54 protein-coding genes (2 of these 54 only partly in view) are annotated in these 57132 nt (G+C 71.4%); 24 read left to right on the top strand and 30 right to left on the bottom strand.

Annotated elements, in window-relative coordinates:
* The 3 genes from BMW78_RS13000 to BMW78_RS20850 form a co-directional block, all read right to left on the bottom strand.
* A protein-coding gene (locus tag BMW78_RS13000) for a helix-turn-helix transcriptional regulator (RefSeq protein WP_177180381.1) crosses the window boundary here: on the bottom strand, positions 1 to 2728 show its 5' portion. It extends 209 nt beyond the left edge of the window; 2728 of the gene's 2937 nt are visible here — the first part of the coding sequence; it begins with the start codon at positions 2726 to 2728; its stop codon lies beyond the left edge, outside the window.
* A gap of 90 nt (positions 2729 to 2818) precedes the next feature.
* Positions 2819 to 2983, bottom strand: coding sequence for a hypothetical protein (locus BMW78_RS20845; protein ID WP_177180382.1), 165 nt, complete (start codon positions 2981 to 2983; stop codon positions 2819 to 2821).
* Positions 2984 to 3177: 194 nt separating this feature from the next.
* Entirely contained in the window at positions 3178 to 3345 is a 168-nt protein-coding gene (locus tag BMW78_RS20850) for a hypothetical protein (RefSeq protein ID WP_177180383.1), read from the bottom strand.
* 177 nt (positions 3346 to 3522) lie between these two features.
* Here BMW78_RS20850 and BMW78_RS13010 point away from each other — a divergent pair, with 177 nt between their 5' ends.
* Together BMW78_RS13010 and BMW78_RS13015 are read left to right on the top strand one after the other, a co-directional pair.
* Positions 3523 to 4233 carry an ABC transporter ATP-binding protein gene (locus BMW78_RS13010; RefSeq protein WP_091760429.1) on the top strand — a complete coding sequence of 237 codons (711 nt, stop codon included), beginning with the start codon at positions 3523 to 3525 and terminating at the stop codon, positions 4231 to 4233.
* On the top strand, positions 4230 to 5009 hold the full coding sequence (locus BMW78_RS13015; RefSeq protein WP_281247086.1) for an ABC transporter permease: 780 nt from the start codon (positions 4230 to 4232) through the stop codon (positions 5007 to 5009). Before BMW78_RS13010 ends, BMW78_RS13015 begins: the two co-directional genes overlap by 4 nt.
* Here the strand turns inward: BMW78_RS13015 and BMW78_RS13020 are convergent.
* Positions 4919 to 5446, bottom strand: coding sequence for a DUF3995 domain-containing protein (locus BMW78_RS13020; RefSeq protein WP_177180384.1), 528 nt, complete (start codon positions 5444 to 5446; stop codon positions 4919 to 4921). The genes BMW78_RS13015 and BMW78_RS13020 overlap by 91 nt on opposite strands.
* Positions 5447 to 5579: 133 nt before the next feature.
* Between BMW78_RS13020 and BMW78_RS13025 the strand changes: the two genes are divergently transcribed.
* The 3 genes from BMW78_RS13025 (at position 5580) to BMW78_RS13035 (ending at position 8633) form a co-directional block, all read left to right on the top strand.
* Positions 5580 to 6506: a COX15/CtaA family protein gene (locus tag BMW78_RS13025; RefSeq protein ID WP_245735839.1), complete on the top strand. Its 927-nt coding sequence runs from the start codon at positions 5580 to 5582 to the stop codon at positions 6504 to 6506.
* A 235-nt stretch (positions 6507 to 6741) separates the two neighbouring features.
* A complete protein-coding gene (locus BMW78_RS13030) occupies positions 6742 to 7341 on the top strand; it encodes an ArsR/SmtB family transcription factor (RefSeq protein ID WP_091760433.1) in 600 nt (199 codons plus the stop codon).
* Complete coding sequence (locus BMW78_RS13035) at positions 7338 to 8633, top strand: MFS transporter (RefSeq protein ID WP_091760435.1); 1296 nt, start codon at positions 7338 to 7340, stop codon at positions 8631 to 8633. The genes BMW78_RS13030 and BMW78_RS13035 overlap by 4 nt, the downstream gene beginning before the upstream one ends.
* On the opposite strand, the gene BMW78_RS13040 is transcribed toward BMW78_RS13035, so the two are convergent.
* Positions 8626 to 9582 (bottom strand): heme o synthase, encoded by a 957-nt coding sequence (locus BMW78_RS13040; RefSeq protein ID WP_091760438.1) that lies wholly within the window; start codon positions 9580 to 9582, stop codon positions 8626 to 8628. The genes BMW78_RS13035 and BMW78_RS13040 overlap by 8 nt on opposite strands.
* A gap of 237 nt (positions 9583 to 9819) precedes the next feature.
* Here BMW78_RS13040 and tkt point away from each other — a divergent pair, with 237 nt between their 5' ends.
* From tkt to pgl, 6 genes are read left to right on the top strand one after another with little or no spacing between them, the layout of a single operon-like run.
* On the top strand, positions 9820 to 11982 hold the full coding sequence (gene tkt / locus BMW78_RS13045; protein WP_091760441.1) for a transketolase: 2163 nt from the start codon (positions 9820 to 9822) through the stop codon (positions 11980 to 11982).
* A gap of 4 nt (positions 11983 to 11986) precedes the next feature.
* On the top strand, positions 11987 to 13159 hold the full coding sequence (gene tal, locus BMW78_RS13050; RefSeq protein WP_091760445.1) for a transaldolase: 1173 nt from the start codon (positions 11987 to 11989) through the stop codon (positions 13157 to 13159).
* Positions 13156 to 14793 carry a glucose-6-phosphate isomerase gene (locus tag BMW78_RS13055; protein ID WP_091760447.1) on the top strand — a complete coding sequence of 546 codons (1638 nt, stop codon included), beginning with the start codon at positions 13156 to 13158 and terminating at the stop codon, positions 14791 to 14793. Before tal ends, BMW78_RS13055 begins: the two co-directional genes overlap by 4 nt.
* A gap of 32 nt (positions 14794 to 14825) precedes the next feature.
* On the top strand, positions 14826 to 16367 hold the full coding sequence (gene zwf / locus BMW78_RS13060) for a glucose-6-phosphate dehydrogenase (protein ID WP_091760450.1): 1542 nt from the start codon (positions 14826 to 14828) through the stop codon (positions 16365 to 16367).
* 55 nt (positions 16368 to 16422) lie between these two features.
* On the top strand, positions 16423 to 17619 hold the full coding sequence (gene opcA, locus BMW78_RS13065; protein ID WP_091760453.1) for a glucose-6-phosphate dehydrogenase assembly protein OpcA: 1197 nt from the start codon (positions 16423 to 16425) through the stop codon (positions 17617 to 17619).
* Entirely contained in the window at positions 17616 to 18365 is a 750-nt protein-coding gene (gene pgl / locus BMW78_RS13070) for a 6-phosphogluconolactonase (protein WP_091760456.1), read from the top strand. Before opcA ends, pgl begins: the two co-directional genes overlap by 4 nt.
* Positions 18366 to 18484: 119 nt before the next feature.
* Here the strand turns inward: pgl and BMW78_RS13075 are convergent, their stop codons facing one another.
* The 10 genes from BMW78_RS13075 to BMW78_RS13120 all read right to left on the bottom strand — a co-directional run bounded on the left by BMW78_RS13075 (position 18485) and on the right by BMW78_RS13120 (position 28040).
* A complete protein-coding gene (locus tag BMW78_RS13075) occupies positions 18485 to 18835 on the bottom strand; it encodes an RNA polymerase-binding protein RbpA (protein WP_091760459.1) in 351 nt (116 codons plus the stop codon).
* 40 nt (positions 18836 to 18875) lie between these two features.
* On the bottom strand, positions 18876 to 19121 hold the full coding sequence (gene secG, locus BMW78_RS13080; RefSeq protein WP_091760463.1) for a preprotein translocase subunit SecG: 246 nt from the start codon (positions 19119 to 19121) through the stop codon (positions 18876 to 18878).
* Between the two features lie 112 nt (positions 19122 to 19233).
* Positions 19234 to 20043, bottom strand: a complete 810-nt coding sequence (gene tpiA / locus BMW78_RS13085; RefSeq protein WP_091760466.1) for a triose-phosphate isomerase — start codon at positions 20041 to 20043, stop codon at positions 19234 to 19236.
* A 116-nt stretch (positions 20044 to 20159) separates the two neighbouring features.
* Positions 20160 to 21362 carry a phosphoglycerate kinase gene (locus tag BMW78_RS13090; protein ID WP_091760469.1) on the bottom strand — a complete coding sequence of 401 codons (1203 nt, stop codon included), beginning with the start codon at positions 21360 to 21362 and terminating at the stop codon, positions 20160 to 20162.
* Positions 21363 to 21385: 23 nt separating this feature from the next.
* Positions 21386 to 22390, bottom strand: a complete 1005-nt coding sequence (gene gap / locus BMW78_RS13095; protein ID WP_091760472.1) for a type I glyceraldehyde-3-phosphate dehydrogenase — start codon at positions 22388 to 22390, stop codon at positions 21386 to 21388.
* Positions 22391 to 22563: 173 nt separating this feature from the next.
* Positions 22564 to 23544, bottom strand: a complete 981-nt coding sequence (gene whiA / locus BMW78_RS13100; protein ID WP_091760475.1) for a DNA-binding protein WhiA — start codon at positions 23542 to 23544, stop codon at positions 22564 to 22566.
* A gap of 54 nt (positions 23545 to 23598) precedes the next feature.
* Entirely contained in the window at positions 23599 to 24537 is a 939-nt protein-coding gene (locus BMW78_RS13105) for a gluconeogenesis factor YvcK family protein (protein WP_091760478.1), read from the bottom strand.
* Positions 24534 to 25436 (bottom strand): RNase adapter RapZ, encoded by a 903-nt coding sequence (gene rapZ / locus BMW78_RS13110; protein WP_091760481.1) that lies wholly within the window; start codon positions 25434 to 25436, stop codon positions 24534 to 24536. Before rapZ ends, BMW78_RS13105 begins: the two co-directional genes overlap by 4 nt.
* On the bottom strand, positions 25429 to 27507 hold the full coding sequence (gene uvrC / locus BMW78_RS13115) for an excinuclease ABC subunit UvrC (RefSeq protein WP_091760484.1): 2079 nt from the start codon (positions 27505 to 27507) through the stop codon (positions 25429 to 25431). The genes rapZ and uvrC overlap by 8 nt, the downstream gene beginning before the upstream one ends.
* A 104-nt stretch (positions 27508 to 27611) precedes the next feature.
* The gene (locus tag BMW78_RS13120) at positions 27612 to 28040 is read right to left on the bottom strand and encodes a Rieske (2Fe-2S) protein (RefSeq protein ID WP_091760487.1); all 429 of its coding nucleotides are present in this window, start codon (positions 28038 to 28040) and stop codon (positions 27612 to 27614) included.
* Between the two features lie 301 nt (positions 28041 to 28341).
* On the opposite strand from BMW78_RS13120, the gene BMW78_RS13125 reads away from it, so the two are divergent.
* The 5 genes from BMW78_RS13125 (at position 28342) to BMW78_RS13145 (ending at position 33337) form a co-directional block, all read left to right on the top strand.
* Positions 28342 to 29478, top strand: coding sequence for a branched-chain amino acid ABC transporter substrate-binding protein (locus tag BMW78_RS13125; RefSeq protein WP_091760489.1), 1137 nt, complete (start codon positions 28342 to 28344; stop codon positions 29476 to 29478).
* 123 nt (positions 29479 to 29601) lie between these two features.
* Positions 29602 to 30585, top strand: a complete 984-nt coding sequence (locus tag BMW78_RS13130) for a branched-chain amino acid ABC transporter permease (protein ID WP_091760492.1) — start codon at positions 29602 to 29604, stop codon at positions 30583 to 30585.
* Positions 30582 to 31712: a branched-chain amino acid ABC transporter permease gene (locus BMW78_RS13135; RefSeq protein ID WP_091760495.1), complete on the top strand. Its 1131-nt coding sequence runs from the start codon at positions 30582 to 30584 to the stop codon at positions 31710 to 31712. The genes BMW78_RS13130 and BMW78_RS13135 overlap by 4 nt, the downstream gene beginning before the upstream one ends.
* On the top strand, positions 31705 to 32628 hold the full coding sequence (locus BMW78_RS13140; RefSeq protein WP_091760498.1) for an ABC transporter ATP-binding protein: 924 nt from the start codon (positions 31705 to 31707) through the stop codon (positions 32626 to 32628). The genes BMW78_RS13135 and BMW78_RS13140 overlap by 8 nt, the downstream gene beginning before the upstream one ends.
* The gene (locus BMW78_RS13145; protein ID WP_091760501.1) at positions 32612 to 33337 is read left to right on the top strand and encodes an ABC transporter ATP-binding protein; all 726 of its coding nucleotides are present in this window, start codon (positions 32612 to 32614) and stop codon (positions 33335 to 33337) included. The genes BMW78_RS13140 and BMW78_RS13145 overlap by 17 nt, the downstream gene beginning before the upstream one ends.
* 99 nt (positions 33338 to 33436) lie before the next feature.
* Here BMW78_RS13145 and uvrA read toward each other — a convergent pair whose 3' ends face one another.
* Positions 33437 to 36574: an excinuclease ABC subunit UvrA gene (uvrA, locus tag BMW78_RS13150; RefSeq protein WP_091760504.1), complete on the bottom strand. Its 3138-nt coding sequence runs from the start codon at positions 36572 to 36574 to the stop codon at positions 33437 to 33439.
* Between uvrA and BMW78_RS13155 the strand changes: the two genes are divergently transcribed.
* The gene (locus BMW78_RS13155) at positions 36573 to 38483 is read left to right on the top strand and encodes a glycoside hydrolase family 15 protein (protein ID WP_281247087.1); all 1911 of its coding nucleotides are present in this window, start codon (positions 36573 to 36575) and stop codon (positions 38481 to 38483) included. The two genes, uvrA and BMW78_RS13155, sit on opposite strands and share 2 nt — an antisense overlap.
* Positions 38480 to 39205: a maleylpyruvate isomerase family mycothiol-dependent enzyme gene (locus BMW78_RS13160; protein ID WP_091760509.1), complete on the top strand. Its 726-nt coding sequence runs from the start codon at positions 38480 to 38482 to the stop codon at positions 39203 to 39205. Before BMW78_RS13155 ends, BMW78_RS13160 begins: the two co-directional genes overlap by 4 nt.
* 57 nt (positions 39206 to 39262) lie before the next feature.
* Here the strand turns inward: BMW78_RS13160 and BMW78_RS13165 are convergent, their stop codons facing one another.
* The 3 genes from BMW78_RS13165 to BMW78_RS13175 form a co-directional block, all read right to left on the bottom strand.
* Positions 39263 to 39952 carry a response regulator gene (locus BMW78_RS13165; protein ID WP_177180386.1) on the bottom strand — a complete coding sequence of 230 codons (690 nt, stop codon included), beginning with the start codon at positions 39950 to 39952 and terminating at the stop codon, positions 39263 to 39265.
* A 139-nt stretch (positions 39953 to 40091) separates the two neighbouring features.
* A complete protein-coding gene (locus tag BMW78_RS13170; RefSeq protein ID WP_091760514.1) occupies positions 40092 to 40742 on the bottom strand; it encodes a response regulator in 651 nt (216 codons plus the stop codon).
* Entirely contained in the window at positions 40739 to 41395 is a 657-nt protein-coding gene (locus BMW78_RS13175) for a sensor histidine kinase (protein ID WP_143056251.1), read from the bottom strand. Before BMW78_RS13175 ends, BMW78_RS13170 begins: the two co-directional genes overlap by 4 nt.
* Before the next feature lie 173 nt (positions 41396 to 41568).
* Between BMW78_RS13175 and BMW78_RS13180 the strand changes: the two genes are divergently transcribed.
* Both BMW78_RS13180 and BMW78_RS13185 read left to right on the top strand, forming a co-directional pair.
* Entirely contained in the window at positions 41569 to 42231 is a 663-nt protein-coding gene (locus tag BMW78_RS13180; protein WP_091760520.1) for an MBL fold metallo-hydrolase, read from the top strand.
* A 21-nt stretch (positions 42232 to 42252) separates the two neighbouring features.
* Complete coding sequence (locus BMW78_RS13185) at positions 42253 to 43161, top strand: EamA family transporter (RefSeq protein ID WP_245735840.1); 909 nt, start codon at positions 42253 to 42255, stop codon at positions 43159 to 43161.
* 29 nt (positions 43162 to 43190) lie between these two features.
* Here BMW78_RS13185 and BMW78_RS13190 read toward each other — a convergent pair whose 3' ends face one another.
* The 10 genes from BMW78_RS13190 to rpsA all read right to left on the bottom strand — a co-directional run bounded on the left by BMW78_RS13190 (position 43191) and on the right by rpsA (position 52319).
* A complete protein-coding gene (locus BMW78_RS13190; protein WP_091760523.1) occupies positions 43191 to 44174 on the bottom strand; it encodes a TerC family protein in 984 nt (327 codons plus the stop codon).
* Between the two features lie 214 nt (positions 44175 to 44388).
* Positions 44389 to 44733: an MmcQ/YjbR family DNA-binding protein gene (locus BMW78_RS13195; protein WP_091760526.1), complete on the bottom strand. Its 345-nt coding sequence runs from the start codon at positions 44731 to 44733 to the stop codon at positions 44389 to 44391.
* A 6-nt stretch (positions 44734 to 44739) separates the two neighbouring features.
* Positions 44740 to 46848: an excinuclease ABC subunit UvrB gene (gene uvrB, locus BMW78_RS13200; RefSeq protein WP_091760529.1), complete on the bottom strand. Its 2109-nt coding sequence runs from the start codon at positions 46846 to 46848 to the stop codon at positions 44740 to 44742.
* 56 nt (positions 46849 to 46904) lie between these two features.
* Positions 46905 to 47234 (bottom strand): DUF202 domain-containing protein, encoded by a 330-nt coding sequence (locus tag BMW78_RS13205; RefSeq protein ID WP_143056252.1) that lies wholly within the window; start codon positions 47232 to 47234, stop codon positions 46905 to 46907.
* On the bottom strand, positions 47231 to 47653 hold the full coding sequence (locus tag BMW78_RS13210; RefSeq protein ID WP_245735841.1) for a YidH family protein: 423 nt from the start codon (positions 47651 to 47653) through the stop codon (positions 47231 to 47233). Before BMW78_RS13210 ends, BMW78_RS13205 begins: the two co-directional genes overlap by 4 nt.
* Positions 47628 to 48839 (bottom strand): dephospho-CoA kinase, encoded by a 1212-nt coding sequence (coaE, locus tag BMW78_RS13215; protein WP_091760535.1) that lies wholly within the window; start codon positions 48837 to 48839, stop codon positions 47628 to 47630. The genes BMW78_RS13210 and coaE overlap by 26 nt, the downstream gene beginning before the upstream one ends.
* Positions 48840 to 48889: 50 nt before the next feature.
* A complete protein-coding gene (locus BMW78_RS13220) occupies positions 48890 to 49933 on the bottom strand; it encodes a LacI family DNA-binding transcriptional regulator (RefSeq protein ID WP_245735842.1) in 1044 nt (347 codons plus the stop codon).
* 79 nt (positions 49934 to 50012) lie between these two features.
* Positions 50013 to 50219, bottom strand: a complete 207-nt coding sequence (locus BMW78_RS13225; RefSeq protein WP_091760540.1) for a hypothetical protein — start codon at positions 50217 to 50219, stop codon at positions 50013 to 50015.
* Between the two features lie 81 nt (positions 50220 to 50300).
* Positions 50301 to 50765, bottom strand: coding sequence for a PPOX class F420-dependent oxidoreductase (locus tag BMW78_RS13230; protein WP_091760543.1), 465 nt, complete (start codon positions 50763 to 50765; stop codon positions 50301 to 50303).
* A 72-nt stretch (positions 50766 to 50837) separates the two neighbouring features.
* Positions 50838 to 52319: a 30S ribosomal protein S1 gene (rpsA, locus tag BMW78_RS13235; protein WP_091760546.1), complete on the bottom strand. Its 1482-nt coding sequence runs from the start codon at positions 52317 to 52319 to the stop codon at positions 50838 to 50840.
* A 174-nt stretch (positions 52320 to 52493) separates the two neighbouring features.
* Between rpsA and BMW78_RS13240 the strand changes: the two genes are divergently transcribed.
* The 3 genes from BMW78_RS13240 to BMW78_RS13250 all read left to right on the top strand — a co-directional run bounded on the left by BMW78_RS13240 (position 52494) and on the right by BMW78_RS13250 (position 55218).
* Positions 52494 to 53309 (top strand): class I SAM-dependent methyltransferase, encoded by an 816-nt coding sequence (locus tag BMW78_RS13240; protein WP_091760549.1) that lies wholly within the window; start codon positions 52494 to 52496, stop codon positions 53307 to 53309.
* Positions 53310 to 53462: 153 nt separating this feature from the next.
* Positions 53463 to 54968 carry an MFS transporter gene (locus BMW78_RS13245; RefSeq protein ID WP_091760552.1) on the top strand — a complete coding sequence of 502 codons (1506 nt, stop codon included), beginning with the start codon at positions 53463 to 53465 and terminating at the stop codon, positions 54966 to 54968.
* Between the two features lie 13 nt (positions 54969 to 54981).
* Positions 54982 to 55218 carry a hypothetical protein gene (locus BMW78_RS13250; protein WP_091760555.1) on the top strand — a complete coding sequence of 79 codons (237 nt, stop codon included), beginning with the start codon at positions 54982 to 54984 and terminating at the stop codon, positions 55216 to 55218.
* A 15-nt stretch (positions 55219 to 55233) separates the two neighbouring features.
* Here BMW78_RS13250 and BMW78_RS13255 read toward each other — a convergent pair whose 3' ends face one another.
* Positions 55234 to 56025, bottom strand: coding sequence for an alpha/beta fold hydrolase (locus BMW78_RS13255; protein ID WP_143056253.1), 792 nt, complete (start codon positions 56023 to 56025; stop codon positions 55234 to 55236).
* A gap of 275 nt (positions 56026 to 56300) precedes the next feature.
* Between BMW78_RS13255 and BMW78_RS13260 the strand changes: the two genes are divergently transcribed.
* Positions 56301 to 57132, top strand: partial view of a hypothetical protein gene (locus BMW78_RS13260; RefSeq protein WP_091760562.1) — the beginning only. It continues 1148 nt past the right edge of the window; 832 of the gene's 1980 nt are visible here — the first part of the coding sequence; its start codon is at positions 56301 to 56303; its stop codon lies off the right edge, out of view.

Below are 57132 nucleotides of genomic sequence, written 5' to 3' on the forward strand. Positions count from 1 at the left end.
CAGCCTCACGGGCCCCCACCCGGCCGGCTCCGTGCCGCAGGAGCGGTCGCAGCTCGTCCAGCAGAGGCCGGGCGCCGAGCCGCGCAGCGACGTCGTGCGCCGCGGCAGCCTCATCGTCGGCGCGGCCGTCTCCGCCGGCGGACAGGACCGCGGCGAGGCGGGCCCGTGAGCGGGCCGTCTCGTAGGCGTGGCCGTAGGTCTCGAAGCGCGCCACGGCCTCGGTCCACGCCGTCACCAGCGCGTCCTGGCCCGGGTCGTCGCCGGTGAGCCAGCGCAGCCGCAGCAGCTCAGCCTCGACGCGCGCCGCCCAGGCTCGGGCCTCGGGGCCGTCGTTGCCGGACGCCGCCGACTCCTCCCACACCAGCCGGGCGACCTCGGCGAGCTGCCCACCGCGGACGAGCAGCTCCTGCCGCTCGGTGCCGGCGGCCGTGGCCGCGTGGCAGCCCAGCTGGCCGAGCAGGAGCGCGCTGAGGCGCAGCTGCGCCTGGAAGCGGGGGCGCCACACCCGGCTCAGCAGGGCCACGACCTCGTCGTGCACGGCCACGGCCGCGGGCAGGTCGCCGGCGCTGCCGTGCAGGTCGATGGCCGCGCTGGCGCTCAGCAGGCCGACCATGCTCTCGGTCTCCCACCAGCGGCGCACCTTGGCGACGACGTCGAGCGAGGTCGTGTCCCCACGACCGGCTGCGACGTACAGGAGCGCGGAGTCGAGCAGGGCCCGGGCCATCATCGGCGCCTCACCACCATCGGGGGCCAGGATCTCCCCGGCCAGCACCCAGTCACCGATCTCGTAGGCGACGATGCCGCCCAGCATGCGGCACTCCAGGGCGTAGGGCGCCCACTCACGGCCGGTGGCGCGCGCCTGGGCGGCACCCTGCTGGTAGACCTCGAGCGCCTGGGCGAGCCGCCCGGCTCGGTGGTGCAGTGACCCCAGGTGGTGCAGCGCCCGGGTCGCCGCGGGGGTCCCGCGCAGGGCCGGGTCGGCGAGGATGCGCTCCAGCGCCTGCTGCGACTCCTGCGGGTTGCCGGTGCGCTCGCGCACCTTGGCCAGCACCACCCGCACCTCGTCGGCGACGTCGCGCAGGTCGGCCTGCTCCGCCAGGGCGATCGCCTCGTCGCCCGCACGCTGGGCCTCGACGTCACGGCCACGGTCGGCCAGCACCTGCGTGTGCGCGGCCAACAGGGTGGCCCGCAGCGCCGTCGGGTCGTCCGGACGCAGGAGTCCCAGCGCCTCCTTGGTGACGGCCAGGGTGTCGAGGGGGCTGTCGGTGAGCCGCGCGGTGGTGGCCACCACGCCGAGCAGCTCCGCACGGGCGGTGTCGCCCATCCCCTCCGGACGGCGAGCCACCCGGTCCTGCAGCAGCTCGAGCGCCTTGTAGGCCCGCCCGGTGCTGGTGGCGGCACCGGCGGCCCGGATGGTCACGGCGTCGGCGGAGGGGTGGTCGTCCGGCAGCAGGGCCAGGGCCTGCTTGAAGTGGCGCCACGCCTCCTCCGGGCCGCCGACCGACATCGCCGCGTCTCCGGCCCGGACGCTCGCGTCGAGGGCCCGCTCGCGGTCGCCGGCGGCGAGGGCGTGCCGCGCCAGGTCCGCCCAGGTGCCCAGCGACGGGTCGTCGGCCAGCGCCGCGGCATACCGCTCGTGGGCGCGCACGCGCTCGCCCGGCAGCAGGTCGTCGTAGACGGTCTCGGCGAGCAGGGCGTGCCGGAAGGCGTAGCCGCCGGTGTCGGTCGGGACGAGGACGTGGTGCTCGACCGCGTCGCGGACCGCGAGGTCGAGCTCGGTGTCGGGGAGCCCGACGACGCAGGCGAGCATGCGGTGGGAGACCTGCCTCCCGGCGGCCGCCGCCATCCGCACCACCTGCTGGCCGGTCGGCCCGAGCTGTTCGAAGCGCACCAGCAGCAGGCGGGAGAGGTCCTCGGTGGAGCCCGGGTGCCCGAGCGCGCTGGCGGCGGCGAGCTCCTCGGCGAAGAAGGCGTTGCCCTCGGCGCGGTCGACGACCGCCTGGACCTCCGACTCCCCCAGCGCAGTGCCGCCCAGCCCGCGGACGAGCTCGCGGACGTGCCGGTCGGCCAGCGGCGCCAGGTCGACGCGCTGCACCGAGGCGAGCCGCGCCCAGTGCGCCAGCGTGGCGCGCAGCGGGTGGCGCCGGTGCAGGTCGTCGCTGCGGTAGGAGGCGACGAGGGAGACCGGGCCGTCGAAGCCGCGCGTGAAGATGAGGCTCAGCAGGTCGCGCGAGCTCTGGTCGGCCCAGTGCACGTCCTCGACCACCACGAGCACCGGTCCGTGCTGGGCGAGGTCCTCCAGCGCCGCGTGGACGGCCTCGACGAGGTCGGCCCGGTCGAGGGTGCCCGCGTCGTCGAGCCCGCCGCCGCGGCGCCGGCTCGGGAAGAGGCGTGCCAGGTGGGGGTGGGCCGCAACGACGGCATCGACCTGCTCGGGGGCCGTCGCCTCGAGCCGGCCGAGCATCTCGGTGAAGGGGAGGTAGGGAAGGGAGCTGCCGGCCTCGCCGAGGCAGTGGCCGACGAGCACGCGCCAGCCCTGGGCGGTGGCTCGGGCCGCGACCTCGCTGAGCAGGCGGGTCTTGCCGATGCCCGCGTCGCCGGAGAGGACGACCATGCCGGCGTGGGCCGGCGAGCCGTCGGGCACGTCGAGCCCGAGCAGGCGCGCGAGCCGCTCGCAGTCGTCGTCGCGACCCACGAAGAGGCCGCCAGCAGGGGCATCCAGTGGCACACCGCAGATTATGTCGGAGTGCTCTGACAGGAGTCCCTGCTGACGGCCGGGGGCGGGGAGTGTCGCGGTCATCGGACAGGCGCGGTGCCGTCAGGCGGGTCGCACCTGCGTGGAGTGGCGGTGCGGCAGCCTGACGTGCAGGCGCTCGGCCAACCGGTGGCCGTGGCGCCGACCGGCGGCGCGGCCGGTGCTGGTGGTGAACAGCTCGCGGCGGTAGGCGAGCTCGGCGTTGATGAACAGCGGGTCTCCGTACATGGAGTGCTCCTTGGCAGTGGTGGTGGTTGTGGTGGTGGTTGTGGTGGTGGTGCTGACCGGGGTGGTGACCGGTGGGCTCGTGGTCGAGCCTGCTCGCCTGAGGTGGCCGGCCACATGGGGCAGGTGCCTTATCTCCGGCTCCTGCGGTGCCTTATCTCCGGTCACTGCGATCTCCGGTCCCTGCGATGCCTTGGTCAGGCGGGGCGCAGCGTGCCGCTGGTGCGGCGCGGGCGGCTCGGCCGCCAGGTCGGCCACTGCAGGCGGCGGTGCCGCCGGTGCGGGCGGAGCGATGAGCCGGAGAGGCTCTCGCGCTTCCAGCTGAGCTCCGCGGCGACGGTCAGGGGGTGGGCGGTGAGGTTCATCGGGTGCTCCTTCGGTGATGCCTCAACACTGCGCGCCTGAGGTGGGGCGCCACATGGGGCAACTGCCCACACCTGGAACGCCGCAGGCACCTCAGGCGTGAGCCGGTTCGGGCAGGCACCAACGCCCCACCTCAGGCCGGCACCCGCCGCCTGAGGCGGCAGACCTAGACTCTCGGCGTGCCCGCAGCCGTCGTCGTGACCGACCTCCGCAAGCAGTTCGGGTCCGTCGTCGCCCTCGACGGGGTCACCTGGCAGGCCGAGCCGGGCCGGGTCACCGCCGTGCTCGGGCCCAACGGGGCCGGAAAGACCACGATGGTCGAGTGCTGTGAGGGCCTGCGCCGGCCCGACTCCGGCACCGTGCGCGTCCTCGGCACCGACCCGTGGCACGCGGGCGCCGACCACCGGGCCCGCGTCGGCGTGATGCTCCAGGACGGCGGGCTGCCCAACTCCGCACGCCCGCTCGCCCTGCTACACCACCTGGCCCAGATGTATGCCGCGCCCCGCGACGTCGACGGCCTCGCCTCCCAGCTCGGCATCGACCGCTTCGCCGGCACCGCGGTGCGCCGCCTCTCCGGCGGCCAGCGCCAGCGGGTCGCCCTCGCCGCGGCGCTGGTCGGGTCACCCGACGTCGTGTTCCTCGACGAGCCCAGCGCGGGCCTCGACCCGCACGCCCGCCTCGACGTCTGGGACCTCGTGCGCTCGGTCGCCGACGGCGGTGCCGCCGTGGTCCTGACGACGCACTCCTTCGAGGAGGCCGAGCGCATCGCCGACGAGATCGTCATCGTCGCCGACGGTCGCGTGGTGGCCCACGGGAGCCGCGAGGAGATCACGGCGGGCCGGTCCCTGGAGAACGTCTACTTCGAGCTCACCCGCAGGAGCCCACGGTGAACCAGGAGCCCTCGACCAACGCAGCGACGCCCGACCGCGCCGCCCCGCCGGCCCGGCGGGTGGTCGCCCAGGCCCGGTTCGAGGCGCTCACGATGCTGCGCAACGGCGAGCAGCTGCTGGTGGCCCTGGTGCTGCCCGCGATGGTGCTCGTCGGCCTCGTCACCACCTCGTTCGTCCCGCTGGGCGCGGGACGCCGGGTCGACGTCGTCGTGCCCGGCGTCCTGGCGCTGTGCGTCATCTCCTCCGGCTTCACCGGCGTGGCCATCGCCACCGGCTTCGACCGGCGCTACGGCGTCCTGCGCCTGCTCGGCACCAGTCCGCTCGGCCGGCTCGGCCTGCTCGCCGGCAAGGCGGCCGCGGTGCTCTCCGTGGTGGTCCTGCAGTACGTCGTGATCGGCGCGCTGGGGCTGGCCCTGGGCTGGGAGCCGCGCCTGGGCGGCATACCGGCGATGGTCGTCTCCACGCTGCTCGGCACGTGGGCCTTCGTGGCCCTCGCCCTGCTGCTGGGCGGCACCGTCCGCGCCGAGGGCGTGCTGGCGCTGGCCAACCTGCTCTGGGTGCTCCTGCTCGCCCTCGGCGGCGTCGTGGTGCCCACAGACCGCCTCCCCGACAGCCTCGAGCCACTGGTGGCCCTGCTGCCGTCCGCCGCCCTCGGCGACAGCCTGCGCGCGGCCCTCCTGCACGGTCAGGTGCTGCTCGGCGAGTGGCTCGTGATGGCGGCCTGGGGCATCGTCGCCACCGTGCTCGCCTCGCGGCTGTTCCGCTGGAGCGACTGAGCCCGGCGCACCGCACCGCGGAACCAGGTCACGGTGACCGCCAGGAGCAGCCCGCCCAGCAGCCAGTAGGGCTCGTAGAGCAGGCTCCAGCGCTCCTCCCCCACGACCTCACCGGAGACCAGCCACGGCACGGCCACGACGGCGAGGCCGGTGACGCCGTGGGCCAGCATCACCGCTGCGCCCACGGTGCCGGGCCAGAGCAGCCACCGGCGTCCGAGCAGCCGGCGCGGGTGCTGGTCCGGGCGCAGGAGCCAGGACAGGGCCGCACCGGCCAGGCACAGCGGGATCGCGACCAGGTCGACCACGAACATCGCCGGGCTGTCGAGCACCGAGACGCCGTCGGGCAGCAACGCCGTGCCACCGAAGCCCCAGTAGACGTGCACGGCCGCGAAGGCCGTCATCCACGTCGCCGTCATCCACCACGCGCGTCTCCCCATGAGCCCATTGAGCCGGTCGCGGATGCCCCGGCACATCGGGGACGTCCCCCATCCCACCCCGAGCCGCGCGATCCCCCGCCGGCCGGGTCGGGTCGGCGGCGGCGGCTCCGTGGTCGCTGCGTACCCTCGTGTCGTGACCGCAGCACCCCCCGCCACCGCGCCGTCGACGCGCGCCACCAGCACCCACCCCTGGCTCCCGCGCATCCTGCTCGCCAACCTCGTGCTCGAGGTGCTCATCGTGGTCACCGGCGGGCTGGTGCGCCTGACCGGCAGCGGCCTGGGCTGCCCGACGTGGCCCGAGTGCGTGCCCGGCAGCTACGTGCCGGTGCCCGAGCAGGCGCAGGGCATCCACAAGTACATCGAGTTCGGCAACCGCACCCTCACCGGCGCCGTCGGCTTCGCCGCCATCCTCGTCGTGTATGCCGTGTGGCGCTGGGCCGGGCGCCGCCGCGACCTCATGGTGCCCGCCTGGGTCGTCCTCGGCGGCGTCGTCACGCAGGCGGTGCTGGGCGGCATCACGGTCCGCACCGGCCTCAACCCGGCCACCGTGTCGGCACACTTCCTGGTGTCCATGGTGCTCGTGGCCGCCTCGGCCTTCATCGTCTTCCGTGCCCAGGAGCCGCCCGGCCCACGGCCACTGTCGGTGCACCCCCTGGTGGAGCGGCTCGCTGGCGTGGCCTGTGCGGTCGCCGCCGTCGTCCTGCTCCTCGGCACCGTGGTGACCGGCTCGGGTCCGCACTCCGGTGACGCCGACGAGCCGGCCCGGTTCGGGTTCGACCCGCGCACCATCTCGTGGCTGCACGCCGACGCGGTGATGCTCTTCATCGGCTTGGTCGTCGCCGTCTGGGTCGCGGCCCGGCTGTCGACCCGCTCACGCCGGGCGTCCGACGCCTGGCGGACGGTGCTCCTGGTGACCCTGGCGCAGGGCGTCGTCGGCTACGTGCAGTACCTGACCGGCCTGCCCGAGGTGCTGGTCCTCGTGCACATGCTGCTCGCCTCGCTGCTCGTCGTCGCCCTCACCGCTGGTGTGGTGCGCCTGCGGACCACCCTGCCGGGCTGAGCCGTGCCGAAGGACTGGTCGTTCCGGACGCGGCTGAAGGTTGCCGCGGTGGTCGCCCTGCTGGGCCTGCTCGTGTGGGCCGACGCCCGGTGGGCCGGCCCGGCCGAGTGCACCTCGACGGGGCCCAGCGCAGCGTCCTCGCCCTGCCCCACAGGACCGCCCTCCTCCACGCGGTAGCCGGGATATTGCACAAGACCTCTTGTGCAATGGTTCTTGTGCGGTCTATCGTCGCCGCATGCCCACGAGCCCTCGACCAGCACCCCGCCGACCTGACGGCGTCCGCACGCTCACCGAGGCCAGGGCCCTCTCGGCGCTGGCCAACCCGTTCCGCGCCCGGATGGTCGATGCGCTCAAGGTCGACGGACCCTCCACCGCCTCCGGCCTGGCCGCCCGCACCGGCCAGGCCGTCGGCAGCGCGAGCCACCACCTCAAGGTGCTCGCCGACGCCGGGCTGGTCGTCGAGGTGCCCGAGCTGGCCAGGGACCGCCGCGAGCGGTGGTGGCGCCTGGCCGACCGCGGCACGCGGTGGTCACGCGCCGAGTTCGCCGACGACGAGGCCGCGGTGACGGCCGCACACGCCGCTGAGGCCCTCGCCTTCCAGCGGCAGGTGGCCCGCACGCAGGAGTGGCTGGCCAACGCCGAGTCGGACCCCGACTGGGACGACGCCGCCTTCGCCACCCAACAGTGGCTGCGGCTGACCCCGGCGGAGCTGAGCGAGGTCGCCGAGGAGGTCGTCGCCGTGCTGATGCGGTGGTCGGACCGGCCGGTGCCGGACGACGGCCAGGAGCGCGAGCCGGTGGTCGTCTTCGCGCGAGGGTTCCCGGCCCAGCCATGACCCGGGCACCCGCACCGGTTGCCGCAGACCTTCCACTGCACTGCAACCGGGACTTCAGCCTGCTCTGGCTCGGCGAAGGCGTCAGCGTCCTGGGCAACGCGACCACCTCCGTGCTGCTGCCCCTGCTCGCCGTCGTGGGCTTCGACGCCGGACCCGAGTGGATGGGCCTCATCACGGCGGCCGCGTGGGCACCCTGGCTGCTCATCGGCCTCCCGGCGGGCGCGTGGGTCGACCGGCTGCCGGCGCGGCGCGTCATGGTGGCCAGCGACCTCCTCGCGGCGGCGAGCCTGGCAAGCGTGCCGGTGGCGTGGGCCCTCGACGTGCTCACCCTCCCCCACCTCGTCGCAGCCGCGTTCGCGAACGGCGTCTGCACCGTCTTCTTCCGGGCGGCATACCCCTTGCTCGTGAGGCAGGTGGCCCCACGCCACCAGCAGGAGACGGCCTTCGCCAGACTCTTCGGCACCGAGTCGGCGATGCAGGTGGCCGGTCCCGGCGCCGGGGGCGTGCTGGCCCAGGCCCTCTCGGCGGCGTGGGGGCTGGCCGCCGACGCGCTCAGCTTCCTCGTCTCCGCGACCTGCCTGCTGCTGCTGCGCCTCGACGGCCCCGGCCGCGAGGTGCGCTCGCAGACAGGTGAGGACCCCGTCCTGCTGCGCATCCGGATCCGCGAGGGTATCGACTACCTCCGGCAGGACCGGCTGCTCCGCTTCTTCACCATCGTGGGTGGCGTCAGCAACTTCGGGCTCACCGGCTACGGCGCGCTCCTGGTCCTCTTCCTCGTCCGCGACGTGCGCCTCGACGAGGCCCGGGTCGGCATCGTGATGGCGGTGGGTGCCGCCGGTGGCGTGGTCGGCGCGTCCCTCGCCACCCGACTGTCCCAGCGGCTGGGGTCGGCCCGGGCCCTGCTGTCGCTGCAGCTGCTCGCCGGGCCACCGGCGCTGCTCGTGCCACTCGGCGGGCCAGGGGCCGGGCTCGTCGCGATGGTCGCCGGCATGGTGCTGGTCGGCATCGGCGTCGTCGCCGGCAACGTCGTGCGTGGCGCCTGGCGCAACCGCTACGTGCCGGTCGAGATGGTCGCCCGCCAGGTCACCACCGCGCAGGTCGTCAACCTGGGAACCATGCCGGTGGCAGCGCTCGCCGCCGGCTGGCTGGGGTCGGCCATCGGCCTCCGCCAGACCATCGCCCTCATGGCCGCGGTGCACACCGCCGCGTGCCTGTCGATGTGGCGGAGCCCGCTGCGCGGCCTGCGCGACATGCCCGAGCGGGCTGAGGACCTGGCGCGGGCGACTACGTGAGCGGCAGGTGCAGCAGCGGGTCGACCGCGACACCGAGGAAGAGGATCGCGACGTAGCTGATCGAGAAGTGGAACAGGCGCATCGGGCGCAGCACCTTCGGCCCCTCCCCCGCCTTCGCGGCGCGCTGCAGGCGGTGGGCCTCGGCGATGAACAGAGCGCCGGTCACGACTGCGGTGACGAGGTAGAGCCAGCCCATCGAGGCCACCGGCACCAGGGCGAGAGAGGTCAGCACCATCGCCCACGAGTAGACGACGATCTGCTTGGCCACCACGGTGAAGCGCTCCACCACCGGCAGCATGGGCACGTGGGCCGCGGCGTAGTCGTCCTTGAACCGCATGGACAGGGGCCAGTAGTGCGGCGGCGTCCAGAAGAAGATGACGAGGAACAGGATGACCGCAGGCCAGCCGACCGTGCCGGTGACGGCGGACCAGCCGATGAGCACCGGCATGCAGCCCGCAGCCCCGCCCCAGACGATGTTCTGCGCGGTGCGGCGCTTGAGGATCATCGTGTAGCCCACGGCATACATGACGATCGCGCCGAGCGAGAGCGCGGCCGAGATCAGGTTGACCTGCCAGACGAACCACAGCGTCGACACGGCGGTCAGCACGGCACCGAAAATGAGCCCGTTGCGCGGCGTGACCTCACCGGTGACCATCGGGCGGTTGCTGGTGCGGTGCATCTCCGCGTCGATGTCACGGTCGTAGACGCAGTTGAAGGTGTTCGCCGCGCCGGCGCTGAGGGAGCCGCCGACCAGGGTGGCCACGATGAGCCAGAGCGACGGTATGCCGCGCTGGGCCAGGAACATGACCGGCACCGTGGTGACGAGCAGGAGCTCGATGATCCGCGGCTTGGTCAGTGCGACGTACGCGCCGACGGTGCGCTTCCAGCCCCGCCCGGCACCAGTGGCCGGGGACGCGGAGATCCGGGCAGACGGATCGAGAGCGGTCACAGCGTCCTTTGCGGGTGGTGCGGGGTCCGGGGAACCGGGCCAGTCTAGCCCGCGCCCACCCGGGCCAAGGGACACCCGTCCCCCGGCCGGGCCCTTGTCCGCGCCCTCGGGCCGCGCCCCGCGCGAGCCGGGGCACGGACTAGTCCGGTCGGTGGTCCCTCCGTGCGACGCAGGTCACGCCCGGGACTAGGCTCAGGGGCTGTTGCCAGAGCCCCTTCTAGAAGGAGACCTGTACCCGTGTCCACCACACGCACCGCCAAGAGCGCGGCTGTCCGGGGGCGTGACGCCTCCCTCCCCAAGCCCGTCGCACGGAAGGCTGGATGGTCGGACGTCGACATCCGCGCCGTCGACACGGTGCGGGTCCTCGCCGCCGACGCGGTGCAGAAGGTCGGGAACGGCCACCCCGGCACCGCCATGAGCCTTGCCCCGGCTGCCTACCTGCTCTACCAGCAGGTGATGCGCCACGACCCGGCCGACCCGCACTGGCTCGGTCGCGACCGCTTCGTGCTCTCCTGCGGCCACTCCAGCCTCACGCAGTACATCCAGCTCTTCCTGGCCGGCTACGGCGTCGAGCTCGACGACCTCAAGGCCCTGCGCACCTGGGGCTCCATCACCCCGGGCCACCCCGAGGTCAACCACACCCCCGGTGTCGAGATCACCACCGGACCGCTCGGCTCCGGCCTCGCCTCGGCCGTCGGCATGGCGTTCGCCCAGCGCCGCCAGCGGGGCCTGCTCGACCCGGACGCCAAGCCCGGTGAGAGCCCGTTCGACCACCACATCTGGGTGATCGCCTCCGACGGTGACATGGAGGAGGGCGTCAGCCACGAGGCCTGCTCGCTCGCCGGCCACCAGGAGCTCGCCAACCTCACCGTCATCTACGACGCCAACCAGATCTCCATCGAGGACGACACCGACATCGCGTTCTCCGAGAACGTCGGCCAGCGCTTCGAGGCCTACGGCTGGGACGTCGTCGATGTCGACTGGCGCCAGGACGGCAACGGCGCGACCTACGTCGAGAACGTCGACGCCCTCTGGACCGCTCTCGAGCAGTCCAAGCGCTCCAAGCGCCCGACGCTCGTCGTGCTGCACACCATCATCGCGTGGCCGGCACCGACCAAGCAGGACACCGGGAAGTCGCACGGCTCCGCGTTGGGCGACGAGGAGGTCGCCGCCACCAAGGAGCTGCTCGGCTTCAACCCGAAGAAGACCTTCGAGGTCGACCGGGCCGTGCTGGCGCACACCCGCAAGGCCAAGGCGCGCGGCAAGGCCGAGCACAAGGCGTGGGACAAGACGTATGCCGCGTGGCGCCGGGGCAACCCCGAGCGCGCCGAGCTGCTCGACCGCCTTGTGGCCGGCGAGCTGCCGGCCGGCCTCGACAAGGCGCTGCCGGTCTTCCCCGCCGACTCCGAGAAGGGCCTGGCGACCCGCGCGGCGTCCGGCAAGGTGCTCGGCGCGATCGCCGGTGTCATGCCCGAGCTGTGGGGCGGCTCCGCCGACCTCGCCGAGTCGAACAACACCACGATGGAGGGCGAGGAGTCCTTCATCCCGACCGGCAAGCAGACCCGGGAGTGGAAGGGCGGCCCCTACGGCCGCACCCTGCACTTCGGGGTGCGCGAGCACGGCATGGGCATGATCCTCAACGGCATCGCGCTCGAAGGCCTGACCCGTCCCTACGGCGGCACCTTCCTCGTGTTCTCCGACTACATGCGTCCCGCGGTGCGCCTCGCGGCCATCCAGAAGCTGCCGGTCACCTACGTCTGGACGCACGACTCGATCGGCCTCGGCGAGGACGGCCCGACCCACCAGCCCATCGAGCAGCTCGCGGCACTGCGGGCCATCCCCGGCCTCGACGTCATCCGTCCCGCCGACGCGAACGAGACGGCTGCCGCCTGGGGCGCGGTGCTGCGGCACCGCGACCGGCCGGCCGCCCTGGCCCTGACCCGTCAGGCGGTGCCGGTCTACGACCGCAAGGAGTACGCCAAGGCGACCAACGTCACCAAGGGCGGCTACATCATGGCCGAGGCGTCGACCGGGACCCCCGACGTCATCCTCATCGCCACGGGCTCCGAGGTGCAGCTCGCGGTGGAGGCGCGGAAGACCTTGGAGAAGCAGGGTGTTGGAACCCGTGTGGTGTCCATGCCGTGCCGTGAGTGGTTCGACGAGCAGAGCGCGGCATACCGGGAGAAGGTCCTGCCCCGTGCCGTCCGTGCCCGCGTGAGCGTGGAGGCCGGCGTGCCGCAGGGCTGGCGCGAGGTGGTCGGAGACGCCGGTGAGGTCATCGGCATCGACCACTACGGCGCCTCCGCGGACTTCACCACGCTGTTCAAGGAGTTCGGCTTCACCACCCAGGCGGTGGTCGCGGCCGCCAAGAGGTCCATCAAGACCGCGAAGGGAAACTGACCGCATGACTGACAAGCTCGACCACCCGACCCCCGAGGCGGGCACCAGCCCGGCCCTCGAGGCGACCGACAACCCCGCGCTCGAGGCCCTCGCCCACAACGGCGTCTCCGTATGGCTCGACGACCTGTCGCGCCAGCGGATCCAGAGCGGCAACCTCGTTGAGCTCGTCGAGAAGAAGGGCGTCGTCGGCGTGACGACCAACCCCTCGATCTTCCAGCTCGCCCTTGCCGAGGGCGACGCCTACGACGAGCAGGTCGCCAAGCTCGCGGCCGAGGGCAAGGACGTCGACGACACCGTCTTCGTCCTCACCACCGAGGACGTCCGCAACGCGTGCGACATCATGCGCCCGGTCTACGACGCCACCGATGGTGTCGACGGCCGCGTCTCCATCGAGGTCGACCCGCGCCTGGCCCACGACACCGCGGCCACCGTCGAGGCGGCTCGCTCGCTGTGGACCACCGTCGACCGCCCGAACGTGTTCATCAAGATCCCCGCAACCGTGGAGGGCCTCCCGGCCATCTCGCAGGTGCTGTCCGAGGGGATCAGCGTCAACGTGACCCTGATCTTCTCCCTCGACCGCTACCGGGGCGTCATGAACGCCTTCCTCACCGGCCTCGAGCAGGCTCGCGAGGCCGGGCGCGAGCTGGGGGCCATCGACTCCGTCGCCTCGTTCTTCGTCTCCCGGGTCGACACCGAGGTCGACAAGCGCCTCGAGGCCATCGGCACCGAGGAGGCGCTGTCGCTCCGCGGTCGCGCCGCGATCGCCAACGCGCAGCTGGCCTACCAGGCGTTCGAGGAGGTCTTCTCCACCCCGCGCTGGCAGAACCTCGCCGACGACGGCGCGCACGTGCAGCGTCCGCTGTGGGCCTCCACCGGGGTGAAGAACCACGACTACCCCGACACGATGTACGTCACCGAGCTGGTGGCTCCCAACACCGTGAACACCATGCCGGAGAAGACGCTCGACGCGGTCATCGACCACGGCGAGATCCGCGGCGACACGGTGACCGGGTCCTACGCGCAGGCCGCCGAGATCCTCGACGCGCTGGAGCGGCTCGGCATCTCGTACACCGAGGTCACCGCCCAGCTCGAGAAGGAGGGCGTGGACAAGTTCGAGGCGTCGTGGGAGGAGCTGCTCAAGGGCGTCCGGTCCGAGCTCGACAGGCTCAGCGCGTGAGCGCTCTGGGCGTGGTCGCGTCCGGCCCGGCGGCCGACGCGATCGCCCTCCGGGTGCCCGAGCTCGTCGGTGAGCGCTTCGCGAGCCGGCTGTTCGAGCAGGACGCCTCCCTGTGGGGCCCCGACGCCGAGTCCGAGGCGTCGATCCGGCTGTCCTGGGTGGGGCTCCCCCGCAGCTCCCGGCCGCTCGTCGGCGAGGTGGCGGCGCTCCGCGAGCACCTCCGGGGCGAGGGCGTCGACCGTGTCGTCCTCTGTGGCATGGGCGGTTCGTCGCTCGCGCCCGAGGTCATCTGCGCGACGGCCGGTGTGCCGCTCGTGGTGCTCGACTCCTCGCAGCCCGACATGGTGCGCTCGGCGATGGTCGACCTCGACCGCACGGTGGTCGTGGTCTCCAGCAAGTCCGGCTCCACCGTGGAGACCGACTCGCAGCGCCGGGCGTTCGAGGCCGCCTTCACCGAGGCCGGCATCGACCCCACCACACGCATCGTCATCGTGACCGACCCCGGCAGCCCGCTCGACCAGGAGTCGCGGCAGGCCGGCTACCGCGTCGTCAACGCCGACCCCCACGTGGGTGGTCGCTACTCCGCGCTCACCGCGTTCGGCCTGGTGCCCTCGGGCCTCGCCGGAGCCGACGTCGAGGCGCTGCTCGACGACGCGGAGGCGGTCTCGGACGTGCTGGCCGCCGACGACGAGGCCAACCCCGCCCTGCGCCTCGGCGCCGCCATGGCCGGCACCAGCCCGCTGCGCGACAAGCTCGTGCTCGTCGACGACGGCTCCGGCATCGCCGGCCTGCCCGACTGGACCGAGCAGCTCATCGCCGAGAGCACCGGCAAGAACGGCACCGGCATCCTGCCGGTCGTGGTGCAGGAGGAAGAGGAGTGGGAGGTCGAGTGGCCTCCGCGCGACGTCACCGTCCTGCGCCTCAAGGGCGACGCCGAGGACCCCGACAGCCCGGACGAGCTCGTGCAGCCGGACCGCTCTGACATCGAGGTCACCGGCTCCCTCGGCGCCCAGCTGCTCCTGTGGGAGGTCGCCACGGCGGTGGCCGGGCGGCTGCTGGGCATCAACCCGTTCGACCAGCCCGACGTCGAGAGCGCCAAGAAGGCCGCCCGCGGCCTGCTCGAGCAGAAGGGCGGCGCGGCCCAGGCCCCGGCGTTCACCGACGGCGCCGTGGAGGTGCGCGCCCTGGGGAACGGCTGGCTCGGGGACGCCTCGACCCTCGTCGAGGCCGTCGACGCGCTGCTGGACCAGCTCGGGCCCACCGGATACGTCGCCGTCATGGCCTACCTGGACCGCCTGGCCGACGCGCCGCTCGCCGACACCCGACCCAAGCTCGCAGCACTGGTCGAGCGTCCGGTGACGTTCGGGTGGGGACCGCGGTTCCTGCACTCGACCGGACAGTTCCACAAGGGAGGACCGGACATCGGCGTCTACCTCCAGATCACGGCGGAGCCGCACCAGGACCTCGAGGTCCCCGGGCGCGACTTCACCTTCGGCGAGTTCATCGCGGCGCAGGCTGCCGGTGACGCGCAGGTGCTGGCCGAGATCGGCCGCCCGGTTCTCCGCCTGCACCTGACGGACCACGACGCCGGCCTCCAGCAGGTCGTCGCCGTGCTGAGCCGCCACGCTCGCTGACCCCCTCACACACGCCGACGTAAGGGCACTGCATGACTCCAGCCCGGGTGGCCCAGGGCCACAACCCGCTCCGCGACCCCCGCGACAAGCGGCTCCCCCGCATCGCCGGCCCCTGCGGCATGGTGCTGTTCGGGGTGACCGGCGACCTCGCACGCAAGAAGCTGATGCCGGCGATCTACGACCTCGCCAACCGCGGCCTGCTGCCACCGGGCTTCTCGCTCGTCGGCTTCGCCCGGCGGGACTGGGCCGACCAGGACTTCGGCAAGGTCGTCTACGACGCGGTCAAGCAGTACGCACGGACACCGTTCCGTGAGGACGTCTGGCGCAACCTCTCCGAGGGTTTCCGTTTCGTGCCAGGCGTGTTCGACGACCCCGCTGCGTTCGACCTGCTGGCCGAGACGGTGCACGCGCTCGAGACCGAGCGCGGCACCGGGGGCAACCAGGCGTTCTACCTCTCGATCCCGCCGGCGTTCTTCTCCACGGTCTGCGAGCAGCTCGAGCGCTGCGGGCTGACCAAGGCGGGCGACGGCAGCTGGCGCCGCGTCGTCATCGAGAAGCCGTTCGGCCACGACCTGAAGAGCGCGCGCGAGCTGAACGCGATCGTCGAAGGCGTCTTCCCGCCCGACTCGGTGTTCCGCATCGACCACTACCTGGGCAAGGAGACGGTGCAGAACCTGCTGGCGCTGCGCTTCGCCAACCAGATGTTCGAGCCGGTCTGGAACGCCAACTACGTCGACCACGTGCAGATCACGATGGCCGAGGACATCGGCATCGCCGGTCGCGCCGGCTACTACGACGGCATCGGCGCCGCCCGTGACGTGATCCAGAACCACCTGCTGCAGCTGCTCGCGCTGACCGCCATGGAGGAGCCCGTCTCCTTCGACGCCGAGCACCTGCGTGCCGAGAAGGAGAAGGTGCTCTCGGCGGTCCGCCACCCCCATGACCTCTCGAAGGCCACCGCGCGCGGGCAGTACGCCGCGGGCTGGCAGGGCGGCGACCAGGTCATCGGCTACCTCGAGGAGGAGGGCATCAAGCCCGACTCCACCACCGAGACGTATGCCGCGCTGAAGCTCGAGATCGACAGCCGCCGGTGGGCGGGCGTCCCGTTCTACCTGCGCACCGGCAAGCGCCTCGGCAAGCGGGTCACCGAGATCGCGGTGGTCTTCAAGCGTGCGCCGCACCTGCCGTTCAGCCACACCGCGACCGAGGAGCTCGGCCAGAACGCCATCGTCATCCGCGTGCAGCCCGACGAGGGCATCACCATGCGGTTCGGTGCCAAGGTTCCCGGCGCGCAGATGGAGGTGCGCGACGTGACGATGGACTTCGGCTACGGTCGCGCCTTCACGGAGTCCAGCCCCGAGGCCTACGAGCGGCTCATCCTCGACGTGCTGCTCGGCGACCCGCCGCTGTTCCCCCGGCACGAGGAGGTCGAGCTGTCCTGGAAGATCCTCGACCCGGTCGAGGAGTACTGGGCCAAGCAGGGCCGCCCCGATCCCTACCCCTCCGGCGGGTGGGGCCCGGAGTGCGCCGACGAGATGATGCGCCGTGACGGCCGTGTCTGGAGGATGCCTTGACCACCCCATTCAGTTCTCCGCTCGTTCCTCACTCCGATACTGAACGGGGACCCCGGTGATCGTCGACCTGCCCAGCACCTCGACCAAGGAGATCAGCAAGCGCCTGGTGCGGCTGCGCCAGGACGTCGGCGCGATGGCCCTGAGCCGGGTGCTCACCCTCGTGCTGGTCGTCGACGAGCAGAAGGCCGAGGAGGCCATCCAGGTCGCCAACGACGCCAGCCACCAGCACCCCTGCCGCATCATCGCCGTCGTCATCGGCAACAAGCGTGGGGTGTCCCGCCTCGACGCCCAGATCCGGGTCGGTGGGGACGCCGGCGCCAGCGAGGTCGTCGTGCTGCGGCTCTACGGCCCGCTGACCCGCCACGCGAGCAGCGTGGTCACCCCACTGCTGCTGCCGGACTCCCCCGTGGTGACCTGGTGGCCGACAACGGCACCCAAGCGCATCTCGGAGGACTCCATCGGCGCGATGGCCCAGCGCCGCATCACCGACGCGGCCCAGGCCAAGAACCCGCGCGCCGACATGAAGCACCGCGCGGAGACCTACGCGCCCGGCGACACCGACCTGGCGTGGACGCGGATCACCCTGTGGCGCGGCCTGCTGGCGGCGGCGCTCGACCAGCCGCCCTACGAGCCGGTGCTCTCCGCCACCGTCACCGGCGGCACCGACTCCCCGTCGGCGGACCTGCTCGCCGCCTGGCTCGCGCAGTTCCTCAAGTGCCCGGTCGAGCGGGCCCGGTCGCGTGCGGGCACGGGCATCGTCAGCGTCCGCCTCGAGCGGCGGGCGGGCAACATCGACCTGGTCCGTCCCGAGGGCGACACCGCGACCCTCGTGCAGCCCGGCCAGCCCGACCGCACCATCTCCCTGCCGCACCGCAGCGACGCCGAGTGCCTCGCCGACGAGCTGCGCCGTCTGGACCCCGACGAGGTCTACGAGGAGGTCATGACCGAGGGAATGCCGCGCCTGGGCGCCCCCGGCAAGGGCAGGACCGCCAGCGAGGCCATGGCGGAGGGTGAGGCACCGTCCGTGCCCGAGTCCGAGCGCATCCTCAAGCGGCTGCGGCGCGAGGCCCGGGTCGATGGCCGGAGCCTGATGGTGGAGGAGGCGGCGGAGCCGGAGGGCAGCTCCGACACCGAGACGGTCAAGAAGGCCGCGGCCCGCAAGCTCGCCAGCGCGAAGGAGGCCCGCCAGGGCGCCGAAGCCGCAGCCGAGGGCGCCGACGCCAAGGCTGGCAGCGGAGCAGGAGCCTCGTGACCACCGAGTCCCAGGTCGTCGTCCACCGCGACAAGCAGCACCTCGCCGATGCCTCCGCCACCCGGCTCGTCGCCACGTTGGCCGAGGCGCAGACGCGCGGCCGTGAACCGCACGTGTCGCTCACCGGTGGGTCGATGGGCTCGGCGATCGTCGCCTCGCTGCAGACCGCCCGGGGTCGCGACACGGTGGACTGGTCGCGCGTCTCCATCTGGTGGGGCGACGAGCGCTACCTGCCGGCCGGCGACCCCGATCGCAACGACACCCAGAACGACCACGCCGGTCTGCTCGACCTCGGGCTCGATCCCGAACGGGTGCACCGCGTGCCGGGTCCCGACGCCAGCAGCTCGGCCGAGGAGAGCGCCGAGCTCTACGCGGCCGCGCTGCGTGCCAGTGGTGGCGGGGAGTTCGACGTGATGGTGCTCGGGGTCGGACCCGACGGCCACGTCGCCTCGCTGTTCCCGGGCCACCCGGCCCAGTTGGCGAAGGACGCCATCGCCGTCGCCGTGCACGACTCGCCCAAGCCGCCGCCCGACCGGGTCTCGCTCACCCTGGAGTGCCTGAACCGCTCCGAGCGCGTCTGGTTCCTCGTGGCCGGCGACGACAAGGCCGGTGCGGTGCGCGACGGGGTCGAGGGGGCGGCGCCGGAGCGGTCCACCGCGGCCCAGGTGCGCGGCCTGCGCGAGACGCTGTGGCTGGTCGACGGCGCCGCAGCAGCCGGGCTGCCCCGGGACCGCCTCGAGCACTGAGGACGCCTCGACCACTGAGATCAGCGGGCCGAAACGCCCCACCCATTGCGAAACCCACCGTGACGACTGCTGTTCGCGCAGTCGGCGGTGGGTTTCGCGCAGGGAGTGGGGGGCGGCTGTTACTGGATGAGCTTGCGCTCCCGCAGCGTCGCCAGCGCCTCGTCGAGGATCGCCTTGCCGTCGGCGTCGGAGCGGCGCTCCTTCACGTAGGCCAGGTGGGTCTTGTAGGGCTCGACGCGCGGCGGAGCCGGCGGGTTCGCCTCGTCCTGCCCGGCGGGGAAGCCGCAGCGCGGGCAGTCCCAGGTCTCGGGGATCGCCAGGCCGGGCTCCTCAGCGAAGCTGGGCCGCGTCTGGTGCCCGTTGGCGCACCAGTAGGAGACGTACACCCGAGGGGCGGCGTCGCCGCGCTCGGCCTCTCCCATCGGGCCGGCGCCGACTCGGCTGCCGCGGATTGCGTTGCCACCTGCCATGGTCAGTTGTGCCTTTCAGGTCAGGTTCGAAGAGGTCGGGTCAGGCCGAGAAGCGCTCGAGGAGGCCGAGCCCCACGATGCAGGCGAACCAGATGATCGCCACGGCGACGGTGAAGCGGTCGAGGTTGCGCTCGGCCACCGAGGAGGAGCCCAGTGACGTCGACATGCCGCCGCCGAACATGTCGGACAGTCCGCCGCCCTTGCCCTTGTGGAGCAGGATCAGGAGGGTCAGGAACAGTCCACCCAGGACCAGCAGCACCTGCAGGCCAATTCGTACGGCTTCCACGCTCTACCTATTTTCGTCGGGGTCTGGTCGAGGTCTGGTGAAGTGCACGTCGTGCACGCCCGTCAGGATACCTGCTCGACGCCGACGGCCGAAGCACGGCTGATCCGCCGTGTCAGGCGGTCGTCTTCATGTGGTCGCGGAAGCGGCAGATCGACGCGAACTCCTCCGGCACGATCGAGGCGCCTCCCACGAGGGCGCCGTCGACATCCTCCTCCGCCATGATGGCCGCGACGTTGTTGGCCTTCACCGAGCCGCCGTAGAGGACCCGGACGCCGTCCGCGAGGTCGCCGGAGTAGAGCTCGGCGAGCTTGGTGCGGATGGCCGCGCAGACCTCCTGCGCGTCCTGCGGGGTGGCGACCTCGCCGGTGCCGATGGCCCAGACCGGCTCGTAGGCGATGACGATGGTCCTGACCTGCTCGGCCGTGAGGTCCTTCAGTCCGGCTTCGACCTGCGCGAGGACGTGGGCGACGTGCTCGCCCGCCTGGCGGACCTCGAGCCCCTCGCCGACGCAGAAGATCGGGGTCAGCCCGTGCTTGTAGGCCGCCTTCAGCTTGGCGTTCACGACCTCGTCGGTCTCCTGGTGGTACTCGCGTCGCTCGCTGTGGCCGACGACGACGTAGGTGCAGCCGAGCTTGGCGAGGAAGGCCCCGGAGACCTCACCGGTGTAGGCGCCGCTGTCGTGCGCGCTCAGGTCCTGGGCGCCGTGCTCGAGCTTGAGGCGGTCACCGTCGATGAGGGTCTGCACGCTGCGCAGGTCGGTGAACGGCGGCAGCACGGCCACCTCGACGGCCCCGAAGTCGTGCTTGCCGTCCCGCAGGGTCCAGTCGAGCTTCTGCACCAGGTGGGTGGCCTGCAGGTGGTCGAGGTTCATCTTCCAGTTGCCCGCCATGAGCGGCGTTCGTCCGGACGGGGTGGCAGCCATGGGACTCCTTGTTCAGGTCGTGCGGGGTTGTTGCGGGGTGGTTGCGGTCCTGTGTCGGTATGCCGGTGGGCCGGGCCACGTGCGCGGCCCGGCCCACCGAGTGGTCCAGCGTGGGGTCAGGCCTCGTCGAGCACCGTCAGGCCGGGCAGCTCCTTGCCCTCGAGGTACTCGAGGCTGGCGCCGCCACCGGTGCTGATGTGGCCGAACTGGTCGTCGGAGAAGCCGAGCTGGCGCACGGCCGCGGCGGAGTCACCGCCGCCCACCACGGTGAGCGCACCCTTCTCGGTGAGCTCGACGAGGGCCTCGGCGACGGCCTGGGTGCCCGCGGCATACGGCTCCATCTCGAACGCGCCCATCGGGCCGTTCCAGAACACCGTCTTGCAGTGCTTGAGCTTCTGCGCGAACAGGAAGCCCGACTCCGGCCCGATGTCGAGGCCCATGCGGTCGGCGGGGATGAGCCCGGCCGGCACGACCTGCGGGTCGGAGTCGACCGAGAACTCGGTGCCGACGACGATGTCGACGGGCAGGACGATCTCGACGCCGCGCTCGTGCGCCTGCTCGAGGTAGCCCTTCACGGTCTCGACCTGGTCGGCCTCGAGCAGGCTCGTGCCGACCTCGTAGCCCTGCGCCTTGAGGAAGGTGAAGACCATGCCGCCACCGATGAGGAGCCGGTCGGCGGTCCTGAGCAGGTTGTCGATGACCCCGAGCTTGTCGGAGACCTTCGCGCCGCCCAGCACCACGGCATACGGGCGCTCCGGGTCCTCGGTGAGGCGCCGCAGCACGCCCACCTCGTTCTCCACGAGCCCGCCCACGGCGTGCGGGAGCCGCTTCGCGACGTCGTAGACCGACGCCTGCTTGCGGTGGACGACACCGAAGCCGTCGGAGACGAAGACGTCGGCGAGCGAGGCGAGCTGGTCGGCGAAGGTGCCGCGCTCGGTCTCGTCCTTCGACGTCTCCCCCGCGTTGAACCGCAGGTTCTCCAGGAGCACGACGTCACCGTCGCCGGCGGCCTCGACGGCCGCCTTGGCGGACTCACCGACGGTGTCCTCCGCGAAGCGGACCTCCCGGCCCAGCAGCTCGCCGAGCCGCCGGGCGACCGGCGCCAGCGAGTACTTCGCCTCCGGGGTGCCCTTCGGCCGGCCGAGGTGGGCGCACACGATGACGCGTGCACCCGCCTCGGAGAGGGCCTCGATGGTGGGGACCGAAGCGCGGATGCGACCGTCGTCGGAGATGGTGTCCCCGTCGAGCGGGACGTTGAGGTCGGAGCGGACGAGCACGCGCTTGCCGCGCAGGTCGCCCAGCTCGGCGATCGTCTTCACTGCTCGCTCCCCCTTGACGGTGCTCAGAGGGACTGGCCGACGAGCAGCGTCAGGTCGGCGAGCCGGTTGGAGTAGCCCCACTCGTTGTCGTACCAGCCGACCACCTTGACCTGGTTGCCGATGACCTTGGTCAGGCCCGCGTCGAAGATGCAGGACGCCGGGTCGGTCTCGATGTCCTTGGAGACGATCGGGTCCTCGGTGTAGACGAGGATGCCCTTGAGCGGGCCCTCGGCCGCGGCCTTGACCGCGGCGTTGACCTCCTCGACGGTGGTCTCGCGGCCGGCCTCGAAGGTGAGGTCGGTGGCCGAGCCGGTCGGCACCGGGACGCGCAGCGCGTAGCCGTCGAGCTTGCCCTTGAGCTCGGGAAGCACCAGGGAGACGGCCTTGGCGGCACCGGTCGTGGTGGGCACGATGTTCAGGGCCGCGGCGCGGGCGCGGCGCAGGTCCTTGTGCGGGCCGTCGTGCAGGTTCTGGTCGCCGGTGTAGGCGTGGATGGTCGTCATCAGGCCCTTGACGATGCCGAACTCGTCGTTGAGAACCTTGGCCATCGGGGCCAGGCAGTTCGTGGTGCACGACGCGTTGGAGATGATGGTGTGCTTGTCCGCGTCGTAGTCGGAGTCGTTGACGCCCATGACGACGGTGACGTCCTCGTTCTTCGCCGGGGCGGAGATGATGACCTTCTTGGCGCCGTTGTCGATGTGCACCTTGGCCTTGGTGGCGTCGGTGAAGAAGCCGGTCGACTCGATGACGACGTCGGCGCCCAGCTCGCCCCACTTGAGGTTGTTGGGGTCACGCTCGGCGAAGGCCTTGAACGCCTTGCCGTTGACCGCGATCTCGTCCTCGGTGGAGGTCACGTCGCCGTCGAGGCGGCCGAGGATGGAGTCGTACTTCAGCAGGTGCGCGAGCGTCGCGTTGTCGGTGAGGTCGTTCACCGCCACGATCTCGATGTCCGCACCCGACGCCTGCACGGCGCGGAAGAAGTTGCGGCCGATGCGGCCGAAGCCATTGATCCCTACGCGAACAGTCACTGTTGTTCAGCCTTCCCAGTGGACGGGGCGCCGCGTCTGCGCGGCAGTGGGTCGTCTCCGACCCTATTGGATGCCCCACCCCCGGGGACACCGGGTCCCGCCGTACGAGCGGGTAGTCAGGACCTTCGGCACGACAGGTCGGGACGACCGTCCCGGACCGGCTCGGACCTGCGTCAGGCGTCGAGCATGTCGGGCGTGAGGTTGGCGTCCGTGCCCGGGATGCCGAGGTCGGACGCGCGCTTGTCGGCCATGGCCAGCAGCCGGCGGATCCGGCCGGCGACGGCGTCCTTGGTCATCGGCGGCTGCGCCAGCTGGCCGAGCTCCTCGAGGCTGGCCTGCTTGTGCTCCAGCCGCAGCGCACCGGCCTCGCGCAGGTGGTCGGGCACCTCCTCGCCGAGGATCTCCAGGGCGCGCTGCACCCGGGCGCCCGCGGCGACGGCGGCCCGGGCCGACCGGCGCAGGTTGGCGTCGTCGAAGTTCGCCAGCCGGTTGGCCGTGGCCCGGACCTCGCGCCGCATCCGGCGCTCCTCCCAGGCGAGCACGGCGTCGTGGGCACCGAGCCGGGTGAGCATCGCGCCGATGGCGTCGCCGTCACGGATCACCACGCGGTCGACGCCGCGCACCTCGCGCGCCTTGGCCTGGATACCGATCCGTCGCGCGGCGCCAACGAGGGCGAGGGCCGCCTCCGGCCCGGGGCAGGTCACCTCGAGGGCCGACGAGCGGCCGGGCTCGGTGAGCGAGCCGTGCGCCAGGAACGCGCCGCGCCAGGCCGCCTCCGCGTCACAGGCTGCGGCGCTGACGACCTTGGGCGGCAGGCCGCGCACGGGGCGGCCGCGGGAGTCGATCAAGCCGGTCTGGCGGGCCAGGGCCTCGCCGTCCTGGACCACGCGCACGACGTAGCGGCTGCTCTTGCGCAGGCCACCGGCGGCCATCACGAGCACCTCGGTGGAGTGCCCGTAGAGGTCGGTGATGTCACGGCGCAGGCGCCGCGCCGCGTTGGCGGTGTCGAGCTCGGCCTCGACGACGATGCGGCCGCCCACGATGTGCAGCCCGCCGGCGAAGCGCAGGGTCGAGGCGACCTCCGCCTTGCGGCAGCAGGGCTTGGTCACGTCGAGCCGGCTCAGCTCGTCCTTCACCTTCGCGGTCATCGCCATGGCGTCATCCTGTCACCCTTGTCCAACACGTCTGGTCCCCCGACCCCGCGCCACTCAGGCACCGAGGATGTCACGGTACGCCGCCGCCAGCCGCAGGGAGTCGTGGTGCCCGGGGTGCTGGCGCTTGGCCACCGGCGCCACCACGACCTCGGCCCCGAGCCGCGCCGCGGCCGCCCGGAGGGCCTCCTCGTCGTCGACCGCCCCCGGGTCGGCCAGCACCACGTCGAGCCGGAGCCGGGGCGCGTGGTCCGCCAGCACCTCGAGGTGGTTGGCGGCCGAGAAGCCCGCGGTCTCGCCCGAGTGCTCCACGTTGAGGGTGAGCAGCCGGCGAGCCGGGGTGTCGTGCAGGGCCGCGCGCAGGGAGGGCACCATGAGGTGCGGCATCACCGAGGTGAACCACGAGCCCGGCCCGAGGATCACCCAGTCGGCGTCGAGCACCGCCTGCACGGTGGCCGGAGGGGCAGGCGGGTCTGCCGGGTCGAGGGTGATGCTGTGCACGCGGCCCTCGGTCGACGCGACGGCGACCTGCCCTCGCACCGTCGTCACCTCGGCCGGCCGCTGGACGTCGTGGCCCTGCACCTCGGCCTCGATCTCCAGCGGCACCGCCGCCATCGGCAGCACGCGTCCGCGGGCGTTGAGCAGGCGCCCGACGAGGTCGAGCCCGGCCACCGGGTCCCGGTTGAGATCCCAGAGGGCGACGATCAGCAGGTTGCCGAGGGCGTGCCCGCCCACCGGGCCGTCGCCACGGAACCGGTGCTGCAGGACGTCACGCCAGGTGTGACCCCACTCCGAGTCCTCACACAGGGCGCTCAGCGCCATGCGGAGGTCTCCGGGCGGCAGCACGTCGAACTCGTCGCGCAGCCGCCCGCTCGAGCCACCGTTGTCGGCCACCGTCACCACGGCGGTGATCTCGTCGCTGACCAGCTTCAGCGCAGACAGCGACGCGTAGAGGCCGTGGCCGCCGCCGAGCGCCACGACCGCCGGACGGGTCACTCCTGCCCCAGGTCGCGGTGCACGACGAAGGTGCCCACGTCGGTGGACCCCAGCGCCACCGCGAGCGCCTCGGCCATGGCCACGGAGCGGTGCTTGCCGCCGGTGCAGCCGACGGCGATCGTCACGTAGCGCCGCCCCTCGCGGATGTACCCGGCGGTGACCGGTCGCATGAGGTCGACGACCCGGTCGATGAACTCGGGCGCACCCTCCTGCGCCATGACGAACTCGGCCACCGGGGCGTCCCTGCCGCTGAAGTTCCGCAGCTCCGGGATCCAGAACGGGTTCGGCAGGAACCGCATGTCGAAGACGAAGTCGGCATCGAGGGGCACGCCGTACTTGAAGCCGAACGACATCAGCGCGATCCGGACCTTCGGCCCGCCGGGCTCGGCGAACACCTGCGACATCTTCTTGGTCAGCTGGTGCACGTTCAGGCCGGAGGTGTCGATGACGACCTGGGCGTCGGCGCGCAGGTCCTCGAGCAGGTCGCGCTCGCGGACGATGCCGTCGAGCAGGCGCCCCTCGCCCTGCAGCGGGTGCGGGCGGCGGACGCTCTCGAACCGCCGCACCAGCGCCTCGTCGGTGGCGTCGAGGAAGACGAGGTTGGGCTGCCAGCCGCGCTCGCGCAGCTCGCCCAGCGACTGCTGCAGGTGGGCGAAGAACCCGCGGGCCCGGACGTCGACGACCGCGGCGATGCGGGTGATCGGCGTGGTCCGCTCCGCCGTGGAGGCCAGCTCGGTCAGCGGCACGAGCAGGTGCGGGGGCAGGTTGTCGACGACGTACCAGCCCGAGTCCTCGAGCACGTTCCCCGCCGTCGTGCGTCCGGCGCCGCTCATCCCCGTGACGATGACGAGCTCCAGTGGGGCCCGGGTCGGGGTGGTTTGGGCGTCGGCCTCAGGCACTCGGCTGCTCCTCGTCGTCGTCGATGACCTCACCGGTCATGAGGTTCACCGCGGGTGTGGCAGGGGATGTTCGGGACAACTGTGCCGCAATGGTGCTGGCCAGCGCAGGTCCGATGCCGGAAACCGCCCGAAGGTCCTCCTCGCTGGCGGCCCGGATCTTCTTCACCGAGCCGAAGTGGCGCAGCAGCGCCTTCCGCTTGGTCTCACCGAGCCCCGGTATGCCGTCGAGCGCGCTCGCGGTCATGGCCTTGGACCGGCGCTGGCGGTGGAACGTGATGGCGAACCGGTGCGCCTCGTCGCGCACCCGCTGCAGCAGGTAGAGGCCCTCGCTGGTCCGCGGCAGGATCACGGGGAAGTCCTGCCCGGGGACCCAGACCTCCTCGAGCCGCTTGGCCAGGCCGACCACCGCGACGTCGTCGACCCCGAGGGCGTCGAGCGCCGCCCGGGCGGCGTTCACCTGGGGCAGGCCGCCGTCGACCACGACGAGGTTGGGCGGGTACGCGAAGCGCTTCGGCCGCCCGGTGTCGGGGTCGACCCGCTCCCCCACCGGGGAGCCGCCCCGGCCCGCGTCACCGTTGCCGTTGCCGCTGCCGTTGTTGTTGCGGTTGTTGTTGCCGTTGTCACGGTCGTCGCCGTCGGGCCCGATCTCGATGTCGGACGCCTGGTCGCGGTCCTCGAGGTAGCGCTGGAAGCGTCGCGTCAGCACCTCGTGCATGGCGGCGGTGTCGTCGACGGTGCCGCCCTCGGTGGCGCCCCGCACGATGAACCGCCGGTACTCCGACTTGCGGGCCAGGCCGTCCTCGAAGACGACCATCGACGCGACGACCTGCGTGCCCTGCACGTGGCTGACGTCGAAGCACTCGATGCGCAGCGGCGCGTCGGCCAGGTCGAGCGACTCCTGCAGCTCCTGGAGCGCCTGGCTGCGGGCGGTGAGGTCGCCGGCACGGGCCAGCTTGTGGCGGGCCAGCGACTGCTCGGCGTTGCGCCTCACCGTCTCCATGAGGATGCGCTTGTCACCGCGCTGCGGCACGCGCAGCTGCACCTGCGACCCGCGCAGCCCGGAGAGCCACTGCACGACCGCGTCGAGGTCCGGCGGGACCACGGGCACGAGCACCTCGCGGGGCACGCCCTCCCCCGACTCACCGCCGTAGACCTGCTGGAGCAGGTGCTCGACGATCTCGGGCACCGACTCGGCGTCCTTCTCGGCCACCCAGCCGCGCTGGCCCCGCACCCGGCCACCCCGCACGTGGAAGACCTGCACGGCCGCCTCGAGCTCGTCCTCGGCGAGGGCGAAGACGTCGGCGTCGGTGCCGTCCCCGAGCACGACGGCCGACTTCTCGAGCGCCTTGTTGAGCGCTCCGATGTCGTCGCGCAGCCGCGCGGCCTGCTCGAACTCGAGGGCCGCCGACGCCTCCTGCATCCGCCTCTCGAGGCGCTTGACGAACTTGGTCGTGTTGCCCGCCATGAAGTCGCAGAAGTCCTCGGCGATGGCGTGGTGCTCATCGGGGGTCACCCGTCCGACGCAGGGCGCCGAGCACTTGTCGATGTAGCCCAGCAGGCACGGGCGCCCGACCTGGCCGGCGCGCTTGAACACCCCGGAGGAGCAGGTGCGCATCGGGAAGACGCGCAGCATCAGGTCGAGCGTCTCGCGGATCGCCCAGGCGTGGGCGTAGGGGCCGAAGTAGCGGGTTCCCTTGCGCTTCGCCCCTCGCATGACCTGTGCCCGGGGGAACTCGTCGCCCAGGGTCACCGCCAGGTAGGGGTACGACTTGTCGTCGCGGTACTTGACGTTGAACCGGGGGTCGAACTCCTTGATCCAGGAGTACTCGAGCTGGAGTGCCTCGACCTCGGTCGACACCACCGTCCACTCGACGCTCGCGGCGGTCGTGACCATGGTCGCCGTCCGCGGGTGGAGCGCGCTGAGGTCCTGGAAGTAGGAGGACAGCCGGGGCCGCAGCGACTTGGCCTTGCCGACGTAGATGACGCGGCGGTCCTTGTCGCGGAACCGGTAGACCCCCGGGTCGACCGGGATCTCGCCCGGTGCGGGACGGTAGGTCGACGGGTCAGCCACGCCCCCACTCTAGGAGGCCGGTCCGACGCCGCCCGCACGGGCGGGGGTTGCCGCGAAGCCGGTGCGCGGCATACCCGCCCACGAGCCGGGCTCGCTGGTCGGCGTCAGGTGACCTTGATGCCGTCCGTGGTCACCGAGACCGTCTTGCGCGGCAGGGGCTGCGTCGCGGGACCCTGCTTGACCTCACCGGTGGCGATGTCGAACTTGCTGCCGTGGCAGGCGCAGTTGATGGTGCCGCCGGAGACGTCGGCGACGATGCAGCCCTGGTGGGTGCACACGGCGGTGAAGGCCTTGAAGTCGCCCTGGGTCGGCTGGGTGATGACGACCTTCTGGTCGGCCAGCACCTTGCCGCCACCGACCGGCACGGTGGCCTTGGAGACCGCGTCCTTCAGCGCGCTCGAGGCGGCGGCGCCGGCGCTGGAGGCCGCGTCCCGGGCGGTGTTCTCGGCGGCACCGCAGGCGGACAGGGCCAGGGCTCCGCCGACGACGCCCGCGGAGTGGAGCAGGGCACGGCGGCTGCAGCAGTCGGACATGGCGTGGTACTCCTCGGGTCGAGTCGCGCCCGCGGGCGCCGGTGCCCCGCGAGTATGCCGCGAGCACCTGAACGCGTGCTGTGACCCCCGGTGCCCAGGCCGGCAGCCGTGCGGAGGTCGGGGTCGCGAGTGGGGCCGTCGGCGCTCCGGTGACGGGCCGACGACCCCCGGGTAACGACACGGTCACCAAAGTTCCCGTAGTGCTTAACGCGAGCACATCCGTGTGTCTACTGTTCAGACACGCCCCCCGGGGTGCCCAAGTGTGCGCGCCGTGCGCATCCAAGTGACTCTAGGAGGAGTCTTGCGTTCCCTCTTCAAGATCGGTGTGCCCGTCGTGGCCGCCGCACTCGCCCTGAGCGCCTGTGGTGGCACCAAGGGCGGCTCCAGCAGTACTGCCGGCGGCTCGAAGGCGTGTGACCTCAAGATCGGCTTCTTCGGGGCCCTCACCGGCGACGCCGCCAACCTCGGCATCAACATCAAGAACGGCGCCGAGCTGGCCGTCAACCAGTACAACGAGAAGAACGCTGACTGCAAGGTCCAGCTCGTCACCTTCGACAGCCAGGGCGACCCGTCGATCGCCCCGGGCCTGGCGCAGAAGGCCGTCACCGACAAGAAGCTGGTCGGCATCGTCGGCCCCGCCTTCTCGGGTGAGTCCAAGGCCGCCGACCCGATCTTCGAGCAGGCCGGCCTGAACACCATCTCCGCCTCCGCGACCAACCCGGCGCTGTCCGAGAACGGCTGGAAGACCTTCCACCGCATCCTCGGCAACGACGCCACCCAGGGCCCGGCCGCCGCCAAGTACATCAAGGACGTCCTGAAGGCCCAGAAGACCTTCGTCATCGACGACTCCTCGGAGTACGGCAAGGGCCTCGCCGACATCGTGCGCAAGGACCTGGGCAGCCAGGTGGCCGGCAACGACTCGATCCAGCAGAAGCAGACCGACTTCTCCGGCAGCGTCACCAAGGTGACCGCCTCCAAGGCCGACTCGCTGTTCTTCGGCGGCTACTACGCCGAGGCCGCGCTGATCGTCAAGCAGCTGCGTGCTGCGGGCTGGAAGGGCACCTTCGTCGCTGCTGACGGCGTCAAGGACGACGGCTTCATCAAGGCGGCCGGCGCTGCCGCCGAGGGCGCCGTCGTCACCTGCCCGTGCCTCCCGCCGGACCAGGCCCCGGAGTTCGCGACCGCGTACAAGAAGGCCTACAACTCCGACCCGGCCACCTACTCGGCCGAGGCCTACGACGCGGCCAACGTCTTCCTCGACGCGATCAAGGCCGGCAAGACCAAGTCCGCCGACATCACCTCCTTCATCGGGTCCTACGACAAGAAGGGCGTGACCAAGCAGGTCCAGTTCAACGACAAGGGCGAGCCGGCCCACGTGTCCGTCTGGGCCTACAAGGTCCAGGGCGGCAAGATCGTTCCGGACCAGGAGATCAAGTAGTCCACCGGTAGCGGCCAGGGCCTCGTCTGAACGGGCCCTGGCCGCTACCGTGTCCCCGTCCGGGCCGCCCCGCCACCCGCCCGCCTGTCGGTGTGCCGGCCCCCCATCCCCCACGGAGGTCGCATGGACCTGCTGATCAACCACTTCTGGGAACTGACCATCACCGGGCTCGCGATCGGCGCGGTCTACGCGCTGGTGGCCCTGGGCTACACGATGGTCTACGGCGTTCTCCGCCTCATCAACTTCGCCCACTCCGAGGTCTTCATGTGGGGCAGCTTCGCCGCCGTCTGGGCCCTCATGGCCGTCGGCGCCGGGAAGGCGTCGGGGCTGGGGCTGGCGGGGTACCTCGTCATCGGCTTCGTCGCCGCGATGACGGTGTCGGCCCTCATCGCCATGCTCCTCGAGCGGGTCGCCTACCGGCCGCTGCGCAAGCGCAACTCCCCGCCCCTGATCGCCCTCATCTCCGCGATCGGTGCCTCGTTCGCGCTGTCCGAGCTCATGGGCCTGCGCGACAAGCCCCTGGGCTGGTTCAACCTCGAGAACCTCCGGGACTACCTCGGGCGCCCGCGCGAGAACCTCCCCCTGCCGCTGCAGATCCAGACGAAGGCGGTCTTCCCCGTCTTCAACTACGACGTGACCAACATCGACCTCATCGTCCTGCTGTCGGCGATCGTCATGATGGTCATCCTCGACCAGTTCATCCGCCGCTCCCGCCTCGGCCGCGGCATCCGCGCCGTGGCGATGGACCCCGAGGCCGCCGCCCTGATGGGCATCAACCGCGACCGCGTCATCCGCCTGACGTTCCTCATCGGCGGGATCATGGCCGGCGCCGCCGCCATGATGTACCTGCTCAAGATCGGCGTGACGCGCTACAACGCGGGCTTCATCCTCGGCGTGAAGGCCTTCACCGCAGCCGTCCTCGGCGGTATCGGCAACATCCGGGGAGCCCTGCTCGGTGGCTTCGTCCTCGGTGTGGCCGAGAACTACGGCTCGGCCCTCTTCGGCTCGCAGTGGAAGGACGTCGTCGCGTTCTTGCTGCTCGTCGTCATCCTGCTGTTCAGGCCGACCGGCCTGCTCGGCGAGTCCCTCGGGAAGGCCCGCGCATGAACGCCGTCCGGAACTTCTTCCACTCGATCCGTGTCCGCCTCGGCAAGCTGCCCCGGTGGGCGCAGCTCGTCCTGTGGGGGCTGGTCGTGCTGCTGGTCTACCTGCTGCCGATCATCAACCCGCCGTTCCTCACGACGACGGGCTCCGACTTCGGCGCGGTGCTGTTCTCGTGCGCGATGTACTCCCTGGTGGCCATCGGCCTCAACATCGTCATCGGCTACGCCGGCCTGCTCGACCTCGGCTACATCGGCTTCTTCGCGATCGGCGCCTACACCGTCGGCATGCTCGGCTCGGCCCACGCCACGCTGCCGCTGATCCTGCTCGTCCCGGCAGCGATCGTCGTCACGATGATCTCCGGCGTGCTCCTCGGCGCCCCGACGCTGCGGGTCCGCGGCGACTACCTGGCCATCGTGACGCTCGGGTTCGGTGAGATCGTCCGCCTGGTGCTGGTCAACTCGGGCTGGACCAACGGCAGCCGCGGCATCTCGAACATCCCGACGCCGCCGAGCATCGAGCTGTTCGACATCCCCCACATCTCGTGGCAGGGCCTGACCGCCTTCGTCGACCTCGAGACCACGACGACCTTCCTGAAGTTCAGCGTCACCGACTCCGTGCCGTACTACTGGCTCACCCTGACGCTGGTCTTCATCGTGCTGTTCCTCGACTGGCTGATGCAGAACTCGCGCGTCGGCCGGGCGTGGGAGGCGACCCGTGAGGACGAGGACGCCGCCGAGCTGATGGGCGTCCCGACGTTCCGGTTCAAGCTGCTCGCCTTCGCGACCGGCGCGGCCATCGGTGGCCTGTCGGGCGCGATGTTCGCCACCAAGCAGCAGTTCATCAACCCGGAGAACTTCACCATCATCTACTCGGTGCTGTTCGTCGCCATGGTCGTCGTGGGCGGCCAGGGCAACCGGTGGGGTGTCGTCTTCGCCGCGGTGCTGCTCACCTGGGCGCCGGAGAAGTTCCGCTTCCTCGCCGACGGACGCTTCTTCCTCTTCGGCATCCTGCTCATGGCGCTGGCCATCTTCCGCCCGCAGGGCTTGATCCCACCGAAACGAACGGTGCGCGCCCGCAAGGCGGAGGAAGAGGAAACCGAGATCCTGGAGGAGGGACACGCCCATGCCTGACACCACCCCCGGGGCCCTCGGGTCCCACGACGAGGCCCACGACGGAGCCCACGACGGGTCCCGCTCCGCCCGCCGGGAGGACATCGTCACCAACCCGGACACCTCGGTCGACATCAGCGTGGAGGAGGTCACCGACCTTCCCCCCGGCAAGATGCTCGAGGTCGACGACGTGACCCTGCGCTTCGGCGGCGTCACCGCCCTCGACGGCGTCTCGTTCCACATCAACACCGGCGAGATCCTCGGCCTGATCGGTCCCAACGGTGCCGGCAAGACGACCTGCTTCAACGTCATGACCGGCGTCTACCAGCCCACGTCGGGCGGGGTCCGGTTCATGGGCGAGCCGCTGGGCCGGCGCAAGAAGTTCGAGATCACCAAGCTGGGCATCGCGCGCACGTTCCAGAACATCCGGCTGTTCCACAACATGACGGCCCTGGAGAACATCCTGGTCGGCGCGGACGCGCACCACTCGACCGGCATGGCGTCCGCCCTGCTGCGGCTGCCCAAGCACCGTCGTGAGGAGGCCGAGGGCATGGACCGTGCCCACGAGCTCCTCAAGTTCATGGGGCTGGAGCGCCGTGCCGACGAGCTGGCCCGCAACCTGCCCTACGGCGACCAGCGACGGCTCGAGATCGCGCGGGCCCTGGCGACGAACCCCAAGCTGCTGTGCCTCGACGAGCCGGCCGCGGGGTTCAACCCGGCGGAGAAGGTCAGGCTCATGGAGCTGATCCAGACCATCCGCGAGCAGGGCTACACCGTGCTGCTCATCGAGCACGACATGCGGCTCGTCATGGGCGTCACCGACCGGATCGTGGTGCTGGAGTTCGGCAAGAAGATCGCCGAGGGCCTGCCCGCCGAGATCCGCGACAACCCCGCCGTCATCGCGGCCTACCTGGGAGTTGATGAGAGTGCTTCTTGAGGTTGACGACCTCTGCGTCAACTACGGACGCATCGAGGCCATCCGCAACGTCTCCTTCACCGTCGACGAGGGCGAGATCGTCACGCTCATCGGTGCCAACGGCGCCGGGAAGACGACGACCATGAAGACCGTCTCCGGGCTGCGCCCCGTGCGCCTGGGGTCGATCCGGTTCCAGGGCAAGGACATCACCAACATGCCCGCGCACGACCGGCCGGTCCTGGGGATCGCCCAGTCCCCCGAGGGCCGCGGCTGCTTCGTCGGCATGTCGGTGCTGGAGAACCTCGACATGGGCGCCTACGCGCGCAAGGACCGCAAGTCGCCCAAGGTCAAGGAGGACCTCGACCGCGTCTTCGGGCTGTTCCCCCGCCTGGCCGAGCGCAAGTCCCAGGTGGCGGGCACGATGTCCGGTGGCGAGCAGCAGATGTTGGCCATCGGCCGCGCCCTCATGGCAGACCCCAAACTGCTGCTGCTCGACGAGCCGTCGATGGGTCTGGCGCCCAAGCTCATCCAGCAGATCTTCGACATCGTCACGGAGATCAACAAGCAGGGCACCACGGTGCTGCTGGTCGAGCAGAACGCCGCCCAGGCGCTCAAGCGGGCGCACCGTGCCTACATCCTCGAGACGGGTGAGATCGTCCGCGAGGGCACCGGCGCCGAGCTCGCCGCCGACCCGGCCGTGAAGGCGGCCTACCTCGGCGGCGACACCTGACCGGAACCGGTCCTCGTATGCCGCGTGCGCGGCATACCCGCGAAGGCCCCCGAGGTGTCTCCTCGGGGGCCTTCGCGCTGGGTCGGCGGGAACGCCGGGTCAGGCCTTGCGCGCCGACCGCTTGGCGGCCGGCTTCCTGGCCGCTGCTGCCTTGGTCGTGGTGGCTTTCGTCGTGGTCGACTTCGTCGCGGTGGCCTTGGTCGTGGTGGCCTTCGTCGCCCTGGCCGCCGTCGCCTTCGCCTTGGCCGTCGGCGTGGCAGCCGAGCGGGCGGCTGCGGTCTTCTTCGCCGCCGACCCGGTGCCGGTCGGGCGGTCCGGCGTGCGGGCGCTCTTGGCGAGCACCGGACCGAGGAACCGGCCGGTGTGGCTCTCGGGCACCTCGGCCACCTGCTCCGGCGTGCCCTCGGCGATGACCCGGCCTCCGCCGCTGCCGCCCTCGGGACCCATGTCGACGATCCAGTCGGCGTTCTTGATGACGTCGAGGTTGTGCTCGATGACGATCACGGTGTTGCCCTTGTCGACCAAGCCCTGGAGCACCTGGAGGAGCTTGCGGATGTCCTCGAAGTGCAAGCCGGTGGTCGGCTCGTCGAGCACGTAGACCGTGCGCCCGGTCGAGCGCTTCTGCAGCTCGCTGGCGAGCTTGACGCGCTGCGCCTCCCCACCGGAGAGGGTCGGTGCGGGCTGGCCGAGCCGGACGTAGCCAAGGCCGACGTCGTTGAGCGTCTTCATGTGCCGGGCGATGGCCGGGACCGCCGCGAAGAAGTCGGCCGCCTCCTCGATGGGCATGTCGAGGACGTCGGCGATGGTCTTGCCCTTGAAGTGCACCTCCAGGGTCTCGCGGTTGTAGCGCGCGCCGTGGCAGACCTCGCAGGGCACGTAGACGTCCGGCAGGAAGTTCATCTCGATCTTCAGCGTGCCGTCGCCCGAGCAGGCGTCGCAGCGGCCGCCCTTGACGTTGAAGGAGAAGCGGCCCGGCTGGTAGCCGCGGATCTTTGCCTCGGTGGTCTCGGCGAACAGCTTGCGGATGTTGTCGAAGACCCCCGTGTAGGTGGCCGGGTTTGACCGCGGCGTGCGGCCGATCGGGCTCTGGTCGACGTGCACGACCTTGTCGAGGTGCTCGAGGCCCTTGACGGTCTTGTGCCGGCCGGGCACCTGGCGGGCGCCGTTGAGCTTGTTGGCCAGCACGGTGTAGAGGATGTCGTTGACCAGGGTCGACTTGCCCGAGCCCGAGACGCCCGTGACCGCGACGAGGTTGCCGAGGGGGAAACTGACGTCGACTCCGGTGAGGTTGTGCTCGCGGGCGCCGACCACCGTGACGTCGCGCCCCTTCTCCTGGGGGCGGCGCTCGACCGGCGTCGGGATCTCGAGGCGGCCGGAGAGGTACTTGCCGGTCATCGAGTCGGGGTGCTCGAGCAGGCCCTTCACCGGTCCGGAGTGGACGACGTGGCCGCCGTGCTCCCCCGCACCGGGGCCGATGTCGACCACCCAGTCGGCGGTGGCGATGGTGTCCTCGTCGTGCTCGACCACGATGAGCGTGTTGCCGAGGTCGCGCAGCCGGGTCAGCGTCTCGATGAGCCGGTGGTTGTCGCGCTGGTGCAGGCCGATGCTCGGCTCGTCGAGCACGTAGAGGACGCCGACCAGCCCCGAGCCGATCTGGGTGGCGAGCCGGATCCGCTGGGCCTCGCCACCGGAGAGCGTGCCGGCCGGTCGGTTCAGCGAGAGGTAGTCGAGCCCGACGTCGAGGAGGAACCCGAGGCGGGCGTCGATCTCCTTGATGACCCGCTCGGCGATCTGCCGCTCCCGCGCCGTGAAGTCGACCTCGCCGAGGAACTTGGCGCAGTCGGCGATCTGCAGGGCGCAGACGTCGGCGATGCTCCGGCCGCCGACGAGGACCGCCAGCGACTCGGGCTTGAGGCGGGCACCCTTGCACTCGGGGCACGGGATCTCCCGCATGAAGCCCTCGTAGCGCTCCCGGCTCCACTCGGAGTCGGTCTCGGCGTGGCGGCGCTTCACGAAGGGCACAACACCTTCGAACCCGGTCGTGTAGGACCGCTCGCGGCCGTAGCGGTTCCGGTACCTCACGTGGACCTTGTAGTTCTGCCCGTACAGCAGGGCCTCCTTGGCGCGCTTGGGCAGCGAGTGCCAGGGCGCGTCCACGGAGAACTTGAGGTCCTTGGCCAGGGCGCCGATGACGCGCTGGAAGTAGTCGGCCGACCCGCTGCCCTGCGCCCACGGGGCGATGGCGCCCTCGGAGATCGACAGGTCCTCGTCGGGCACCAGGAGCTCGGGGTCGACCTCGAGCTCGGTGCCGATGCCGGTGCACTTGGGGCAGGCACCGAACGGGCTGTTGAACGAGAAGGAGCGGGGCTCGACCTCGTCCATGGACAGGGGGTGGTCGTTGGGGCAGGCCATCTTCTCGGAGAAGCGGCGCTCCCGCTCCGGGTCGTCGGCCTCGCGGTCGACGAACTCGACCACCAGCACGCCCCCCGCCAGGCCGAGGGCGGTCTCGACCGAGTCGGTCAGCCGGCGCTTGGCGCCCGCGTCGCCGCCCTTGGCCACCAGCCGGTCGACCACGACGTCGATGGTGTGCTTGACCTGCTTCTCCAGCTTCGGCGGCTCGGTCAGGGAGACCACCTCGCCGTCGACACGGGCGCGGGAGAACCCCTTGCTCTGCAGCTCGGTGAACAGGTCGACGTACTCGCCCTTGCGGGCCCGCACGACCGGGGCGAGCACCTGGAAGCGGGTGCGCTCGGGGAGCTCGAGGAGCCGGTCGACGATCTGCTGCGGCGACTGGCGGGTGATGGGCTCACCACAGACCGGGCAGTGCGGGCGGCCGGCGCGGGCGAAGAGCAGGCGGAGGTAGTCGTAGACCTCGGTGATCGTGCCCACGGTCGAGCGCGGGTTGCGGTTCGTCGACTTCTGGTCGATCGACACCGCCGGCGAGAGGCCCTCGATGAAGTCGACGTCGGGCTTGTCCATCTGCCCGAGGAACTGCCGGGCGTAGGCGGAGAGCGACTCGACGTAGCGGCGCTGGCCCTCGGCGAAGATGGTGTCGAAGGCCAGGGACGACTTGCCCGACCCGGACAGGCCGGTGAAGACGACGAGGCTGTCCCGCGGCAGCTCGACGGAGATGTCCTTGAGGTTGTGCTCGCGCGCGCCGCGCACGACCAGGTGGTCGTGCTGCGGTCGGAGGGCGTTCGAGGGACGTTGGGTGGGCACAGAGGTCACGCCGTTCATGCTAAGTGTCACCACCGACAGCCGCCGCATCGCGGCAGCCGGCGCCCGCCCTGACAGCCGCCGCTCCACGGCATACGGTGACCCCATGGTGACCCCCATCGAGGACTATGCCGTGCTCGGCGACACCGAGACGGTGGCCCTGGTGAGCCGGGAGGGCTCGATCGACTGGCTGTGCCTGCCGCGGTTCGACTCCCCCGCCTGCTTCGCGGCCCTGCTGGGTACGCCGGAGCACGGCCGCTGGCTCATCGGGCCCGCCGAGCCGGCCACCACGACGCGCCGCTACCTCGAGGAGACCTTCATCCTCGAGACCGTGCACGAGACCCCCTCCGGCCGGGTCAGGGTGACCGATCTCATGCCGGTGGGCGACGGGCGGTCCGACGTCATCCGCCGGGTCGAAGGGCTCGACGGCACCGTGCGCATGCGTCACGAGTGGGTGGTCCGCTTCGGTTACGGCAAGGTCCGGCCGTGGGTGTCGCGCTCCCCGGTGCACCACCACGACGACGACGTCATCGCCGCGATCGCCGGGCCCGACATGCTCGTGCTGCGCGGCGACCGGCTCCCCCACGGCGAGGACGGCCACCACCGCGACGAGTTCGAGGTCTCGGCCGGCGAGACGGTCACCTTCACGCTCACCTGGTTCGAGTCCTGGCGCGACATCCCCCCAGCGCTCGACGTGGACGAGCAGGTCGCCAGCACCCGGCGACGCACCGACGCGTGGGCCGACCGGTGCACCTACGAGGGGCCCTACCGCGACCAGGTCGTCCGCTCGCTGCTGACCCTGCGCCTGCTCACCGACACGCGCTTCGGCGGCATCGTGGCAGCCGCCACGACGAGCCTGCCCGAGGACCCGGGCGGCCAGCGCAACTGGGACTACCGCTACTGCTGGCTCCGCGACGCGTCGCTGACCCTCGAGGCCTTCCTCGCCTGCGGCTACGTCGCCGAGGCCCGCGTCTGGCGCAACTGGCTGCTCCGGGCCGTGGCCGGGGACCCACAGGACCTGCAGATCATGTACCGGGTGGACGGGTCGCGCGAGCTCCCCGAGCGCGAGCTCGACCATCTGCCCGGGTATGCCGGCTCATCACCCGTGCGCGTCGGGAACGACGCCGTGTCGCAGCGCCAGATGGACGTCCTCGGCGAGGTCATGATCGCCCTGCACGAGGCCCGCGCCCGCGGGTTGGAGACCGACGGTGAGGCCTGGGCCATGCAGCTCGCCCTCGTCAACGAGCTGGCGGACCACTGGGACGAGCCGGACAACGGCCTCTGGGAGGTGCGCGGGCCGCAGCGGCACTTCACCCACTCGCGGGTCATGGTGTGGGCCGCCTTCGACCGGGCGGTGCGTGCCGTCGAGGAGAACGACCTCGACGGACCCGTGGACCGCTGGCGCGACCTGCGCGACCGGGTCAAGGCCGAGGTGCTGGAGAAGGGGTTCGACGAGCAGCGCAACACCTTCACCCAGCACTACGACACCAGCGAGGTGGACGCGTCGCTCCTGCTCATCCCCATCGTGGGCTTCCTGCCGCCGGACGACGAGCGCGTGCTCGGCACCATCGCCGCCGTCGAGCGCGACCTGCTCAGCGACGGCCTCGTCCTGCGCTACCGCACCCAGTCGGGCGTCGACGGCCTCCCCGGCGACGAGCACCCGTTCCTCGCCTGCTCGTGGTGGCTCGTCAGCGCCTACGCGATGGCAGGTATGCCGGACAAGGCCCAGGCGCTGATGGACCGGCTCGTCGGCCTGCTCAACGACGTGGGCCTGGTGTCCGAGGAGTACGACCCGCAGCACGAGAGGATGGTGGGCAACTTCCCGCAGGCGTTCTCGCACCTCACCCTGATCGGCGCCGCCCACGCGATGGCCCAGGCACAGCGGACCGGCGCCTCGAGCAGCGGCCAGCAGATACCGTCGGGCCCATGACCTCCACCGCCCCGTCGACCGGCCCCTCCATCGAGCAGGACCTCGGCCTGGTCGAGACGGCCACCACAGCCGTGCTCGCCACCGCCTCCCGGCTCACCGACGACGACGTCGCGGCGGCCTCGCTGTGCGAGGGCTGGACGCGCGGGCACGTGCTGACCCACATCGCGCGGAACGCGGAGGCCATGGTGCGCCTGACCCGCTGGGCGGTCACGGGCGAGCGCGAGGAGATGTACCCCGGCGGCACCGAGAAGCGCGACGCCGACATCGAGGCCGGGGCGGGCCGGGGGGCCGCCGAGCAGCTGGCCGACCTGCGTGGCACCGCCTCCGCCCTGGCGGAGGACTTCCCCCGCCTGGGCGGCGACCTCGCCACGTCGGAGGTGGAGATGCGCGGCGGGTACGTCGTCCGCTCGGCCTCCCTGCCCTTCCTGCGGCTGCGCGAGCTGGTGCTGCACCACGTCGACCTCGACGCCGGCTACACCCTTGCCGACGTCGAGGGTCCGGTGCTCGTGCGCCTGCTCGACGACGCCGTGTCCCGGCTGCGCCTGTCGCACCGCGCCCCGTCCCTGACGCTGCGCACCGACGAGGGTGACACCTGGACCGTCGGCTCGGGTGACGCGGAGGTCACCGGTCCGCGCCACGGCATACTGCTCTGGCTCGCCCGGCGGATCCCCTCGGGCGTCTCCAGCGCGCACGAGCTCCCGCAGCTCCCACGAGGAGCCTGACCGTCTGCAGGCGCGCATCGCGCCTGGCCGCGGGTCCCGCGGGCCCCGCGGCTCTGTTCAGCCTGCGTTGGCCCGCTTGTGGACCGCCGAGGTCCCCTGGACACCGGCCCGGCGGGCGATGGCGACCGCGGCGAGCGCGGAGTGCACCTTGAGCTTGTGCAGGATGCTCTGCACGTGGGTGCGCACCGTGTTCGGTGAGACGTGCAGCAGCTCGCCGATCTCGTTGCGGGACATGCCCTCGACCAGGCAGCCGAGCACGTCGAGCTCACGCTGGGTGAGGCTGCGGATGCCCTCGGCCTCGGACACCGACGCCTGCGGCTGACCGGACAGCGACACCAGCACGTTGGTGAGCAGCGCAGCCGGGATGTGGGTCTCCCCCCGCGCCACGCCGCGCAGCGCCGCCGTGAGCGAGTCGATGTTGGCCGTCTTGCTGACCCAGCCTCGGATGCCGGACTGCACCGCCTCGAGCACCTGCTCGCCGCCCTCGACGCCGGTCACCACGACGATGCCGGACTGCGGCCAGCGCCGCAGGATCTCCCGACCGAGGGCCAACCCGTCCTCGTCCCCGAGAATGAGGTCGAGCGTGACGACGTCGCACGGCGCGGTGGAGAGCACGTCGAGCGCCTGCTCCGTGTTCGCCGCCTTGCCGACCACCACGAAGTCCGGCTCGTCCGCCAGCCTGACGGCAAGCGCGTCCACGAACACCTGGTGGTCGTCCACGATGACGACCCGGATGGGCTTCTCCATGTCCATCAGACTGCCGCCTCACCGTCCGGGGGGGACCCCGCCTCGGTCTGATCTCGGTCTACGTCAGAAGGACGACCCCACCGTCACGGGCCTCGCCCGCGGTCCCGCGCACCCCGGCAAGGAGTGCGGTCGGCCGCCGTCAGCGCAGGTGTACCGGCCAGGTCTCTTCCGACGCGTGGGCCGCCATGAGGGCGGCCGCCTGTAGGCGTGAATGTACGCCGAGCTTGGTGAGAAGATTCTGAACGTGCGTCCGTGCGGTGCTGCGCTGCACGCCGAGGCTGTCGGCCATCTGCTCGGTGGTCTGCCCCTCCATGATGCAGCGCATGACCTCCCACTCCCGGTCGGTCAGGAACTGCAGCGCCCAGAGCGGGTCGTCGCTGGGCTTCTGCGGCCGGAGCGCCTGCTGCAGCAGCATGGGGTCCACGGCGACGTGTCCGTTGGCGGCCTGGGTCAGCATGTCGACGATCTCGGCGATCGGCTTCTCCTTGCCGACGTAGCCGGAGGCGCCCTCGGCGATGGCGCGCCCCACGACGGCGTGGTCGGACTCGGCCGAGAGCATGACGACCTTGGTCTCCGGGCTGGCGTCCCTGATCCGGCGGATGGCCATCAGGGAGGAGCCATCCGGGAAGTTCACGTCGAGCAGCACCACGTCGGGCCGGTGCTCGGCCGCAGCGTCCACCGCGTCGTCGGGGCAGGAGACCAGCGCGACGACGTCGTGCCCCCGCTCACCCAGGGCCAGGCCGAGGGCTTCGAGAAGGAGTCGGTGGTCGTCGCAGACCACCAGCCTCATGACGCGACCGAGCCTGACCGAGTCGACAGGCTCGTCCGGCGGCTCACCGACTGGAGGCAGATCTCGGCCTCCGCACCGGCATCGGCACCGGACCGCAGGTCGAAGGTGCCGTCGCAGGCGGCCACCATCGCCCGGGTCGTGGTGAGCCCCAGCGACGTGCGCGAGGCGACCTTGCCGAGCCCTGGTCCGTCGTCGGCGATCGTCAGGTGCACGCACTCCGGTTCCTGCTCGACGGTCACCTGGACGTGCCCACCCGCGCCGGCGGCGCGGATCGCGTTGTCCAGGACGCACGCCACGGCCCGCCCGAGGGCGACCGGACGGGCCCACGCGTACGCGTGGCCCTCCGACCGGACCGTGACCTCGCAGCCGGCGGTCGGTCGGGCGCGTTCGGCCGCCATCGCGGCCAGCTCGGCCACGTCGACGGCCTGGACGGCGTCGGTCGAGGCGTCGGTCAGCACCGTGTCGACGAGCTGGCTCAGCCAGCGGGCCTGGTCGGTGATGACCTCCATCTTCCGGCCTACGTCTCCGTCACCGGAGCCGGACAGCAGCAGGATGGCGGCCAGCGGCTGGCGCAGGTCGTGACATAGTGCGCGGATGGTGTCGATGTCCCGGGACGACGCGGCGCGAGACAGGTCTTCTACGAGAGCGGTCATGTGCGGTTCCTCACCCAACTTCACGACCGGTGCACCGGCACCCCCTGCCGATACTCCCCTGTCGTGACCGCTCCAACGTAGGTCCGCCGAAAGACGGCCGACAATAGTTATTCGGGACTAGGAAGCGGGCCGTTGTCAGCCCTGGTCACTCCGTACATTGCAGGATGGGACCCATGACGTACACCGGAGACGTGCAGCCCGGCGGTGCCGCAGCCACCCGCGAGCTCGGCGACGCAACCCTACGCAAGCTGGCCGTCTCGGAGATGGCCAACAACGTCTACCTGCTCACGTGCCGGCGTACCGGTGCGCAGCTGATGGTCGACGCGGCCGCCGACCCGCAGGCATGCCTGGCCCTGGTCGCCGAGGGGGGCGGGCGGCTCGACCTCGTCGTGACCACCCACTCGCACTGGGACCACCACCGGGCGCTCGCGGACGTCGTCGCCGCCACCGGCGCCTCCACGGCGGCCGGTGCCGCCGACGCGGACGGCCTGCCGGTGCGACCCGACCGCCTGCTCCACCACGGCGACCGCATCGAGGTGGGCGACCTCGTGCTCGACGTGCTCCACCTGCGTGGCCACACGCCCGGGTCGGTCGCGCTGGCCTGGGCCGAGCCCGGCGGCCGGACGCACCTCTTCACCGGCGACTCGCTCTTCCCGGGCGGGGTCGGCAACACCAAGAACCCGGGCCAGAGCTTCGAGTCGCTCATCGAGGACGTCACCACGCGGGTGTTCGACGTGTACCCCGACGACACGTGGGTCTACCCGGGGCACGGGGGCGACACCACGCTGGGGGCGGAGCGCCCGCACCTGCAGGAGTGGCGCGACCGCGGCTGGTAGCCCCTCAGTACGGTGGAGCCCGTGCCCCGAGCCTCCACCGCAGCCGCGACCAGGGCGTCGGCCGTCCCCGCTCCCCTCCTCGTGCTGGCGGCCGTGGTGTCCGTGCAGTTCGGCGGAGCCCTGGCAGCGACACTCGTACCCGAGATCGGCGCACCCGGCTCGGTGACCCTGCGGCTGCTCTTCGCGGCCCTCGTGCTCGGCGCCGTGGCCCGTCCCCGCCTGCGGGGCCACAGCCGCGGCGCCTGGCTGACGGTGGTGCTGTTCGGGCTCGCGCTGGGCCTGATGAACCTGTCCTTCTACGCCTCGCTGGCCCGGCTGCCCATCGGCGTGGCGGTCACCATCGAGTTCCTCGGACCCCTCACCCTCGCCACCGTGCTGTCGCGACGCCTCGTCGATGTGCTGGCCGTCGTGGCGGCCGGGGCCGGGGTGACGCTGATCTCGCAGGCACTGACCGTGCCGCTGGCCGACCTCGACTGGGTCGGGCTGGGGCTGGCCGCCACGGCGGGCGCCTGCTGGGCGGCATACATCATCCTCAGCCGCCGCACCGGGGCCGCGTTCGCCAGCCTGGACGGGCTCGCCCTCGCGATGGCCGTCGCCCTCCTCGCAGTCGCGCCGTTCGGGTTGGGGACCGTGCCGTCGTGGTCGGGCGAGGTCGTGGCCAAGGGCCTCGGCATCGCCCTGCTGTCGTCGGTGCTGCCCTACTCGCTCGAGCTGCTGGCGCTGCGCCGGCTCAGCCCCCGGGTGTTCGGCATCCTGCTCAGCCTCGAGCCGGCCGCCGCCGCGCTCGCCGGGTGGCTGGTGCTCGGCCAGTCGCTGACCGGGCACCAGCTCGCCGGCATGGCGCTGGTGGTCGCGGCCAGCGCCGTGGTCATGGGCGCCGGCCGTCGCAGGCAACCCGCCGACCCCGCCGCCATCGCCCAGTCAGGCTGAGCCTGCTCGAGGCAACGGCGGACCGGTCGTCAGGCCGAGCGCAGGTTGTTGTCGCGGCGGGTCTTGAGAAGGCTCGCGACCGTGGTGACGCCGAGGATCACCACGATGGCACCCAGCGACACCGAGATCGGCACCTCCGGCACCGGCACGTGCTCGCCGCCGTTGATGAACGGCAGCTCGTTCTCGTGCAGCGCGTGCAGCACCAGCTTGACCCCGATGAACGCGAGCAGCACCGCCAGGCCGAGGCTGAGGTAGACCAGGCGCTTGAGCAGGCCGCCGATGAGGAAGTACAGCTGCCGCAGGCCCATCAGCGCGAAGAGGTTGGCCGTCAGCACGAGGTACGGCTCCTTGGTGAGGCCGTAGATCGCGGGGATCGAGTCGAGCGCGAAGAGCAGGTCCGTCGTGCCGAGCGCCAGGATGACGAAGAACATGGGGGTGGCCAGCCGGCGGGCGTCGACCCGGGTGAAGAGCCGCGTGCCGTGCCAGTCCTGCGTGGCGGGGAACCGGCGCTCCATGTACTTCATGAAGCGGTTCTCCTCGTACTCGTCGTCGTCGCTCTCGCCCTCGCGGGAGAGCTTCACGGCGGTGTAGATGAGGAACGCGCCGAACAGGTAGAAGACCCACGAGAAGTTGTTGATCGCCGCCGCGCCGAGGGCGATGAAGATGCCGCGCAGGATGATGGCGATGACGATGCCGATCATCAGGGCCGACTGCTGGTACTTCTCCGGCACGGCGAACTTGGCCATGATCAGCAGGAAGATGAAGAGGTTGTCGACCGACAGCGAGTACTCGGTCAGCCATCCCGCGAAGTACTGCCCCGCGAAGGTCGACCCGGCGAAGTACCAGACCCCGAGCCCGAAGAGCACGGCGGCGCCGACGTAGACGCCGAGCGCCGTTCCGACCTCCTTGGTCGAGGGCACGTGCGGGCGTCGGGCGATGACGAAGATGTCGATGGCGAAGACGAGGATGGCTGCGCCGATGGTGGCGAACCACACCCAGACAGGGATGTTCACTTAGGGTTCCTTCCGGTCACGTACGTGACCGGAGGTCTCTCCCGCCCTGGTGAAGGTGGCGGACCGGCTCCCCGGGCCCACCCCGGGCCACGACGGGTATGCCGTGTGCGCCGGTGGGCCGTGATGACGAGGACACCGCGTGGGGATACTCCCCTCCGATCGGTCTCCACGAGTCTTCCAGACGGCCTCGGCCGCCTCAAACCCGGGTCAGCCGTCACGCCGAGGGACGCCGCGCCTTCGGCAGCTTGGCGACCACGGTGTCGTACGACGCGTCCACGGCCTCGAGGATCTCCTCGTCGGGGATCGCGCCTCCGATGCGCAGGCTGTTCCACCCGCTGCGTCCGAGGTAGGGCATCACCCGGGCGTCGTCGGGGTACTGCAGCAGCCACTCGTCGGCCTCGGCGCGGTTGGCGCCGCACTTGACGCCGACGGCAGTGCCGTCACCGATGAACGCGAAGATCTTCTCGCCGACCTTGGCCACGGTGTCGCCCTCCCACGACTCGTCCTGCCAGGCCCCGGGCTTGCCCAGGCAGTGGGCCAGCAGCTCCGCCGGCGTCATGGTCGGCTACTTGGTGGCCGCGCTCATCTGGCGCAGCTCCTTCTTGAGGTCGCCGATCTCGTCGCGCAGCCGCGCGGCGAGCTCGAAGTGCAGGTCGGCCGCGGCCTGGTGCATCTGGGTCGACAGCTCCTGGATGAGGTTCGCCAGGTCGTTGGCCGGCAGGTCCTTGAGCCGGTCGGAGGCGACCCCGGCGTCGGCCTGCACCGTGCCCCGGCCACCGCGGCCACCGGACTTGCCGCGCGACTGCGAGCGGCCCGAGCCCATGAGCGCCTCGGTGTCGGCGTCCTCGCGCTGCAGCATGTCGGTGATGTCGGCGATCTTCTTGCGCAGCGGCTGCGGGTCGACCCCGGCCTCCTTGTTGTAGGCGACCTGCTTCTCGCGCCGGCGCTGGGTCTCCTCGATCGCCTCCTGCATCGAGGGGGTGACCTTGTCGGCATACATGTGCACCTGGCCCGACACGTTGCGGGCGGCGCGGCCGATCGTCTGGATCAGCGAGCGCGTCGAGCGCAGGAAGCCTTCCTTGTCGGCGTCGAGGATGCTGACGAGCGAGACCTCGGGCAGGTCGAGACCCTCGCGCAGCAGGTTGATGCCGACCAGCACGTCGTACTCGCCGAGACGGAGCTCGCGCAGCAGCTCGACGCGGCGCAGGGTGTCGATGTCGGAGTGGAGGTAGCGGACCCGGACCCCCTTGTCGAGGAGGTAGTCGGTGAGGTCCTCGGCCATCTTCTTCGTGAGGGTGGTGACGAGGACCCGTTCGTTCTTCTTGGTGCGCTCGTTGATCTCGTGCAGCAGGTCGTCGATCTGGCCCTTGGTCGGCTTGAGCACGACCTCGGGGTCGATGAGGCCGGTGGGCCGGATGATCTGCTCGACGACGCCGTCGCCCTTGGCCAGCTCGTAGGGGCCGGGCGTCGCCGACAGGTAGACGGTCTGGCCGATGCGCTCGAGGAACTCCTCCCACTTCAGCGGGCGGTTGTCCATCGCCGAGGGCAGCCGGAAGCCGTGGTCGACGAGGGTCCGCTTGCGCGACATGTCGCCCTCGTACATCGCGCCGATCTGCGGCACGGTGACGTGCGACTCGTCGATGACGAGCAGGAAGTCCTCGGGGAAGTAGTCGAGCAGGCAGTTCGGCGCCGAGCCACGCGCCCGGCCGTCGATGTGCAGCGAGTAGTTCTCGATGCCCGAGCAGGAGCCGACCTGGCGCATCATCTCGATGTCATAGGTGGTGCGCATGCGCAGGCGCTGGGCCTCGAGCAGCTTGCCCTGCTTCTCGAAGGCGGCGAGCTGGTCTGCCAGCTCGAGCTCGATGCCGCGGATGGCCCGCTCCATGCGCTCCGGACCGGCCACGTAGTGCGTGGCCGGGAAGACGTACATCTCCTGCTCCTCGCGCACGATCTCGCCCGAGACCGGGTTGAGGGTGTAGATGCGCTCGATCTCGTCGCCGAAGAACTCGATGCGCACGGCGAGCTCCTCGTAGACGGGGATGATCTCGACCGTGTCGCCGCGCACGCGGAAGGTGCCTCGGGTGAAGGCGAGGTCGTTGCGGGTGTACTGCATCTGGACGAACCGGCGCAGCAGGTCGTCGCGCTCGATCTCCTGGCCGACGCGCAGGCGCGCCATCCGGTCGACATACTCCTGCGGCGTGCCCAGGCCGTAGATGCAGGAGACCGAGGCGACGACGATGACGTCGCGGCGGGTCAGCAGCGAGTTGGTGGCGCTGTGGCGCAGCCGCTCGACCTCGTCGTTGATCGACGAGTCCTTCTCGATGTAGGTGTCCGTCTGGGGGACGTAGGCCTCGGGCTGGTAGTAGTCGTAGTAGCTGACGAAGTACTCGACGGCGTTGTGCGGCAGCAGCTCACGGAACTCGTTGGCGAGCTGGGCCGCCAGGGTCTTGTTGGGCGCCATGACGAGCGTCGGCCGCTGCACCTGCTCGATGAGCCAGGCGGTGGTGGCGGACTTGCCGGTGCCGGTGGCGCCGAGCAGCACGACGTCCTGCTCCCCCGCGTTGATGCGGCGGGCGAGCTCGGCGATCGCGGCGGGCTGGTCGCCGGCGGGCTGGTACTCGGACTCCACCTTGAACGGGGCCACCGTCCGCTGGATGTCGGTCGTGGGGCGCATGGGTCAACGGTAAGCCCGACCACCGACAGCCCACGATTCACGTGCCGGCGGAGGAGTCAGCCGGGGCGAAGCATGACCGCCACGGCCGCGGCGACCCCGCCCAGGGCGCCGAGCACCGTGACGACGGCGACCCTGACCATGACGGGGAACGGCGAGTAGCTGTGGCTGTCGTCGCGCAGCTGGTCGAACCGGTGCCGCACCCCGAGCACGAGGACAGCGCACCCCATGGCGACCACAGAGCCGATGGCGACCAGCCACCAGCTCTCCAGCCGGGCGGCGACGACGACGACCGGCACCAGCAGCACCATTGCGGTGAGGGCGGTGCGCTGCCACGACAGGGACGTGCGTTCCGGCTGCAGCGCCTGCCGCTCGGGGATCCGGCTCACAGCCGCGTGGCCTCGATCACGCCGAGCACCAGGGTCAGTGCGGCGAGCAGCACCACCCCGGTCGCCAGGATCGCCAGCGATCGCGGCGGTGGCAGGGGCTGGCGCAGCCGCAGGGCCCGCTCGACCTTGGCCCAGCTCCCCAGGGCTCGCACCGCCAGGGCAGCCCCGCCCAGGCACGAGGCGGAGCCGACCAGCGGCGCCCACGCGGGCATCTCGGTCAAGGAGGCCACCGAGATCAAGGCGATGCCACCGGCTACCAGCGCCAGGGCGGTGCGCATCCAGGCCAGCGCGGTGCGCTCGTTCGCCATCGAGAAGCGCGGGTCGGGCTCGTCCCCCACCCCGTAGACCCTCTCGGGGCGGCGGCGCTCATGCTCTCCCTCGGGGTGGCGCTCCTCATCCATGCTCTGGTTCCCAGCCATGCCGTGGCTCCCAGCCGGTCTGGCGGGCCCACGCCTCCACCCGCTCGTGGACGCCGTCGAACCACGGCTCCTTCGCGTCGGCGTAGTCGCCCACCCCCATGCCGGTCGCCGCGAGGCGAGCCTTCTCCGCGGCATACTCGCGGCAGGCGACGTCGTCGGCCCGCAGCCAGTCGCGGAAGAGCAGCGCCCACCGCCACCCCGGGCTGCCCGCCTCGCGGACGTGCACGTGCACCTGGCGCCCCGGGTCGGCGCCGGCGTGGAACCGCTTGGGCCACTGGCCGTCGGCCTTGGCGTTGTCGGCGCGCGGTGCGTCCGCGGGTCGGGGGAAGCCCGCGCCGGACAACCGCTCCAGCAGGGCTGGGTCGTCGGCGGCACGGAGGTCGGCCACGCCGACCTGGAGGTCGATGACGTCCTTGGCCACCAGCCCGGGGATCGCCGTGCTGCCGACGTGGTCGGCGGTGACCGCCACCTCACCGAAGGCGAGCCGGAGGCGTTCGAGGAGCCGCTGCGCCTCGAACGCCCAGGCGGAGTCGTGGGGGTGCAGCACCAGGTCGTCCGACCGCGTGGCCCGTATGCCGTGCCGCACGTTGCGCTCGAACGGCACCAGGCGCTCGTGCCAGAGGGAGTCGACGGCCGCGACCAGCGCCTCCTTCGTGCCGCCGTTGTCGAGCCAGACGTCGGCGGCCGCCCGCCGCTGCCCGTCGGTGGCCTGCGCTGCCATGCGCGAACGCACGTCGTCCTCGGTCATCCCCCGGGTCTCCATGAGCCGGCGGAGCCGGGTGCGCTCGTCGGCGCCCACGACGACCACGAGGTGGTAGCCGGGCCCGAGGTGCTTCTCGACGAGGAGGGGGACGTCGTGGACCACGACCGCGTCGGCCGGGGCGGCCTCCACCAGCGCAGCCGTGCGGGCCGCGATCCGGGGGTGGGTCAGCTGCTCGAGGTCGCGGCGCGCCTGCGGGTCGGCGAAGACGACGGCGCCGAGCGCGGCGCGGTTGAGGCTGCCGTCCTCCTCGAGCACCACGTCTCCGAAGCGCTCGACGATGGCGGCCAGCCCCTCGGACCCCGGCGCCACCACCTCGCGGGCCAGCTGGTCGGCGTCGATGACCACCGCCCCCAGCTCACGGAACCGCCCTGCGACGGTCGACTTCCCGGACCCGATGCCCCCGGAGAGGCCGACGCGCAGCATGCTCGTCACTGTAGCGGCGGGGTGGCGAGGCAGGAGGGCAGGAGCGGCCCTCAGCGGGCGGCGGGAGGAGCGGTGCTCTCGCGCACCACCAGAGCGGTGGGCAGCACCGTGTGCCGGGCCCGCTGGGGGGCGCCTCCGGACAGTGCCGCGGTGAGGGCCGCCGCTGCTGCCCGCCCCTTCTCGGGGAAGTCCTGGCGCACCGTGGTCAGCGCCGGGCGCACCCGCGCGGCGACCGGGCTGTCGTCGAACCCGACGACCGACACGTCCGAGGGCACCTGCAGGCCGAGGTCCTGGGCGACCTGGACCACCGTGGCGGCGATGACGTCGGAGAAGCACAGGATCGCCGTGGGCCGGTCCTCCAGCCGCAGCAGCGCCTGGGCGGCCTCCACGCAGGAGTCGGGGTCGCTCATCGGGATCCGGGCGGCCCGGGACGTGATCCCCGCGGCGGCGAGCACGTCGAGCCAGCCCAGGAGGCGCTGGCGCACCGGGTGGCCCAAGGGCCCGTCGAGCGGGTCGTCGACCAGGCCGTAGGGGGCGGCGGGCACGGACAGGACGAGCCCGATGCGCCGGTGCCCGAGGTCGACGAGGTGCTGGGCCGCGGCCCGGGCGCCCCCGCGGTCGTCGACGTTGACGCTGGGGATCCCCTTGGCGGGCGCCTGGTCGACGAACACCATGGGCAGCCCGCGCTTGCCGAGCCACTCGACGGCGGCACTGCTCGGGTCGCAGGAGTAGACCAGGGCGCCGTCCATCGCGACGTCGCGGGCCGGCACGCGGTCCTCGGACTCGGCCCCGGACAGCAGCGTGAGGGCCAGGCCGGTGGGCTCGAGCTCCCGGGCGATGGCGCCGAGGAAGCTCATGGCGACCTCGTCGGTGAAGGGGTACTCGAGGGAGTCGGTCAGCACCACGCCGACGGCGCCGGTGCTGCCCCGTGCGAGGGCCCGCGCGCTGGGGTCGGGTCCGGCGTACCCCAGCTCGCGGGCGGCCTCCAGGATGCGCTCCCGCAGCGGTGCCGACAGCTGGTCAGGCCGGGAGAAGGCGTTCGACACGGTCATCCGGCTGACGCCGACCGCGTCGGCGACGGTCTGCAGGGTCACCTTGCCCACGCTGCTCCCTCCTCACGTCGGGTCGGCTCGCTGCTCGAGCAGCGCCTCGTCGGACCGAGCCTAGAGCGCCTCAGTGCGCGGGGCTGCAGACGGGCGGGGCGACGCCGTCGGCGGCGCGCCGCAGCGCCGCCGCGAGGACGCCGCGCGTGCCGACGAGGCGGGGCCGGGCGGCACGGGGCTGTGGTTCAGCGACCACCGGGGCGTGCGGGAGGGCGCTCGTGATGGTGGCCTGCGCGGCGCGGTGGACGGTGATCAGGGCAACCGGTGAGATGGTCATGGCGTGCTCCGGTGAGGTGGTGCGGTTTTCTGTACCGATACAGTAACGCCGCTCTCTGTACCGGTCAAGTACCGCAGCGCCTCACTCTGCCAGTCGCGCCGGGAAACCACCGGTCGCGATCGGGGACCACCGGGTCGGGGTGATGCGCAGCAGCGACTTCCCCTGGTCGCCCATGGCCTGCCGGTACTCGTCCCAGTCGGGGTGCTCCCCCGAGATGCAGCGGAAGTACTCCACGAGGGGCTCGACGGAGTCCGGGGTGTCGATGACCTCGCAGTCCCCGTCCACCTGCACCCACGCGCCACCGAAGTCGTCGGAGAGGACGACGACGCTCACGTGGGGGTTGCGTCGGGCGTTAGTGGTCTTGGCCCGCTCGGGGTAGGTGGAGATGACGATGCGGCCCTGGGGGTCCACTCCCCCGGTGACCGGGGACGCCTGCGGCCGGCCGTCGGACCGCTGGGTGATGACCAGCATGTGGTGGCGTGGCCGCACGAAGTCGAGCAGCCCCTCGAGGTCGACCGTGGTGTTCGTCGCGATGGTCCGTGCCATGCCGGCCATCCTGACACGGCGAAGGCCCGGCCCCCTCGCGGGGACCGGGCCTTCACGGCATACCGACCTGGGTCAGTTGCCGGTGAGCTTCTCACGCAGGGCAGCCAGCGCCTCGTCGGAGGCGAGGGTGCCCTCGGAGGCCGGGGCGCTCGGACGGCTCTCGTCGGATCCAGAGGAGTCCGAGGAGTAGGACGTCGAGGTGCTGCCACCGGACGCGGCCTCGGCGTCGGCAGCGTGAGCAGCCTCGACCTGGGCCTTGTGGGCCTCCCAGCGGGTGTGGGCCTCGGCGTACTGCTTCTCCCACTTCTCGCGCTGGGTCTCGTAACCCTCGAGCCACTCGTTGGTCTCCGGGTCGAAGCCCTCGGGGTACTTGTAGTTGCCCTGCTCGTCGTACTCGGCCGCCATGCCGTACAGCGTGGGGTCGAACTCGGCGATCTGGACGCTGTCGTCGTTGGCCTGCTTGAGCGACAGCGAGATGCGGCGACGCTCGAGGTCGATGTCGATGACCTTGACGAAGATCTCGTCACCGACGTTGACGACCTGCTCCGGCAGCTCCACGTGGCGCTCGGCCAGCTCGGAGATGTGGACCAGGCCCTCGATGCCGTCGTCGACGCGCACGAACGCACCGAACGGGACGAGCTTGGTGACCTTGCCCGGGACGACCTGGCCGATGGCGTGGGTGCGGGCGAAGTGCTGCCACGGGTCCTCCTGGGTCGCCTTCAGCGACAGGGAGACGCGCTCGCGGTCCATGTCGACGTCGAGCACCTCGACGGTGACCTCGTTGCCGACCTCGACGACCTCGGACGGGTGGTCGATGTGCTTCCAGGACAGCTCGGAGACGTGGACCAGACCGTCCACACCACCGAGGTCGACGAACGCACCGAAGTTGACGATCGACGACACGACACCGGAGCGGACCTGCCCCTTCTGGAGCTCCTTGAGGAAGGTCGTGCGGACCTCCGACTGGGTCTGCTCGAGCCAGGCACGGCGCGACAGGACCACGTTGTTGCGGTTCTTGTCGAGCTCGATGATCTTGGCCTCGATCTCCTTGCCGACGTACGGCTGGAGGTCGCGGACGCGACGCATCTCGACGAGCGACGCGGGAAGGAAGCCGCGCAGGCCGATGTCGAGGATGAGACCACCCTTGACGACCTCGATGACGGTGCCGGTGACGACGCCGTCCTCCTCCTTGATCTTCTCGATCGTGCCCCAGGCGCGCTCGTACTGCGCACGCTTCTTGGACAGGATCAGGCGGCCTTCCTTGTCCTCCTTCTGGAGGACGAGGGCCTCGACCTCGTCGCCGACGGCGACGACCTCGGACGGGTCGACGTCGTGCTTGATGGACAGCTCACGCGAGGGGATGACGCCCTCGGTCTTGTAGCCGATGTCGAGCAGGACCTCGTCCCGGTCGACCTTGACGATGCGACCCTCGACGATGTCGCCGTCGTTGAAGTCCTTGATGGTCGCGTCGATCGCGGCAAGGAGGTCTTCCTCAGAGCCAATGTCGTTGATGGCAACCTGAGGGGCGGTCTTTTCGACCGTGCTGGCAGTCATGTAGTAGGAACTCCGATGGTGGACAGTGAATAGAAGGGTGTTCTGTTGTGGTCACGCTTCCCGGCCCGGCGATGATGGCATTTGGCCATCGATGACGGACATGGTGAAGCGCGCACACGGAGGTGCCCGCCCAGACTACCGACGCCGTCTGTGCCAGGTCAAAAAGCGAGAGGTATGCCGGTGAGCGGGTTTGCGCAGGTCAGCCGCCGGTTGGCGGACCAGGACGAGACCGTGGTGGCCAATCGCTCCTGGTGGGACGCCGAGGCGGGCGAGTACTACGCCGAGCACGGGGCCTTCCTCGGCGACGCCGACTTGGTCTGGGGGCCCGAGGGCTGGCGCGAGTCGGAGCTGCGCCTCCTCGGTGACCTCGCGGGCCGCCGCGTGCTCGAGGTCGGTGCCGGGGCGGGCCAGTGTGCGCGCTGGGTCGCCGCCCAGGGAGCCACGGTGGTGGCCTCCGACCTGTCGGCCGGGATGCTGCGCACCGGCCTGAGCCTCAACTCGAGGGTGAGTGACCCCCGCCTGGCCGTCCCGCTGGTGCAGTGCGACGCCACGGCCCTCCCCTTCGGTGACGGTGCCTTCGACATCGTCTTCACGGCATACGGTGCAGTGCCCTTCGTTGCCGACTCGGCGCTGCTGATGCGGGAAGCCGCGCGCGTGCTGCGGCCGGGCGGCCGCTTCGTCTTCTCCACCACCCACCCCTTCCGGTGGGCCTTCCCCGACGACCCCAGTGAGAACGGCCTGACCGTCAACCAGTCGTACTTCGACCGGACCCCCTACGTCGAGGCCGACTCCGACGGGGAGGCGACCTACGTGGAGCACCACCGCACGGTCGGTGACCGGGTGCGCGAGGTGGTCGCCGCGGGTCTGGTGCTGAGCGACCTGGTCGAGCTCGAGTGGCCCGCTCGCAACACCGAGACCTGGGGCGGCTGGTCGCCGCTGCGCGGACGCCTCTTCCCGGGTACGGCCGTCTTCGTGTGCGACAAGCCCTGAGGGGTCTCGTCGACTCCCTCGACGTACGTCGTCCTGCTGACCGTTTCCTCCTGCTCCTTCTCTCGACGAGCGGTTTGCCCGGTGCGGATCTAGCCTGCTCGTCGCAGCACTGCGGGGGGACACCGCAGGGCACTCAACGAGGAGGAGGCCGACGTGGCATCTGACGTCGAGATCGGACGCATCACCACCGACATACCCGCCCGCCTGGACCGGCTCCCCTGGGCCCGCTGGCACTGGATGGTCGTCATCGGCCTGGGGACCGTCTGGATCCTCGACGGCCTCGAGGTCACCATCGTCGGCTCGATGTCGGACGCGCTGAAGCCGACCGACACCGGCCTCGGCATGAGCAGCTTCGACATCGGCCTCGCCGGGGCGGTCTACGTCGCCGGAGCCTGTCTGGGCGCGCTCTTCTTCGGCCAGCTCACCGACCGGTTCGGCCGCAAGAAGCTTTTCCTCCTCACCCTCGGCGTCTACACCTTCGCGACCGTGCTGACGGCCTTCGCCCCGAACCCGCTGTGGTACTTCGTCGCCCGGTTCATCACCGGCATGGGAATCGGCGGCGAGTACGCCGCGATCAACTCGGCCATCGACGAGCTGATCCCCAAGCACTACCGCGGCCGCGTCGACGTCGCGATCAACGGTTCCTTCTGGGTCGGCGCCGCGCTCGGCTCCCTGCTGACCATCCCGCTGCTCGACCCCAAGGTCGTCGACCCCGCCCTGGGCTGGCGCTTGGCCTTCGGCCTCGGCGCCGTGCTCGCCGTCGGGATCCTCGTCGTGCGCCGACACGTGCCGGAGAGCCCCCGGTGGCTGTTCATCCACGGCCGTGAGGACGAGGGCGAGCAGATCGTGGGCGACATCGAGGAGACGGTGCACCGCGAGAGCCACCACGACCTGCCGCAGGTGCACGACGACCCGATCACCATCCGGCAGCGTCGGACCATCTCGATCCCGGAGATCGCCAAGACGGTCTTCACGCTGTACCCCAAGCGCACCGTGCTGTGCCTGTCGCTGTTCGTCGGCCAGGCGTTCCTCTACAACGCGTTCTTCTTCACCTACGGCGACGCCCTCACCACGTTCTTCGACGTGAAGCAGACCGGCTGGTACCTCGCGGTCTTCGCGGTCAGCAACTTCCTCGGGGCGCTCCTGCTGAGCCGGTTGTTCGACACCATCGGCCGGGTCAAGATGATCACCGGCACCTACATCCTCTCCGGTGTGCTGCTCGCCATCGCCGGCTTCGTGCTCGGCAGCCTCAACGCCACGACCCTCACCCTCTTCGGCGTGGTGATCTTCTTCTTCGCCTCCGCCGGCGCCAGCGCGGCATACCTCACCGCCAGCGAGGTCTTCCCGCTCGAGACGCGCGCGCTGTGCATCGCGTTCTTCTACGCGATCGGCACGGCCGTCGGCGGCATCAGCGGTCCCCTGCTGTTCGGAGCCCTCATCGACCAGGCCTCGAAGAGCAAGGACATCACCCACCTCGCCATCGGCTACTTCATCGGTGCGGCGCTCATGGTCGTCGGCGGCCTGGTCGAGGCGTTCCTCGGCGTGAAGGCCGAGGGCCAGTCGCTCGAGAGCATCGCCCAGCCGCTGACCGCCGAGGACGCCCACGAGGGCGGCGGCGAGCACGAGGGTCGGCGGGTGACGAGCCCGTCGCCCGCCTAGGAGGGGGTGGGCCGTGTCGCCCATGCCACCGCCGCGGGCCAGCACCGAGGGACGTGACCGGCGCGTCGAGCAGGAGATCGCCCAGATCCTGCGCGCGCTGCACGCGGAGGGGCCCCAGAGCGAGCCGGAGCTGGCGACCCTGGTCGGGGCGCCGTTCTGGGAACCCGGCCGGTTCGCGCACGCCCTCACGGTGGCCGCCAGCGACGGACGCGTCCTGCGTGACGAGTGGGGCCGACTGAGCATCCCGTGACCCCGGGCGACGCCCTCAGGAGTCGTGTCGGCCGAGGAAGGCGTTGACCTCGGGACCGAGGCCGCGGCCGGTCACCGTGGCGGCGTGGCTCCGGCCCTGGCGCAGGGCGAGGTGGCCGAACGGCAGGCCGGACGCCGTCTCGCGAAAGACCGCCTCGCCGTAGCTGGCGTCCTCGGAGCCACCCACCACGAGGGTGGGCGTGGCGATCTCGTGGAGCCGGTCCGACAGGTCGAACGCCAGCTCCGCGCGCATGGTCGCCAACAGGTCGCTGTGGTCCTTCGCCACTACCGGGCCAGGAAGGAGCCACCCCACGCCGCCCGCCACCGCCGTGGAGAGACGCCCCGACGGCAGCAGGCGCCACAGCAGGGACGCTGCCGTGCGCCGGTCCCCCCGCTCCAGCGCCTCGGCCGCCCGGCGCTCCACCTCGTGGCCTGCCGCGCCAAGCCGGCAGGCCGAGGCCACGAGCACCAGCCGGCGGACCAGCTCGGGGTGGTCGGCTGCCAGCTGCAGGGCGACCTCACCGCCGGTCGAGACGCCGACGACGTCGATCGGCGCCGCCTGCCACTCGCGCAGCATGGTGGCGTAGTCGTCCGCGAGCTCGGCCATCGTCGTGCCCTCGGGCAGGCCCTGGCGACGGTTGACCCACCACACCTGCCGCTGCTGGGCCAGCGGTCGCATGAGGCCCAGCTGGGCGCGGCGCGCCATCCCCGTCGGTGGCCGGTGGTCGGGCGTGAGACCGGGCATCAGCAGAAGCGGTGGCCCCGCACCGAGCGAGAGGCTGGCCATGCCCTCCGACGGCCCGTTCACCTCCGCCTGCCCGAGGCGCGCCGCCAGCTGGTCACGGGTCGAACGCTAGGGGTGGTGCGCACCGAGTCGCATCAGCCGATCAGAGCACCGGTGGTCGCTCTTTGGACCGGGGCCCTCGCCCGAATTGCGTGTGGGGACCGTGGACGTTTCTGGACGCCACCTCCCCCGCTCCCCTCGTCGGTCAGACTGGCCTCATCCGCCGAGGCGCCCGGTTACGATGACGGCCGCGACCAGCACGAGCAGTGTCACCTGTGGACACACCAGAAGGGGCATCCATGAAACCGCCGAGCTCGGCGCGCGCCACCGACGTCCGTGACACGGAACCGGAAACCCGCGCGGTCGGCACGGCGGATGCCGAGGAGCAGGGTGACGCGGTCTACGTGCCGTTCCGGGCATGGCTCGAAGCTCGTCCCGGTCGCTACGTCGTGGTGGGCGCCGTCGCGCTCATCCTCCTGCAGGCGCTGGTACGGGGGTACGTCAAGTTCGGCGGCTGGTTCGTCGCAGACGACATGTCCTTCATCGGACGGGCAGAGCACATGCCGTTCCTCAGCCGCGAGTACCTCTTGGCGGGGTGGAACGGGCACCTGATGCCCGGCTCCTTCACGCTGGTCCGGGTCCTCAACCACCTGTGGCCGGTCAACTACACCCCGGTCGCTCTCGTCGACCTCGCCATGCAGGCGGTCGCGGGACTGCTGGCGTTCCGTCTCCTGGTCTCCCTCTTCGGCCGACGACCAGCGGTGCTCGTGCCCCTGTCGATCTACCTCTTCTCGCCGATCACCCTCCCGGCCTTCCTGTGGTGGGCCGCAGGGCTGAACCAGCTGCCCGGCCAGATCGCCATGATCGGCGCACTCGCGCTCCAGGTGCGCTACCACCGGACGGGGCGGACCCGTGACGGGGTCCTCGGTGCCCTGTGCGTGCTCGGCGGACTTCTCTTCTCCGAGAAGCTCCTCCTGGTGGTCCCGATCGTCTTCGCGCTGACCTTCTTCTTCTTCACGCCGGGGCGACCTGTGGCCCGGGTCCGCCAGGCCGTGACCCAGCACTGGCGGGTGTGGGTCGCCTACCTCGCGGTCGTGGGGCCCTACACCCTCTACTACGTCACCACCGTCC

The organism is Pedococcus cremeus (genome assembly GCF_900111375.1).
GTDB lineage: Bacteria > Actinomycetota > Actinomycetes > Actinomycetales > Dermatophilaceae > Pedococcus_A > Pedococcus_A cremeus.

Coding starts and splice junctions, on each gene's coding strand:
- BMW78_RS13210 (WP_245735841.1), bottom strand. CDS start 47,653: ATGGCTGGGAACCAGAGCATGGATGAGGAGCGCCACCCCGAGGGAGAG.
- BMW78_RS13170 (WP_091760514.1), bottom strand. CDS start 40,742: ATGAGGCTGGTGGTCTGCGACGACCACCGACTCCTTCTCGAAGCCCTC.
- coaE (WP_091760535.1), bottom strand. CDS start 48,839: ATGCTGCGCGTCGGCCTCTCCGGGGGCATCGGGTCCGGGAAGTCGACC.
- BMW78_RS13155 (WP_281247087.1), top strand. CDS start 36,573: ATGCTAAGTGTCACCACCGACAGCCGCCGCATCGCGGCAGCCGGCGCC.
- BMW78_RS13135 (WP_091760495.1), top strand. CDS start 30,582: ATGAACGCCGTCCGGAACTTCTTCCACTCGATCCGTGTCCGCCTCGGC.
- uvrA (WP_091760504.1), bottom strand. CDS start 36,574: ATGAACGGCGTGACCTCTGTGCCCACCCAACGTCCCTCGAACGCCCTC.
- BMW78_RS13195 (WP_091760526.1), bottom strand. CDS start 44,733: ATGACGCCGGCGGAGCTGCTGGCCCACTGCCTGGGCAAGCCCGGGGCC.
- BMW78_RS13020 (WP_177180384.1), bottom strand. CDS start 5,446: ATGGGGAGACGCGCGTGGTGGATGACGGCGACGTGGATGACGGCCTTC.
- BMW78_RS20850 (WP_177180383.1), bottom strand. CDS start 3,345: ATGAACCTCACCGCCCACCCCCTGACCGTCGCCGCGGAGCTCAGCTGG.
- BMW78_RS13180 (WP_091760520.1), top strand. CDS start 41,569: ATGACGTACACCGGAGACGTGCAGCCCGGCGGTGCCGCAGCCACCCGC.
- BMW78_RS13175 (WP_143056251.1), bottom strand. CDS start 41,395: ATGACCGCTCTCGTAGAAGACCTGTCTCGCGCCGCGTCGTCCCGGGAC.
- BMW78_RS13130 (WP_091760492.1), top strand. CDS start 29,602: ATGGACCTGCTGATCAACCACTTCTGGGAACTGACCATCACCGGGCTC.
- BMW78_RS13030 (WP_091760433.1), top strand. CDS start 6,742: ATGCCCACGAGCCCTCGACCAGCACCCCGCCGACCTGACGGCGTCCGC.
- tpiA (WP_091760466.1), bottom strand. CDS start 20,043: ATGGCTGCCACCCCGTCCGGACGAACGCCGCTCATGGCGGGCAACTGG.
- BMW78_RS13230 (WP_091760543.1), bottom strand. CDS start 50,765: ATGGCACGGACCATCGCGACGAACACCACGGTCGACCTCGAGGGGCTG.
- BMW78_RS13240 (WP_091760549.1), top strand. CDS start 52,494: ATGCCGGTGAGCGGGTTTGCGCAGGTCAGCCGCCGGTTGGCGGACCAG.
- BMW78_RS20845 (WP_177180382.1), bottom strand. CDS start 2,983: ATGTACGGAGACCCGCTGTTCATCAACGCCGAGCTCGCCTACCGCCGC.
- BMW78_RS13075 (WP_091760459.1), bottom strand. CDS start 18,835: ATGGCAGGTGGCAACGCAATCCGCGGCAGCCGAGTCGGCGCCGGCCCG.
- BMW78_RS13120 (WP_091760487.1), bottom strand. CDS start 28,040: ATGTCCGACTGCTGCAGCCGCCGTGCCCTGCTCCACTCCGCGGGCGTC.
- tal (WP_091760445.1), top strand. CDS start 11,987: ATGACTGACAAGCTCGACCACCCGACCCCCGAGGCGGGCACCAGCCCG.
- BMW78_RS13160 (WP_091760509.1), top strand. CDS start 38,480: ATGACCTCCACCGCCCCGTCGACCGGCCCCTCCATCGAGCAGGACCTC.
- BMW78_RS13035 (WP_091760435.1), top strand. CDS start 7,338: ATGACCCGGGCACCCGCACCGGTTGCCGCAGACCTTCCACTGCACTGC.
- uvrB (WP_091760529.1), bottom strand. CDS start 46,848: ATGCGCCCCACGACCGACATCCAGCGGACGGTGGCCCCGTTCAAGGTG.
- whiA (WP_091760475.1), bottom strand. CDS start 23,544: ATGGCGATGACCGCGAAGGTGAAGGACGAGCTGAGCCGGCTCGACGTG.
- rpsA (WP_091760546.1), bottom strand. CDS start 52,319: ATGACTGCCAGCACGGTCGAAAAGACCGCCCCTCAGGTTGCCATCAAC.
- BMW78_RS13140 (WP_091760498.1), top strand. CDS start 31,705: ATGCCTGACACCACCCCCGGGGCCCTCGGGTCCCACGACGAGGCCCAC.
- BMW78_RS13165 (WP_177180386.1), bottom strand. CDS start 39,952: ATGGAGAAGCCCATCCGGGTCGTCATCGTGGACGACCACCAGGTGTTC.
- zwf (WP_091760450.1), top strand. CDS start 14,826: ATGACTCCAGCCCGGGTGGCCCAGGGCCACAACCCGCTCCGCGACCCC.
- BMW78_RS13145 (WP_091760501.1), top strand. CDS start 32,612: ATGAGAGTGCTTCTTGAGGTTGACGACCTCTGCGTCAACTACGGACGC.
- BMW78_RS13225 (WP_091760540.1), bottom strand. CDS start 50,219: ATGACCATCTCACCGGTTGCCCTGATCACCGTCCACCGCGCCGCGCAG.